We start from the raw sequence: 54,448 nt of genomic DNA, 5'->3' as shown, positions 1-54,448 counted from the left end.
GATACGATAAAATCAGGTAAGAGGTACTCTAATAAAGGCAGAAAACTTTCCAAAACAGATAGGGTTGATTAAAACACAAACCTAAAAAAATCCAACGCTCTCCACAACTTTTGGTTTTGATCCAAAAAATCCAACGCTCTCCACAACTTTTGGTTTTGATCCCCAATTTGTAGGGGGCGGTAGTGTTTAAATTTGCAGCCATTTTGCAGCCAAAAAGCAAAAACCCGCCTAGAATGAATCCTAGACGGGTTTTGTGGTGATGGACGTACCCGAACCTATACAATTTTCCTTTATGTTACTTTGTTAAAAGTATATGATTAACAGATAGTTACAAAAGTATAAGATAAAGTAGAGTAAGGAATAATTAAATAAAGTAAATAAAAAGTGTCCCCCAAACTGTCCCCAAATAAATAAACCTTCTATCTTTGTTGTGTTCGATTTTTAATAAATACCAACATGGCAAAGATAAACTTTTACCTCCGTGATAAGGAGGCCGACAGCCCTACCCCGATTTTGTTGTTTGTGAGTTACAACGGGGCACGCCTGACCAAATACCCAACAGGCGAAACCATAGACCCGATGTTTTGGGATGCCAAAAACCAACGCGCTAAACAATCCAAGAAGTTTCCGACCTTCCCCGAATTTAATACCCGTCTATCCAATATTGAGACGTTAGCGGAAAACCTCCTACGCCAATACATGAACGATAATGACCAACAGCCGCCAACGGTGGAGACGTACCGCGCATTATTGAATCAGAGCCTCAACATAACCCCGAAAAGGGAGACAGTTAAACCCATAGACTTGTTTAGTTTCATTGACTCTTACCTGACCGAATACGAAACCCGTATTTTTGAAAAGACAGGCCGACCGATAACCAAAACCACGATGCGAGTTTACAAACAGGCGTTTCGGGTATTGAAGGAGTTTAAGGAAAAGGAGTATAAAAAACGGGAATTTAGTTTTGCTCAAATAGACTATCATTTCTATACACAGTTTCAGCAGTACTTAGTCAAACAGAACTTTTCGACCAATACCATCGGAAAACATATCCGAACCCTTAAAACTTTCTTTTTGGAGGCACAGGAACGCGGTTTAATGCCCAATTTCAGCCCTAAGAAGTTTAAGTCAGTATCAGAACCATCGGACGCAATATATTTGAATGAGAGTGAATTAAACACCCTTTTTGAACTTGATTTAAACATGAATCCACGACTCGAAAAAGTGAGGGACTTGTTTTTAGTGGGTTGTTGGACGGGTTTACGGTTTTCAGATTTTACCCGGATAAAAAAAGAAAATATTGACGGGGAGTTTATCGAGATGGAAACCCAAAAGACGGGGGAGGTGGTCGTAATTCCGATACATTGGCAAGTAGAGGCAATATTAAAACGCTATGAAGGTAAAACCCCTAACAGCCTCCCCAAACCTATCAGCAATCAAAAGATGAACGACTACCTCAAAGAATTGGGGCAATTAGCAGGGTTTAACGATACAGTATCCGAAACCATGACAAAAGGGGGAGTTAGGCAGACCGTAAACTATCCAAAGTTTGAATTGATAACCACACACACTGCGAGACGTTCGTTCGCTACAAATCAATATTTGGCGGGTTTTCCTTCTACCTCCATTATGAAGATAACCGGACACCGTACCGAAAAGGCGTTTATGAAGTATATAAAAATAACCCCCCGCGAACACGCAAACAAATTGCGGGACTTATGGAGAAAGAACACCCCTTTTAAGATAGCTAACTAAACTTATATCCCCCTACCGATAGACCGCGTAGGGGTTTTACTTGTTCGATTTTTAAACCGTTTGATTTTTGATAAGATGGAGAATGAAAAAAAAATAAAATTAGTTGATGTTGTGGGTGATATGAAGTACAAAACTAGGTTTTGGGCTAATTATAACAGATGGTTAGAAAGATTAAAGTACGGAATAGAATTAAAGGGGCTATTCCCTTCCAAAACATTTATCTTTGAATTTGCCATTTGTAAGAATGCTAGTGACAAAAAATGGAGTGACGACGATACCCCTAGTAAAATGCTCTATATCGAATACACAACATTGGAAGGGGCAGAATTATATGATTTTGAAGGAGATACTCCACCCATTGAAATACTTTCTCATTTAAAAATAGATAAAAAGGTCGTTTTTGAGGAAGCGTATAATACGCTAGATGGGGCTAAAGACGACTATGTTAAAGAGTTTTTAGATGTCCATTTTGGCTGGTCACTTTCAGACGGTAGCATATTCCTTAATACTAGTGCTAGAGCCTATGAATTTTTACAGGGAATTTTAGAGTTTAGTGAGCAGTATTTAGAAATATGGGATAAAACCTATCTGTTACGCTCTTGGGTAGAGAATAAATTAAAAGAATTGTATATTACTAAAGACGTTGAGTTTGATAAAATTTCATACGAGGTTTTATTAGAATTTAGAGATAAATATAGGATTCAACTCCCAATGTTATTGCAACCGCCAACGGTGGAGGCCGTAAAGGAAAAGGAGGAGGCAGGAAGAAGGCCACACAAAGAACAAATCATACTTTTACATAAATTAGGTTTTTTAAATTTACCCATAATCGAAAAACTTACAACAGAACAAAAAGGGGTACTGTTTGGTCGCCTATTAGGGTATAGCACTGATAATACAGAGGATTATATCCGCTATATTGACAGTAAGAAGAATACAGAACTTAACCCATATCGGGCAAAAAAAGGCAATTATGAACAAAACGTGGTTCAATTCTTAAAAAGTTTAGGTATTGATATTCAATGAGTTTTAACTACACTTAATTTTTCCTAGTCACTACACTACCCACTCCACGGCATTAACTGCGATAAACTTGCATCGTAATCAACAATAAATACGATGCAGACAGTTATCAGTACAACCTTCACGCCCGATGAATTGACCGGGCTAATTATGGCAGCGGTTGAACGGACGGTTCGACCCATGATAGAGGCAGCGGTTCAGCCTTCACACTCCCCCAAACTATTGACCCGGCAGGAAACCGCGCGTTTCTTGGGCGTGTCATTGCCTACGTTGCATGAATGGACAATGAACGGCAAAATAACCGCCAATCGTATCGGCACACGGGTACGGTACTATCAGACCGACGTAGAGGCAGCAGTTCAACAAATCAACGCGGCAAAACGATAGGGGCATGATAGCAGACTACAAAACCGTTCGATTTTTGCTGAATGTAGAGACGAACTACTACGAGAAACAGCCCGATTTAGTCCCCTTTGCCAAACTCCCCAACGAGTTAAAAGTGGAAGAAACACACGACCCGATAATCAGACGAAACGGGGCAGAACAAATCATTCGGGGCAGAATCCAAAACAAAAAGTATCTATTCTTTACGGGGTTAGTACCCTCCCCAACGCGGGAACGGTGGTACTTTGGGAATCATTGCGAGTTCAGAAACGGAAACAAAAAACTTTCGTTAGTACTGTTTTGGTTTTCATCGGACTTTAAAGAATTACGGGCGTACTACTTTAACGGGTTCAGTCAATATCCGTCAGAAAGAGAGCGATTTTTAGGGGAGTTTATCCACACGGTCAATACAGTCACGCACTAAGGACATAAAAAAGGGCGTAGGATAACCCCGCGCCCTTTTTGTTCAATCGTGTTCGATTTTTGACCAATCACACCCCGACAGGCGAATGATTGACTTTGTAAAGGTACGAATAAACGACAAAGGTTTTGCCCAACGCCTACTCCAAAACCCCGACTTTGATTTTATGGGCAAGATAAACCCCGATACAGGCGAACAAAAGGACGGGAGTAGAACCGCTGAATATAGAAACCTGAAAATTGTTTTGTATGCATCGGGGATGGTGGAGGTAACGGGGAGTTTACACAAGTTCGCCAACGAAGGAGCGCACAATTACGACTCATTCACCTATCAAAGATTAGTTCAGACGATTGGAGAAATGATGGTCGTTTTGGATACCTCCCCCGACCGTGTGAGCCTCCACAACGTAGAATTTGGGGTAAACATCCTACTTGATACCTCCCCCTCCAGGTTCTTAGATACAATTCTAAATTATCGGTTCAAACTCCCCGAAATGCGAATGTTTAACGGAAAAGGGTATCTTATGCAATGGGTACAACAAAACTATATTGTGAAGGTGTACGACAAAAAACACCAATACCGACTCGATACCAACGTACTACGGTTTGAAGTAAAAACGATGGCAATGGTACATTTGGCAGGGGTAGGGGTTCAAACGTTGGCCGACTTGTTAGACGTGTCAAAATTGCGTCTATTGGGCGTTAAATTGTGTGAGACTTATAACGGTTTAATCATTGGCGAAAAGTTGGACACGGTGCAAATGTCGCAACCTGAAAGACGCATATACGAACAAGGCATGAACCCCAACTTTTGGCGGGACTTGACCGACCGTAAACAGCGCAACTACTACCGGGGACAATTCGAGAAAGTGATTAAAAAGTACGGGGCGGGTATCCGTGAAACAGTAGGCCGACTGATAGCGGAAAAGGTAGGGGAACTGTTAAAAACTTCGGACGTTTTACCCGACCCCCAAAACAAAAACATAGGACATTTTACTACTTCAAGTAAAGGGGTAAAACGTCTGATTAATTCAACGGCTACCAACACCCCGCCAACTACCTCCCAAAGGCGTTGCAAAGTGTGTGGAACACCCATCGAACACAGGCGCAAAGACGCGGTATTTTGTGAGCAAAAACAGTGTAGAAACAGTGAGAGCAACCCGCGCAACAACTTTAAAAGGCGGGTAAATCAGAGCATCGACAATACACTATTATTTGAGTTTGGGGAGGTGTTCAGGCCAACGCCCCAACAGCGGGAAATGATGGTATATTTGAATATTCAAGTAAGTAGAAAAACGACGAAACAAAACGTTAGATGATTTTAGTCCGGTCAAACGCGCGCGTGAGAGAGGCAAAGTTTATCAGGTGACAATAATGACAGTTTTAATCTAAAATAGACAAAATTAGACTGAATATTCCGGGGTCATTCGCGCAACCAATAGTAAGTTTTAATCTAAAATAGACAGACATGGCAGCAGGAACAAAAACCGGGGGGAGAGCCAAAGGAACGCCCAACCGTATGACAAAAGAGATTAGAGCCGTTTTAAAGGACGTTATCGGCCAACAGTTGGAAATTATGCCCGATGTATTGGCAACCTTAGAACCAAAGGACAAATTAGAATTTATTATCAAACTCATGCCCTATGTACTGCCAAAGGTGGAGACGGTCAAGATGAACGACGGGGAAGGTATATCTTTTGATTGGTAAGAGTTTTCTTACACTATAAAAAAGGGGGGGGCAGGGTAAAAGTTAAAAGTGTTCTATCCTTTGACCCATGCCTACCCTTCACGCGTGACATAGTGCAAAACTAACTAGGGGGGGGTAATAAGTTCAGAGCGTTTAGTTTGTTGACCCATGCCTACCCTTCGCGTACATTACTGCCCATAAATCGGGAGGGGGGGGGTAGCTTTTTGATAGGCTAATAATGATTCAGCCACAGTTTTGGGTATTGCAGCAGGAGTACTTACTCCCACCACTTGATAACCTTCAATCTGATATTTTGATGAATGGAAAAATTCATAGAAAGTTATTTTGTCACTTGTCGTAACAATAAAATCCTTATATGTAGGTGGCCCTTCTACGTCTATAAACCTATAAGTTAACGTTACAATAAAGTATTCCATGTATAGATGTAGAATTAAGAACCAAAACAAACCTTTTAAAGGAATAATACTACATAAAACTACTTATGATTAAGACAAAGAAAATTCAAATTTTAGACTGATACTTAGAGAGGGAGAGGGTAAAAGTTTGCTACCTTTTAATGTTTGACCCATGCCTACCTTTTGTACCTATTTTGTCAATATTAGCATTTAGGGGGGTATCCTATCACATAGAAGTAGACTAAAAACTTCACAAAACCTTACATTTTGGCGGGTACAACCTAAGAAAAGTTAACTTTTTGAGGTTACTATGATTCACGTTTTTTTCACGTTTTAACAGTACAACCTAAGAAAACCCAACTTTTGGAGGCAATAAATTGACCGTATGGAGGGGGGAGTAGAAAGTTTAGCGTTTTCAGGCCGTTGACCCGTGAACCCGATTTAGTGATTTACCGGCAAAAATAGAGGGGGGGGGTATGTATCGGCAAAACTTCACAAAACTTCACTTTTAGAGTGAAAATTATTTGCTACGGGGCAAACCTAACAAAACCTTACATTGTGGGTAGTTGAGCCAACGCAAAAAAAGGTTTTACAAACTGTCCCAACTTTTGAGCATTTTTCTAAAAGTGTCCCCCAAACTGTCCCAAATTAAAAAATAAACCCCTTAACTCATTGAGAATTAAGGGGTTATTTGTATCAGTTGTGGTGATGGACGGAATCGAACCGCCGACACAAGGATTTTCAGTCCTTTGCTCTACCGACTGAGCTACATCACCGTTTCAGTCGCTTTCCCTATTGATTTGGGACTGCAAAGGTAGGGAAGTGAATTATATAACGCAACTTTTTTTGTAAAAAAATACGTATTATTTTTCTCAAAAAGGGCCTTTGCAAAGGTAACTGTACTGTTTTTCAGTTGTTAAGGAGAATATTTTTTTTATTCTCCTCCCACAAAATCACGATATAGGCTGCACTCTTCCAGTACTTCTTTGGTGTATTGCGTGGTGGCGTATTTGCTGCGCAGCAGGGCAAAGTACTTCCCAAGGCGCTTTTTCTCTTCAGCGCTCATGCGTTTTTGAAAAGCGGTTTGTTCGTCTTCTCCGTAGCCCAAATCACGTCCTTCATTGGCTTGATAGATAAAGAAGGCGCTTTGCTCGCACAGGGCGGCCCCAAAAGCGGCTTTGGCAGCCAATTCAGCATCTTTGGTTTGCATTGCTTTTTCGAAATACGTGCGGGCTTTGGTCATCACGTAGTAGTCCTCTCCCGATAAGTCGCGGGGTGGGTACATGTATTGGTATTCCGAGCTGCTCCGTTGCCGTTGTGAAAGTATCCAACTGTTGCCCCAATACCCAATGTTGTAGGCACCGCAACCCAAAAGGTAGGCCGCTTTGGCGTCGCCTTTGTTCATTTGGCTTTCTAGCTCCGTCATGCGTTTGGCAAACGTGGCGGGAGTAAACGTATGTTTTTTGCTTTCGCCGTTGTCAGGAGTCAAATGAAAGGGGTTCTCGTCGAAGTAAGTTGGAAAAACGGAGGTCTCGGCGGTCCAGTAGATGGGGGTTACCTTGCCAAACGCCTCGGCAGCTTTGGCGTATTGGTGCTGGATGAGGTATTTGCGGCCCAGTACTACGTACAAATAATCCGCATCCACGCCCGACAGTTTCATCAAACGCTTATCAAAATCGGTCGGAGTCGAGACCTGAAAGTATTTGATTACTTGCTCAATGGTCTCCGTCGAAGCGCTGTCTTCAATGGCATAGCGGTCTTTATTGGTCGCAAAAATAGGAGAGTAATCCGCATTTTGGGGACGCGACTGCCAACTTGCGGCGGCTTCCAACAAAAATGCTTTGGCCAAATGCGTGGCGGGAACATCTTCGGATTTCTTGCCGCAACTCGACAGAAACCCACCTGATTTTTTGTCGTCGAGGGGTTGGCCTCGGTACATTTTGGCGAGTAGGCCGCAAGCGCGCGTGTAGGCGTTGACCAGACGGAAATTGTCTGAGCCGCCAAAAGTCTCTAGCATACCGATGGCCTGCGTTTCAAATTCGGGCGTGATGGTTTCCTGTTTGGCAATCAGCAACAGCATTTGCTGGAGGGCCATTTGCTGTTTCAAGTAGCTGTTTTTCGTGGGTTGGGCCTGCGCTTTTGTCAGGAAATCGCTCGCTTTATTGTAGTCTTTGTTTACGTACGCCAAATAGGAGGCTGCGGTGTACCAAAACGCCGCATTATTGAGGGTTTTGTTCTCGGCACTTTCGGCCGTAAATGATTGTAATTGTTCAAAGTAAGAGGGTGATTCTTTGCGGTGCGCTTCAAAGGCCAACGTATCTTCGGTGTACGGAATTTCGCCCAATGAATAATATTCGGTTTTGTTGATTTCGCGCGCGGCAATTAGTTCAATAAGGCTGTTTTTGGGGTTGAGTTCCACCATTTTTTTTAGAAAGGGCAAACCATCCTGAAACGGTTGGATGGCACAGAGCGCGTATACGGCGGCTTTTTCGGCGTCATTTTGGCAATATGTCAATGCTTTTTCCTGAAACATCACCCCTTTCATGCGCAGACTCAAATCGGCTTCGCGGCGACGAGAGGGGCAGCGCTCAAATACTTGGGCGAATTCGTAAATAGCCTTGGCCGTATCTCCCATGGCCATGCTTGCCCCTGCGCGCCGGGCGTAGGCCCAGTCGCTGATAAACGATTTTGTTTTGAGGGGCTTGATGAGTTCGTCGTACAGTTTGACGCAAGCGTCGGGTTGGTCGAGCATCATCGCTAGTTTTACGGCCTGAAATCCGTACCGTTCCTTCAGAAATCCATCAGTGGCAACCCGCGCGCTCTGCTTGGCTTTTTCGTAAGATTCCACCAATACCAACGAATCCTTCCGCCCTTCTTCCCACGCATAGGTAGCGGGCTGATAGGCCTTATCGACGGTTTTGGCGAATTGCAGATACGCGATGGCGGCTTTGTTGCCCTTCAGCATGAGTCGGTTGGGAAGGGTGTTGTTGGCGCTTTCTGAGTAAAAATAATTATAGGCAATGTCGTTGGAAACGCCAGCGTATTTGGCCCAAGCTTCGGCGTTGGTGTTTTCAGCCAAGCGCAGCGAATCGCTGTACTCGTCGAGGTACAGAAACTGTTGGGTATAATGATACCGCCCGTCGCCTGGTTGAGTGTCGGTGCTTTCGGGTAGAAAATAGCTCGTAAATTCGTTTAAATCAGCAGGGCCACCCGCGCAGGCCAACAACAACAAAATGGCGATGGTTTTAGCGGAAGGTTTGAAATAGCTGCTGAATTGGGTCTTGAACCCCTTTCCCTTGCGGGAGAAAAACGCGGGTAGTCGGAACGGCATAGTAGGTAAGATTTAGGGAATCTAGGTGATATAACGCAAATGTAACCTTCCTATTTTGAATTTCCTGTGCTAATGTTTGGGTACTTATTTTTAGGTTTTCAAGGGTACTTTCTTCGACCCGGAACAGGTCGCCGCGCCGCACGGGAATACCGAAAACAGTGCCGTTTTGCACCACCGTGTAAGCATTGGGTAAGGGTGATTTGATAAAGAAAGGATGGTTTTGTAACTGTTTATGTGTAAGGTGATTAACGAATCGTAAAAATCGACCGTTGCGGTACACCACCGCCCACCGAAACACGGGTAGCACCACGTCCAGCGGTAACGGATAGGCGGATACGTAGTCGGCGTAGCGCCCCGCCACGTTCAGGTCAAGGATGGAATTTTCGGTCTTGATATTCTTCCAATCGTCCATGTTGTAGTACATCAGCATCCCACGCTCCACGGGCGGCACGCCGGTTGTGCGGTAAAACTTGATTTGGTGCAGTCGAATTGTAGCCGAAAGCCATGTGCGGTCGGGCAGATTTTTCTTCAATTGGGTCAGTAATCGAAAATATTTGGCCCGCGTCGCCAACGACCAATCGCAATCAATTTGTACTTCTCCCAGCGGGAAAGGGGTGAGGTTCTGGACTTTCTCAGCGATTTTTTTCGACAATTCATCCACGCCGCCCCAAGAAAGTTTTTCAAGGGTACGATTGGTTATAAATACCGTAGGAATTACCTCCAACGGTGGATTTTCGACAAAACGAATGGCGGCTTTGGGTACGGCCTGACGCGTAGAAATATCCCAATCCACGTCAAAAAACTTTACGTATAACCGTTGGATGCCATAGCGGCGCAACGCCGTTTTTTCGTAATCGTTAAGTTGAAAGGCGGATTTCCAATAATAAAAAGCCCGCGTCACTTCTTTGGGCTTGGGCGGAACATAGGGCGCAAAATAGCGCAAATACGATGCATCCGCTTTGCCCAAATACTGGGCCGTTACGTCAAATGAGTTGGGATGGTATTTGCTCAGGTAATGAATGGAGTAGGGCGTAAAATCCTTGATTTCCTTGTCAGCAATGACAGAATAAGGTTGGGCGCTAAACCAAAGGAGCTGTTGTTTAAGTGGCAATACCGCACAAAGTACCAGCGTAAAAATCATCAATGGCTTTTTGAACGAAAGGGCACTGACGCCCCAACAAATGACCATCAACGCGGGTAAACTTGCGCGTCGGGCCAAATCGTTGAAGTGGCCATAACGATAAAGGGTGATACCCAATAAAATGAGTAGTGAGCATAGTAGTAAGTTGAAATCCCGTTTGGAAATCGTTTGATTTTTATATCCCATCCCGATCAATACGGCCCAGATGCCGATTTCCAATACGATAAAAACAACTAAAAAAACAGCGTCTTTTGGTGTGTTAAAAAAATTCCACCACCAACCACTCACCTCATTCAAGGGAACGTGTCCTGCATAAAAAATCAGGGCAGGGTAGGCAAGAAGAGCTACGAAGAATAAAAGGTGAAAAACGTTGGAAAATGAAGAAAGAACGAGCGTTTTTTGGACAAAAGAGAAGTAAAATGCCAACCCCAAAAAGCCGATGGTAACCAAAGGGGACCAATAAAGCAGAAAAACAACCAGGGCAAAAGGAAGAAATGTAAGTGGCGTTTTTGGTTTTTCTTTCCAAAGCTTCAATAAAACAGCGGTGGAAAGCCACGCAGGAAGGGCATGTTGGGGCGTGGCGACGAATGCATCAACGTGGCTGTGGAACAACAACCCACCCGGAGATTTGATGAGTTCGACGGTGTGATCGTTTTGCCAAAAATCTTTTAGAAAGTGTAGGAAATGAGACGATTTGAAGGCGTCATAAGTGAGTAAAATCGCTTCTGGGCTGTTGAAAAACAAAAATAAAAACACCAATTTCCAGCCGTTGAGCCGATACAAAACTGTAAAAAGCAACCCAAGTCCGAGCCACGTCCAACCAAAAGTAAAGTAATGAACATACGACATCCCACCTACCCAACGCGCAAGTAAGGCAGAAGGTAAATAATACGCGTGATAATAGCATAAATACGAGCCATCGGTGTAGCGCACGGGCCAGTCGTAGCGGATTAGGTTATTGAAAATCAGGTTGTGTTTATAATAGTCAAAATGCTGCGGACGAAAACCGCCCACCCCCGCAAAATACGTCCAGAAAAGGGCAAGAAGCAGGCAGGCTGAAAGCGGGGTAATTTCTATTGAGCTGAACGTTGAGCGAAGATGAATTTCTGAAGATTTACAAAATGTGAATAAAAAATAACCCAGCACCAGCGTAGGCGGAAGGGCTACCCACCACTCAAACCATCCCCACCAAAAGATGAACAGGGGCAGCGATAAATACAGCAGAATAAAGGCGATGGTTTTCATTGTTTGGGGGCGTCGACAAAGATAAACAGCCAATTGTAAATTTAACGCTTGCGGTTGGTCTTTTGATTTTTGGGTGTTTGTCGTTATTTTCGTAAAAAAACAACGAAATGTCAATGCGTTTGCCCGTTTATTTGGATTACAATGCCACTACGCCCGTTGACCCACGGGTGTTGGAGGCGATGTTGCCGTGGTTTACCGAGCACTTTGGAAATGCCGCCAGCCGCACGCATCTCTACGGCTGGACCGCCGAAGAAGCCGTGGCGACGGCCCGCAAACAAGTGGCTAAACTGTTGCGCTCCAACCTAAAAGAAGTGGTGTTTACGAGTGGGGCAACAGAAGCTAACAATTTGGCTATCAAGGGGGTATTTGAAAAATATTCATACAAGGGTAAGCATATCATTACCATTGTTACGGAGCATAAGGCCGTGTTGGATACTTGTCATCATATCGAACAATTGGGTGGTGAAGTGACCTATTTGACGCCCGATTCCCACGGACTTATTGCCCCACAGCAAGTGGCTGATGCTCTGCGGCCCGATACGATTTTGGTGTCAGTGATGTATGCCAACAACGAAATCGGGGTCATTCAACCCATTCGCGAAATTGCGGAGTTAGCCCGTGCGGGCGGGGCGTTATTTCATACTGATGCCACGCAGGCGGTGGGGAAACTGCCGATTGATATGGTTGAAGAAGGCATTGATTTGCTGAGTTTGTCGGCGCATAAATTGTACGGGCCCAAAGGTGTCGGTGCGTTGGTGGTGCGGCAGGGCGTTGAAATTACGGCCCAAATGGACGGGGGAGGACATGAGCGCGGTCGCCGTTCGGGTACGCTCAATGTGCCAGGAATTGTGGGTTTGGGTAAAGCCTGTGAACTCGCCCAAAAGGAAATGGGCACCGAAACCCAACGCCTTGGTTTGCTGCGCGACCGTTTAGAAAAAGGTATTTTAGCGAACATTCCTCATACGTTTGTCAACGGAAATACGCCGCAGCGTTTGGCGCATTTGACCAATATCTGTTTTGAACACGTTGATGGCGAAAACCTATTGCTGAGCCTGAAAGACATCGCCGTTTCCACGGGTTCTGCCTGTACTTCCGCCTCGGTATTGCCTTCGTATGTATTGAAAGTTCTGGGCCTCACCGACGACCAAGCCTACGCTTCTTTGCGTTTTAGTTTGGGTCGTTTCAGCACCGAGGAAGAAATTGATTTTACGTTACAGCACGTGCTAGAAGTAGTTGAGCGTATGCGGGTAGGAAGTGTGGTTTAGGGCTTACAAGAGTACTCATTGTAGGGTGTAATGAGTACTCTTGTAAACTTCAATTCTGAGTAAAGTTCGTTGTAGATTGGTGTATTATTTAGGGATTCTTATTACTTGTTTGTGACTAATGTTCGTACCGTACTATAAATTTAGTTCACTTGTGATCTTGGATTGTAATTGGTATTTTTTTGGCGTTATTCCAAAATGTTTTTTAAACATTTTAGTGAATTTGATTGGTTGAGAATAACCTATCATTTCTGACACTAATCCTCCCCTTAGGCCTTTCAGAAGTAGCTCTGCTGCATATTTCATTTTTTTATTCAAATAATATTCGTAGAAAGATACTCCATAGATCTCCTTGAAAATACGTTTAAAAACTGAAATTGAAAGACCCAATGATTGCGCAACTTGTTGCATTTCAGGGTTTTTTGCATTTGCAAGGTGATTGTCAAGAATTGAGTCTACTTTTTCAATGCCTTTGTACTTACTTAAATGATGATTAACTGTCGGTTTTTTTAAAGAAATAGAATGTGAGTTATAACTTGCCTCTAATTGCATACTATTTGAGTAGGGGGAGTCTACTTTAAAATAGATATTTCTCTGCAATAAAAATTGGACAATCATCGCTAATTCCTTACTTTCAACATGAATGCTCACATAGAGCGGCTGCGACTGAGTCCCCATTAATGAATTAGTTCCTTCCATATTTCTGTTGACTTTAATGTTACAATTGTTTTGTACGAACCTTGTGACCAAGAAATATGCTAATCGTCAACTTTTTTATACAAATTGGGTACGAGAGGTCGTTAAAAGGACTTAAACTGTAATTTTATACAATACGGCTTATTATTTTCCTCGAAAATTTTAAAAAATAGCCCCAAAAGAAGCTTCTCTTTTAGGATTCCATGGTGCTGGTTTCAATAAGGAAATGAGTGTCTGCTTAAACTATTTTGAAAGGCCAGATTCACGCTTGCAGGGGGCGTTAGTTGCTGATTAGTAATTTATAACCGCATTATTTGTAGAGTCCTCGAGCACTTTTTTCAATGTTGGAAGCCTGCTTTCCCTTGATTCTATTTGCCGTCTTTCTCAATCATTCAATCCTTTCGCTCTAGTTTGGAGGGCTTCAACGGTATATCCCTAAAAGTGTTGATTGTTTAATGTGCTGAAAGTTAGTGATTTATATATTTTATAATAAAGAAGTTCGAAAAAAAAAGGCTCTGCTGAATCTAAGTGAAAGATGATTCCCGTAAGTCTGTTTGTAAGTCAAATTACACATACTAACCAATTGTAAAAACTTAATTTTTTTTAAAACAATCATGAAAAAAATCGCAATGTTGCTCGTGTCGGCGTTATTCATCAACGCTTCTTTTGCCCAAGAAAAAACCGTTGAAGTAGGCGGAGCGCCGATGTATCCCTCTAAAAACATCGTTGAAAATGCCGTGAACTCAAAAGACCACACTACCCTTGTGGCCGCGGTAAAAGCAGCGGGATTGGTCGAAACTTTACAGAGTGCGGGTCCATTTACCGTATTTGCTCCTACAAACGGAGCGTTTGATAAATTGCCCAAAGGCACCGTAGAAACATTGGTAAAGCCAGAGAACAAAGGTACATTGACCACCATCTTGACCTATCACGTAGTGGCTGGCAAAATGGATTCAAAAGCCATTGCGGAGGCCATCAAAGCAGGTGGTGGTACGGCTACTTTCAAAACGGTGCAGGGCGGTACGTTGAAAGCAATGATGAAGGGAAAGAAATTGATTTTGTCGGATGAAAAAGGTGGCATGTCGACCGTAACCATCAAAGATGTGTACCAAAGCAACGGTGTCATTCATGTGATCGACACCGTGGTAATGCCAGGTGCAGGTGCGTAGTTAGGGAGTAAAGTTAGGAGTAGGTTTAGAGAAGGCAGCGAGGAGCAAATATGTTCTTCGTTGCTTTTTTTATGCCTTACATACGTGTTGTTAAAATAAGCTTCCCTGTAATCCCCCTTTTTCGTATTCAATCAGCCATTTTTTGCGCCAAAGTCCCCCTGCATAACCCGTGAGTGAACCGTCGGTGCCGATAACACGGTGACAGGGAATAATCAACCAAATTGGGTTTTTGCCATTGGCAGCGGCTACGGCCCGAATCGCTTTTTCGTCGCCCAAACGGCGCGATAAATCTAAATAAGATACCGTCCGACCATAGGGCACTTTGAGCAATTCTTGCCAAACCCGTTTCTGAAAATCTGTGCCCTGAGGATTGAGCGGTACATCAAAGACCGTCCGTTGACCGTTGAAATAATCGGTCAGTTGCTCAATGGCGGAGGCTAAATCCTCTGGAATGGGGTGGTTGAAAGGGAGAGAAGTACCATCTTTTATGCTAACAACTCGGATGCCGTCGGTATCTCCTTCTATGTATGCAATGCCGAGCGGTGTTTGCAAATATGCAACAGACATGGGGTTGGGTTGATAAATTTTAAATAAAAATAGGAAGTTTTTGGACGGAATCGTAATTTTGCGGCGAATTTTTTAAACCACCAAATATGTCTGCTGTTGTTGAAACGGCCAGTTCGTTGGCCGACCGCATTATTGCGCTGGAAGAATCCTCTACCTTAGGGATGACCAAAAAAGCGCGTGAATTGGCCGCTCAGGGCCATAAAGTGATTAGCTTGAGCGTCGGGGAGCCCGACTTCAAGACCCCTAAGCACATCTGCGAAGCTGCAAAGCAAGCCATTGACGAGGGTTACCACGGCTATTCGCCCGTGGCTGGTTATGCTGATTTGCGTAAGGCCATTGCCGATAAGTTCAAAAACGAAAATAATATCAATTGGAAGGCCGAAAATATTGTGGTTTCGACGGGAGCCAAGCATTCGCTGGCCAACGTAATTCAGGTATTGGTCAACCCCGGTGACGAAGTGGTTATTTTGGCCCCTTACTGGGTGAGCTATTCCGAGATGGTTAAATTGGCAGAAGGTAAATCTGTGGTCATCGACGGGAGCTTTGAAAATAATTTTAAAGTAACGCCTGACCAATTGGAGGCTGCCATTACGGAGCGCACGCGCATCGTGATGTTTGCTTCTCCCAACAACCCGACGGGTTCGGTTTATTCAGAAGCTGAATTGCGTGCTTTGGCCGCCGTCATCGCAAAACACGAAAATGTGTTTGTGTTGGCCGACGAAATCTACGAATACATCAACTTTACCCCACAAGGGCATTTTAGCATCGGTTCTATTCCCGAAATCCACGACCGCGTTATCACCGTCAACGGAGTAGCCAAAGGTTATGCCATGACGGGCTGGCGCATTGGTTACATCGGTGCCGCTAAATGGATTGCCGACGGGGTAGAAAAACTCCAAGGACAGGTAACTTCTGGAACGGGTTCTATCTCGCAGCGGGCCGCTTTGGCCGCTATTTCAGGGCCGAAAGATGCTGCCAAAGAAATGTGCGAAGCTTATGAGCGTCGTCGTAATTTGGTGGTGGGACTACTGAAAGAAATTCCAGGCTTTAAAGTAAATATGCCCGAAGGCGCTTTTTATGCCTTCCCTGACATCAGCGAATACTTCGGTAAATCTGACGGGACTACTGTCATCAAAGATTCCGATGATTTTTGCACTTGGTTGCTCAATGAAGCCTACGTAGCCACGGTAGCGGGCTCTGGTTTTGGCGCTCCGAAGTGTATTCGTATCTCAACGGCGGCTTCTGACGAAAATCTGGTAGAAGCTTGTCGCCGAATCAAAGAAGCGGTAGCGAAATTGAACTAGATAAATTGCACACAAAAAGGGCTGTTTCATGCATTGAAACAGCCCTTTTGTATTTATTAAAGTGTCTGGAAATTAAAAAAACGAGGTTTTGAGAAACCTCGACGCAGGTTGTGAGCAACCCGCGCCACCCTAGCAACCCACGTCACCCCGCATCATTAAACTAATTCCTTCTTGTATTCTCTGGGGGTTTTACCCGTCACCGACTTAAAGGTTTTCGTAAAATGGGAAAGGTTATTAAATCCGTTGGTATAACACACATCCGTCACCGACGGGTTTTGGGTAAACATCTTACACGCTTGCTTTACCCGGTACTCATTCACAAAATCGGTGAAAGTCATTTGGGTTATTTTTTTAAAATAACGACAAAACGAAGGGACGGTTAGGTTGGCCAAATCGGCGACGGTCTGTAAATCAATCTCGCTGCGATAGTTTTTTTCGACAAACGCGTAGATTTGTCGGATGCGGGCCTCTTCTCGGTGGCTGTGCTCGTACGAAATTCCGTTTATTTTGAGTAAATTATATTCCTTAGTAGTAGCCAATTCCTGCAAAATCAATAACAATTGAATAAGTCGTTCAAAGTAATTGAGCGACGGCATCCGCAACATTTGTGCAGCAACATTTCGTTGGGTTTTTCCGTGAAAATTGAGCCCCTGTTTCGACAATTCAAAAAGACGTTTGATGGCGTGTAGTTCGGGACTTTGCAAAAAAGATTCCCCCAGAAAATCATCCCGCAACTGAATGACGATTTCTTCGTGCTCATTGTCGGCGCCGTAGCCAAAATTGAGGTGCGGAATATTGGGGCCAATAAACATCAAAGCGCCCTCTTCAAAGTGAGAAAGGTGCTGGCCGATGTGCCGTTTTCCAGTGCCTTTGTGGATATAAACAATTTCGTATTCGGGGTGCTGATGCCAAAAAAAACGATCTTCATGCGAGCGCCAGCGCAGTACTTTGAAAGAGCTGCCTTTGTCGGGGGTGATGTTCTCGTACTCGGTTTTCATGCTTGATTGTCGCGTATTCTTGCACAAATATTATCAAAATGTTAAAACAGAACAAATTCTGGAAAAAAGGGTATAATTATTTTAAGAAAGAAATGGCGACATTTGTATCGTTGTCAGAGAAGCAATCACACTACTTTTCTCGCTAGAAACCTATGATGATATCAGAAAAAAGCGGCTTTGGTCGCTTTTTTCTTTTAGTTGAATTCAATACTTGTTTGTAAGGTACTCCGGGCGTATATTTGTAAACGTTCGAAAAGTGGCTCTACTTTTTGGATGTAGGTTTTGGATAAATCTCTTCCTTTTCTTCGGTAAAATTTTAGTATGAAAGTCGCTACTACTCAGCCTTTTTCTATTGTTTATTCTCTTTTTCAGCACGAGTATCTCGGGTATTTGTTTGGGTCTTACGTAGTGCAGGTCAATGGAAAAGGAGAACTCACGCTGCTGAATCAGATTGTTTCCTCCAAAAATGTGGGTGAATTTTCGAAGGGATTGGATGAGAATGATTTCGAATTGGTGAAGGCCATTGATGCGATTCAGCAGGATACCATTTTTAAAAAATTCAACCCTAAAAAACTCCCCGCATTAGATTTTTTTCTGAAAGTATACGACCCCCAAAAAGGCGATAAACTGATACAAGAGGCCATTGCGGGCTACATTGAAAAATGGAAAGTAGAGATACTGGAACGTCTGAAATCCAAGGATTTGTACGTGATGGGCTCTGACGGGAATCCCGCTTGGAAAAAAATTGAGTGGATGCCTGAGCGGGCTAAAGTCTATTTTCATTTTAAGCGAAACGAAGAAAACACGCATTATTATCCCAACATAAAATACGCGGGCGAACGCCTGAATATTCGTAATCAGAATGCATTGCTGGTCTGTGATGAACCCGCGTGGCTGTTGATTCAGGATAAATTATACCATTTTGACCGGTTTGTGGATGGGAAAAAAATACGTCCGTTTTTGACCAAACCCCAAATCATTATTCCTCGCACGGTCGAAGAGCAGTATTTTCAGCGATTTGTGGTGCCTTTGGTGGCGGCCTATGAAGTGTATGCCGATGGGTTTGAGATAAAATACGAGACCGCCGAGCTGATTCCCATTCTGCATCTGACGGAGCTGACGCCCACTTCAAGTAAGATGGCCACGTTGTTTGAACCGACGGATGACGATGACACCATTGCCACCGACGACACGTCGCAAGTGGTGCTGGAGTTGTCGTTTCGGTACGGAAATTTCTTGTTTAAGTTTGATAGTTTTGCGGCCAATGCCAACGTGAGTTTAGAAAAAAGCGGTGATTCTTACCTCTTTCATAAAGTGAGGCGTGACATCCGCGTCGAAAAAGCCAAAGTGTTGTTGCTCAAAGGTCTTGGGTTGGATATGTTGCAGGGGCGCAAAAAAATGGCCCGAAGCGAGGCCTTTGAATGGCTCCGAACCCACCATTTTACGTTGAAAGAGGCGGGAATTCAAATTCGGCAGAGTGCCGAAAACGGGAAGCAGTACTTTTTGGGATATTCCTCCATTGATATTTCGTTTGAAGAAGGCCGCGATTGGTTTGATATATACGCAAAGGTGCGTTTCGGCGAGTTTGAGATTCCGTTTATAAAGCTTAAAAACCTGATTTTGGCCCGTAAAAAGGAATTTACGTTGCCCAACGGTGAGATTGCCATTATCCCCGAAGCGTGGCTGACGGCCTATTCTGAACTGTTTGCATTTGCCGAATATGACCCTGACAGTCAGCAGTTTTTGTTGCGTAAACACCACCTTGCCCTTGTTCAGGAATTTGCGGAAGATAGCCTCGCCAAGGTAATCATGAGCCGTAAATTAGAACAATTGCGCGACTTTAAAGAAATCGACGAAAATCCATTGCCCGAAGGTTTTGTGGGCACCTTGCGCCCGTATCAAAAAGCAGGATATGACTGGATTAATTTCTTGAATAACTATCGTTTTGGCGGTTGTTTGGCCGACGACATGGGCTTGGGCAAGACCGTGACCACCTTGGCCATGTTGCAGTACCAAAAAGAGAAGGGCGCTAATCGACCTTCGCTGCTGGTGATGCCAACGTCGCTGTTGTACAACTGGCAACTGGAGGCGCGGCGCTTTACACCCCAATTGCGGGTATTGGTCTATACTGGCACTTACCGCGATAAAAATCCCCGTCAGTTTGACGATTACGATTTGATTCTGACTTCCTACGGCATTGTGCGTATCGACATCGATATGCTGAAAAACTATCCATTTCACTACATTATTCTGGATGAATCGCAGGCCATCAAAAACCCATCGTCGCACATTACCAAGGCCGTGATGCAGCTGGATGCCCGCAATCGGTTGATTTTAACGGGGACGCCACTCGAAAATACGACCATGGATTTGTGGACGCAAATGACTTTTGTGAACCCCGGTTTGTTGGGTAGTCAATCGTATTTTAGGTCGCATTTTCAGGTGCCGATTGAAAAACACAACGACGAGAAGCGTTCGCAGAAGCTATATTCGCTGATAAAACCGTTTTTGTTGCGCCGGCATAAGTCGCAGGTTGCCTTGGATTTACCTCCCAAAGTGGAGAGTGTCCATTATTGCGACATGGTGGAGGAGCAGGAGCAGCGCTACGAAGAGACCAAGTCGTATTATCGTAATTATATTTTAGAACAAATTGAGGAAGAAGGCATTGCCAAGTCGCAGATTATGGTGTTGCAGGGGTTGACGAAGCTGCGCCAACTCGCCAATCACCCACGCATGATTGATGAAGAATATGAGGGCGAATCGGGCAAATTGGAAGAAATTCAGGCAAAGTTGGAAGAATTGTTGGCAGGAGACCATAAGGTGTTGATATTCAGTCAATTTATTCGACACCTTACCATTTTGCGGCGTTATCTGGATACGCGCGGCATTCGGTACGCGTACCTTGATGGCTCCACCACCGACCGTCAGGCACAGGTAGAACTTTTTCAGGAAAATGATGAAATCAAAATCTTCCTCATTTCGCTCCGGGCGGGGGGCTTGGGCTTGAATCTCACGGCGGCCGATTACGTTTTTATTTTGGACCCGTGGTGGAACCCAGCCATTGAGGCACAGGCCATTGACCGCGCCCACCGCATTGGGCAGCAACGGACCGTTTTCACCTATAAATTCATTACCAAAAACTCGGTAGAAGAAAAAATTCTGGACTTGCAGCGAAGCAAGCAAAAACTCTTCAACGAACTGATAACCACCGAAGAAAGCTTTGTAAAATCCCTGACGAAGGAGGATATTATTGATTTGCTGGCGTAAGGAAGGGGGATATTAAACCCTAAGAAACAAAAAACACTACCACCAAAAAATCACCTCAAAATCAACAAATTTCCCCGAAAGATATGCCCTTCGGATTGCGTAATGATTTGGTACGCGTAGTTTCCTGACGGCAATGAAGTTCCGTTGAATGTACCGTCGAAAGGCTGTTTGTTGTTTTTTGTTGAATTGTAAATGGCGTGCCCCCACCGGTCAAAAATCTTGATTTCGGCGTCTGGAAATTCCTCTAATCCTCTGGGCTCCCAAGTGTCGTTGATTCCGTCGCCGTTGGGAGTAAAGGCATCGGGAATATATACCCCCTGCACGATGTTGACCGTAATGGTATCTTTACTGGTACAACCATTGGAACCGCTGACGGTGAGTTGATATGAGGTGGTTCGGTCAGGGGTAGCGTAAGGACTAGCAACGGAGGGCGACGACAACCCCAAGGCGGGCGTCCATTGAAAATTAAAGCCATTGGAGGCGTTCAGTGCGTTGTTTTGATTCAACTGCACCCCCCCAACCGACGAAATGAATTGGTCGGGCCCCAATTCGAGCGGAGGCGAGGCCAGCACAACGGCGGTCTCGACGGCGGTGCCCGTCAGGCAGGATTTGGGGTCGTCGAGTAGGTAAGAAATCGGGTGTGCGCCAACGCCCGCATTTTTTGGGGAAAAGGTATTTTTGTTTACCCCGTCACCGCTAAATTTACCCCCCGCTGGCGTGCCAGCCAAAGTAACTAAATTGGTATCATTGCTGCATCTGACGGGAATGATATTCATGCTAACTTTAACGGTGCTGTCCAATTTAATACTCAGCGGTGTGGATTGCCCTTGGCAGCCGTTTTGGTCGGTAATGGCTACGGCGTATTGCCCTATCTGCGTAACTTTAAAGGTTGAATCAGTTGCGCCCGCAATGGCCACACTGTCGCGCAGCCATTGAAACTTGACCGATGGCTCGGAGGCCAAAGTCGATAGTTTGAGGGAGCCACCGGGGCACAATAAACCGCTTGGCACGGAAGATTCAATCAATACTTTGGGATTGGGAACAATCGAAATGAACGCAGGCGAGGATGTATTGGTGTTGCAGGCCCCTTTTTTTGTCAACGTCACGGTGTAGGCGCCACCTTCTTTTACCACCAAAATAGAATCTTTTTGCCCCGCAATCACGGCTCCGTCTTTGAACCATTCGTAAGTAATATTGGGCTGCTTGGCCCCCGCATTGAGCTGGACGGTTTTGCCTTCGCATACCTTGGCAGAAGCCACGGCGCTGGGGCGATTCACCTCGCTGATTCGAATGGTGGCAGGCGGTGGCGGAAGGCAATCTTCCACTTTGATTTGGTATTCGCGGTATATTTCGCTCAACGGAACGCCGTTGCGGCTGTGTTTGATTAAAAAACCGACGGAGTAGACCCCCGCTTTGGCAGGTTTTGCCGAAATGGGTAAATTAGCAACTCCTTGTGCGTTAATCAAAAACATGGTCGGCAGGTAAAAATTCCCCCCCGGCAACATTTGACTTGGTGAAAAACCCGCTTTCCAAGCCACGGTTTGGTAACGAACTTTGGCGGTTGAATCGCCCGTCAGGGGGGAGGTGTTTTGGAGTTGGATGGTGTAATTGCCGCGTCCTAGGCCCGTTTTGAGCGGATTAGAGCCTACTTGGAGACTGAAATTGGTGTCTTCGTTGGTACAAAAATAATTGAACGAATCGGGCGTCCACTGCGGCGTGGTTTTGCCCGGCTCTAGGTTGTCAAAATATTCCCAAAGGTACTGAGGGGAAAACCAATGATAAAGTACTATGTTGGAAGAGGCGACGTTTTCGGTGGGGTTTCGGTTGCCCACGGGGTCATTGATGATATAGTAGCCGTCGGGGTCAGAATATTTATCAGGTTTGAGAATTAAGCTTTGGTTGTAATGGACAAAAACATAAGTCGTTTTTTCGCTTTTGTTGCAGGAGGAGGCCGATTTTGTGCCGCTTATGTCTTTGCTTTTATCGGCAAAAAACGTTTCAATTAATTCGTGGTCTTTTTTTCGATAAATGCCAAAACGAAGCCGATTGGGAAGCGCTTCATAACCCGCTTGGTCGGCAAAGAAAGTACAGCCTACATCGTACACATAAGCTGTATTTGTGGCCTGATAGCGTCGGTCAATCTGCCCTCCAAAGATGCGTTGAGCCTGAGCCACCAAACACAAACCTACCAAACCAAAGGCCAAAAAAATAGAGTAGCGCATTCGTTGTTTATTGAGACCGAATGTCAAATTTAACAAAAAAAGATAAACATCGGTGACTATTCGGTAAAGTTCAAAACAGAATTATTCAAGGGTTTGTTATAAAAAAAACGCAAAATTTGCGCTAAAAAGGCATCTATTCATGCAACGTTTGGACCTTCAATTTTATCAGAAATACGAAACCTTATCTTTGGCAAAACAGCTGTTGGGTTGCGAACTTATCCACGAGAGCCCGGAAGGGCGCACCGCTGGCATCATCGTTGAAACCGAAGCCTATCTGACAGGCGACCCCGCTTGCCACGCCTACCGAAAAAAAACGCTACGAAACGCTGCCATGTTTGGCCCGGCAGGTTCGGTGTATGTGTACCTGATTTATGGTATGTATCACTGCGTCAACATCGTCAGTGCCGAAGAAGGAAAAGGAGAAGCAGTGTTGATTCGCGCGCTGGAACCTACCGATGGGATTGAATTGATGGAACTCCGGCGCGCGGAAAGAAAGGGGCAGAAGTCGTCGTCGTTTTCGCTACGGGAACTTTGCAACGGGCCAGCAAAACTGGTGCAGGCCATGGGAATTACCCTTGCGGGTCACAATGGTAGCTCGCTTTTGGACGACGCCCTCTACATTACTCCGCCCCAACAGGCTGATTTTGAGGTGGTAACCACGACGCGCATCGGCATTACGCAGGGTGCAGATTTGCCGTATCGTTTCTACATCAAAGGAAACCGCTTTGTGAGTAAAAAATAATTGCCGTAAGTGTTTATCCTAAAGCTTTGCATTTAACCACTCGGTATTTTCAATCAGGCGCACCAATTTGCTGTGCGAAGAGATTCCCTTGAGTGCTTCCAAATGACGGCTGTGGTGCAAATCCGTTCCTAAAAAAGACGCCTGTTTGTTCTGAACAAGTTGTTGACCCATGGCTTGGGTGTGTTTTCCGTAATAACCCACCAATGAGAGCAAGTTGACTTGCAACAAACATCCGAGCGATTTTATGCGCTCAAAGTCGTTCATAGATAAATAATTATACCGTTCGGGGTGGGCCAGAATCGGAATCAGGCCCTGCGCCTGAATTTTAAAAATCGTGTTTTCGTAATTAAGCGTCGGTGCCACGTACGACATTTCAACCAACACATAACGGTTAGCAATGGGAATCAATTGGTCATTTTCCAGCAGGGTATCAAATCCATCGTCTAGCATGTATTCAGCCGATGCTTCTAGTTTGATTTTCAAACCTGCGGCGGTGATTTCCTCGTTTACCTTAGCGGCGAGGGCCTTGATGTCGTCGGGTTTATTGGGATATAATTCCCGCATTACGTGCGGCGTAGTAATCACTTTTTGATACCCTAGCGTCTCCAATTCGGTGAGGTAGTGGAGGGTGGTGGGCATATCGGGGCTTCCATCGTCAATTCCGGGCAATAAATGGGAGTGCATATCGGTCGCTAACCATTTAAAAATTCGGTGTGTTTTTCCGGAAAATAGACGTTGAAGAAAAGACATAATTTGGAACGAATTGGAAATGTTAATTTAAATATTCCCGTCTGTTTTTACTCAAATGAATGGGGAGACACGAAGGGTTTTAAATAATGAAAGTACAACAATCTTGTAAAATAATTACACCTTATTTTTAGAGTCAATCACAATCGTCACGGGGCCGTCGTTGAGCAGTGATACTTTCATATCGGCCCCAAATTCACCCGTTTGAATAGGACGCCCAAGTTCTTCCGCAAGGCGTTGAATCATTCGGTTGTACAAAGGAATGGCGACTTCGGGCCGCGCGGCTTCAATAAACGACGGGCGGTTGCCTTTTTTGGTACTCGCGTGTAGTGTAAACTGACTGATAAGCAGTATGTTGCCGTCAATGGATTTGAGGTCAAGGTTCATTTTACCTTCGGTGTCGGAGAAGATTCTCATCCCGACAATTTTCTTGGCCAACCATTCGGTGTCTTCGTCGGTATCGGTGTGCGTAATACCCAAAAGTACCAGAAAACCCTGTTGAATTTGGCCGTTTATTCGGCCTTCTATGGTGACGGAGGCTTCCGACACGCGTTGAATGACTGCAATCATTAAGGATAAAATTGTAAGGTGCAAAGTAAAGGCTAAAAACGTTCAAGTACTAAATATTTAATCATAATATGGGCTAAAACCGCCCGAATAGCCTCGAAATGAACCATGGTCGTTTGGTTGGAATGTAGGTTTTGTAAGTATCAATCAGGAAAGATTGCCTTTATTTTACAGTTTCACTCACCCATTTTAAATCTATGTTTCGCGCCTTGGTTTTTGCTTTTATTCTTGCGGTTGGCTATGTATCGGTAAGCTTTATGCCTCCAGCAAACAAACCCAACATTATTTACATTTATGCCGACGACATGGGCTACGCTGAACTTGGATGCTACGGCCAACAGAAAATCCGGACGCCGCACCTTGATAAAATCGCGGCTGAAGGCATTCGGTTTACGCAACACTACACAAGTACGCCCGTGTGTGCGCCCGCTCGGTGCCAATTGTTGACCGGAAAACACGCGGGGCATTCCTACATTCGTGGCAATTATGAGTTGGGCGGCTTTGCCGATTCGTTGGAAGGTGGACAAATGCCGCTGTATCCGGGCACGTTTACCATTGGTCGGATGTTGCAGCAATCCGGTTACAAAACCGCTTGCATCGGCAAATGGGGCTTGGGCATGGCCAATACCACTGGCAACCCCAACCAACAGGGATTTGATTATTTTTACGGCTATTTGGACCAAAAACAGGCCCACAATTTTTATCCGACGCACTTATGGGAAAATGGGAAATCGGTTCCTTTAAACAATACCTACATTGATGTTCACCGCCGCCTAACGCCCGAAACGGCTACTAAAGAAGCGTTTGCGTATTACCGTGGCAACGACTACGCCATCGACAAAATGTCCGAAAAGGCATTGTCTTTTGTGCGTGAGAACCGAAATAGGCCTTTTTTCCTGTATTTGCCTTTTACAGCCCCACACGTTTCGTTGCAAGCGCCCGCGTCGGCGGTGGAGGAATACATCGGAAAATTTGAAGAAAAACCGTATTTGGGACAACAAAATTATGCCTCCACGCCTCAGCCACGCGCTACGTATGCGGCCATGATTACGCACATGGACAAGCAAGTGGGCGCGTTGATGCAGTTGTTGAAAGACCTGAAACTGGACGATAATACCATCGTGATGTTTTCGAGCGACAACGGTGCGACCTTCAACGGTGGGGTAGAAGCGGCCTTTTTTAGGAGTGTTTCAAACCTGCGGGGGTTAAAAATGGATGTCTACGAAGGCGGTATTCGGGAGCCGATGATTGCGCGTTGGCCGGGACGTATTCCTGCTGGAAAAGTGACCGACCTCGTGTCGGTGCAGTACGATGTAATGGCAACCTTGGCCGAAGTAGTTGGGTATAAACAACCATTGGACACCGACGGAGTGTCGTTCCTGCCGACCTTGTTGGGGCAAAAAGACAAACAGAAAAAACGTGAATTTATCTATTGGGAATATCCCGAAAAAGGCGGGCAACTGGCGATTCGGATGGGTAATTGGAAAGCCGTAAAAACCAACGTTCGTAAAAATCGTAAAGGCCCTTGGGAATTGTACGATTTAAGCAAAGACCAAAGTGAAATCACCAATGTAGCCGCGCAGCATCCCGAATTGTTGCGCCAATTTGACGCCATCGTACAGCGTGAACATGTGCCTTCGCACCTTAAAGAATGGGAGTTTGTGAGTCCTAAATTTGGGGAATAAAGTGCTATGTTTAATTGGGAGATTTTCGCTGGGTTGTGCAACCCTTTCGTTGGTTTTGAGAAACCAGCGTCGTTATCCTATCTTTTAACTATCAAAAAAGCCGAACTACGTAGGTAGTCCGGCTTGGGGTTGATAGGAACAGTGTGAACGTTAATTTTCTACGGTTTCGGTCACGGGAATTACGCCTAATTTTTGTCCCACTTTCGTAAATGCCGCCACGGCACGTTGAAGGTGCGCTGGCTCATGCCCCGCCGAAATCTGGACACGAATGCGCGCTTTGCCTTTGGGCACTACAGGATAAAAGAACCCAATGACATAAATGCCTTCTTCCAACAATTGTTTGGCAAATTCTTGGGCCAACGGTGCATCGTAAAGCATGATTGGAACAATCGGATGCTCACCAGGCAAAATGTCAAATCCAACGGCGGTCATGGCCTCGCGGAAGTAGCGCGTGTTGGCTTCAAGCTTGTCGCGCAGGGCGGTCGAGGCCCGCAGCAATTCCAACACTTTGAGCGAAGCACCCACAATGGAAGGAGCTAAGGTATTGGAAAACAAATACGGCCGCGAGCGTTGACGCAACAATTCTACAATCTCTTTCCGCGCCGCCGTAAACCCACCCGACGCGCCTCCGAGGGCTTTTCCGTACGTGCCCGTGATGATGTCGATGCGGCCCAATACGTTTTTGTGCTCAGGCGTGCCACGACCCGTTTTGCCCATAAAACCGCTGGCGTGGCATTCGTCTACCATGACCATGGCACCGTATTGGTCGGCCAAATCGCAGATTTTATCCAACTGCGCAATGGTGCCGTCCATCGAAAAGACGCCGTCGGTGACAATTAATACCCGTCGGCAGGAGGTAGCGGCTTGAAGTTGCGCTTCCAAATCGGCCATGTCGTTGTGTTTGTACCGAAAACGTTTGGCTTTGCACAGACGGATACCGTCGATAATGGAAGCATGGTTGAGTTCGTCGGAAATGATGGCGTCTTCTTCGCCCAATAAGGGTTCAAAAACTCCGCCGTTGGCGTCAAATGCCGCCGCGTACAAAATGCAATCTTCGGCCCCGACAAACTCTGCCGTTTGGCGTTCGAGTTCTTTGTGGATGTCTTGCGTACCACAAATAAACCGTACCGACGACATCCCGAAACCGTGGGTGTCGAGTGCCTCGTGGGCGGCCTTAATCACCTCTGGGTGCGAAGAAAGTCCCAAGTAATTGTTGGCGCAAAAATTCAGTACTTCGCGTCCGTCCTGCACTGCAATCACGGAAGATTGTGGCGTGACGATGATGCGTTCGGTTTTATAAAGGCCCGCTTCTTTGATGGCGGCCAATTCTTTTTGAAGGTCTTCTTTGATGCTTCCGTACATGGTGCTAAGCAGTTACGTGATACAATTCGTTGAGATGGGTAATCATTTCGTGCGTCATTTTGGGTAAATCAAACGCGGGTTTCCAGCCCCAATCTTGCCGGGCAACCGAATCGTCAATGCTTTTGGGCCATGAATTAGCGATGGCTTGCCTAAAATCGGGTGCATAAGTTACCTTAAAATCAGGGAAATGCTGCTGAATAGAGGCCGTCAATTCGGCGGGAGTAAAGCTCATTCCCGCTAAATTATAAGACGTACGAATGGTGATGTTATCGTCGGGCGCTTCCATCAATTCCAGCGTGGCGCGGAGCGCGTCGTCCATATAAATCATGGGCAAACGGGTGTCGGCAGCCAAAAAACATTCGAAATCATGGCCCTGAACAGCTTCGTGGTAAATGGCCACTGCGTAGTCGGTGGTGCCACCACCGGGCATGGATTGGTAACTGATGACGCCCGGATAACGCAGCGAGCGTACATCCAGTTTGTAGCGCTTGTGGTAATACACCGACCAATTTTCGGCGGCCACTTTGCTGATGCCATAGACCGTGGCGGGGTCCAAGACCGAAGACTGGGGTGTTTCTTCTTTGGGGGCATGTTCGCCGAAGGCAGCAATCGAACTCGGTACAAAAACCTTGTCTAGATTAAACGTTCGGCCTATTTCTAAAACGTTGAGTAAAGTCTGCATGTTGAGGTTCCACGCCCACAATGGGTCTGCCTCGCCTTTGGCCGAGAGCACGGCCGCTAGGTGATAAATTTGGGTAACACGGTGCCGCTGAACGATGTCGGCCAGCGCCGTTATGTTGGTGGCATCCAAAACTTCAAAGATGGCTTCCTCGTGCCCTGTTTGGCGAATATCGGTAGCGATGACGTTACCGAATCCGTACATTGTTTGGAGGCGTGGTAAGAGTGCCGTGCCGATTTGCCCGTTGGCCCCGATGACTAAAATGGTTTCGTGCTTCATGGTTCAATGGGTGTTGAGTAACTGATTTTTGGAAGAATGATGAAGTGTAATTCACGGTACAAAAGTAATTAGGCCGTTAGAATTTGTAAAATAGTGCCGTAAAATCAGTTAATATTGTGGTATATTATTTATAATGAAGTTATTTTTGTTGAATTGTATTAAAAGAAGATAGTATTGAAAGAAAAATTTTCGGCATGGAACAACTCGACGACATCGACAAGAAACTGCTCCGCCTCTTGCAGGCCGATGCAAAGCTAACCACCAAAGAATTGGCCGCTACGCTCGGCCTGACGCTGTCGCCCGTGTATGAGCGCATCAAGCGGCTAGAAAACCTCGGTTTTATCAAACAATACGTAGCTATTCTGGACAAAGAACTGCTTGGGCAGCCCATCACGATTTTTTGTCAGGTGTCGATGCGCTACCACGACAAGGCGTTTATCGAAAACTTTGAAAAAGAAATTCAGAAGCTAGAAGAGGTGCAAGAATGCTACCACATGGCGGGTCAGGTAGATTTTTTGTTGAAAATAAACATGGGAAGTCTGGACGAATACCACGGTTTTGTGCGCAACAAACTCTCCAAAATCGAGAATATCGGCACGCTCAATAGTACTTTTTCTCTGAAGGTCATCAAGCAGAGTTTGGGGTATCGGGTGGGGTGAGGAGGCTAAATGAATGGTTATTTTTTGCCTTTGTTGGTGTTATTTCACCAACAAAACTACACCCCTCACGGCGGGCAAATTAATAAACTTTGCTAGGTTGATGTCTTTCATCATGAATCTAGCCAAATTTTAAAGTCAGCTACCCGCTCCCGGCTCACAATGTTTGCGTCGCCTTCTAGCAATTTGGCCAAAATCGACAACCGACCATTAAAATAGGTGCTTGCCTTTTCGACGGCCTGAATATGCAGGATTACTTTTCGATTTATACGAAAGAAATCTTTGGGTAGCAGGATTTTTTCTAGTTGGTCCAACGTGTAGTCAATGATATAACGGCCTCCGGCGTTGGTTACTAAAAAAGAGATGCTGTCTTGGGTTTCAAAATGATGAATCTCATCGGCTTGAATTGTGGTAATGTTTTGCCCAGATTTGACCAAAAAACGAGTTTTGTATTGGTTGTTGAATTGCTGGTAGGCAAGGGTGATGGTTTCAAGCAAGTGCTTATTGCCAGATTGTCTTTGCTTCTTAAATTTTTCAATGGCAAACGTTAGCTCTTTCAACGAAATGGGCTTTAACAAATAATCAATGCTATTTTGTTTAAAAGCTTGAATGGCATAATTGTCATAGGCGGTTGTGAAAATAATGGGAATTTCGGGCTGGATGTGGGAAAAAATCTCGAAACTGTTGCCATCCGCCAAGTGAATGTCCAGAAAAAGCAAATCTGCCCGCAAGCCACTCTCAAATGCTTTTACGGTAGCGGCCACCGAATCCAAATATTGGATTACCTGAACAGCGGGGTCTATCTTCAACAGCAACAAATGCAAATGCTCTGCCGAAAGCTTTTCGTCTTCTACGATTACAACGTTCATGGCTTTAAAAGTAAAGGCAAAATTACGGTAAACGTTTTATCTGTACGGATGATTTCTATTTTTTCGTCGGTAAAAAACTGGTATCGTACTTGCATATTTTTTAGTCCTGTCTGTGAGCTTTTGGCTTTATCGCTTCGGGGCTGAATCGGATTTGTAATCAATAACCGATTTTTTTCGGTGTAAATCGTTACCTGCAACGGCTTGGCTTGTGAGGTTTCGTTGTGTTGAATGGTATTTTCGACCAACATTTGCAGACACATTGGGGGCAAATAGAGGCTTTTGTCAGGGGGAGAGATGTTGAGGGTAAACGTAATGCTGCTTCCAAAGCGTATTTTCAACAAATACATGTAATGTTCTAGAAAATCTAATTCTTCTTGTAGGCTGACCAACTCGGCATTTTTGCTGTCCAATACATACCGATACACTTTTGACAGTTCGTTGATAAAATCAACTGCTTTGTCTTGGTTTTGGTACACCAATGAACTCAATACGCTGAGATTATTGAACAAAAAGTGAGGATTAAGTTGGTTTTTTAGGTTTTCAAGTTGGGCGGTTGCGCTGGCAGTTTTATATTTTTCAATTTCTACCAAACTTTGGTTCCAAGCCCTAAAAAATTGACTTGAAATATAGCTCACCAAGCCCAAAAAAGTAATAATTATGGCTGGAACAAACATCTGCCTGATGGCTCTGTTGAACAAACGTATTTCACCGAATTTAATAAAATGAAGGAAGTTCATTAATAAAAATAGCGAAATAGCCGTAAAAATAAGGCTAACGATAAATTGACTGAATATTCTTTGTTTCGTATTACCCAACCAACTGTATCTTTTTTCTAATTGCCGGTCAATATAGGTATTGCCTTCCCAGAGTATCAAAACGATGAAGGGGATGATGAATAAGTCGGGTTCTAAAAAATCAATTAATCTAAAGAACAGTACTTTAAACAGGAGGGCTACCAAGACGGCAATACCGAATTTTTTTAGTACACGACTTATAGTTCTGTTCACGTTATTCTCCTTTCAGCGTTTTTATATCTTCCAATAGTTTTTGCATTTCCAAGCTCAGGGTTCCGTTGTAGATGCCTCTGATTCTCTTGTTTTTGTCTACCAAAATAAAGTGCTCAGTATGAAGAAACTCCGTGCTGTCTTTACTGAAACCAATGTCTTCTTCGGCAAAATATGATTTTCGGGCCAATTGATAAATAGCTGATTTACTTCCGGTTAAAAAGTGCCACTGTTTATTTTTGATTTGGTGTTTTTCAGTAAATTTTTTAAGTACAGCAGGCGTATCAATCCAGGGCGTGACCGAAAAAGAGAGCAGTACAATGTCATTCGTTGTGCTATCGCTGACAATTTTCATATTTTTCGTCATTACTGGACAGATACTTATACATGAAGTAAAAATGAAGTTGGCAACGTGGATTTTTCCTTCGATGTTTTTCTGGGAAATGAGGATACTGTCCTGATTTAAAAAAGAAAAATCGCTGATGCTATGCGGAATTTTTTCTTTTATTTCTGCTTCATTTTTGACAAAAAGGGGCGTAAAATCGGGGTCATTATAATAGGGTAATGCCGTAGTACCCGTGCCATTTTCAGTACAGCTGAGCAGGAGCATACTACTTAACAACAAAAATGCTGTCTGATACATTTTTACAGTTTTTAGTGCCCAATAACCCATATCTTTTTCCTTTAATGATGACATAATTGGCGCGTATTTTTCCATTATCATACCACATTTTTTGAGGCCCTTCCTCTTGTCCCTTCACATAAGTACCCAGATGATACAACTTCCCGTTTTGGCTCCATTCCTTCAATTCGCCCTCATAGGCATCGTTTACGGCCATAAATTCAAATCGTTTGGTGCCGTTTTGCCAATAAGAGACCTGTTTGCCGTGTTTTTGTCCGTTCAGGTAATTTCTTTCTTCCCATAACTGCTTGTTTGGATACCATTTTTTGCACAATCCACTCAGCTTGCCTTTGTAATAACCTTCCAAGGCGAGTGTATCATGGGTGGGAGAGAGTTCCACCAAAAAACCGTTGTAGGGTTGATTACCCACAAAAACAATGTCATTTTTTACTGAAATACTACCCGACGAGCGGAGAAGATAGATATTAGGGACGGTTTCTTCTGGCTTGCTGCAAGAGCAGGCCAGAAGAAACCAGAAAATTGTTTTGTACGATTTCATTTATTGCGTTATCGTTCCTGGCGTTCCGTAATAGCCGCTTCCATTCAGGTAAGGTGCGTCGGCGGTAAAATGATAGTGGTAGATACCGTTTGGATAATCGGCCGTAGGGTGCGTATGTCCGTGATAGGCATCCAGCATACTGCTGGTCACAGTTGTGCCATTTTCTTCTTGTGGCCCGTACACGGGAAAGCCGTCCAATAAAAAGCCCATCAGGCCCGATTTTGTGGATTTGACGGTGGTCAGATACAATGGTTCAACGTGATAATGGTACACGCCAGTGTTTTGGGGGTGTCCATAGTATTTATCAAAACTCGCAATCTCGCCCGTTAATGCTTGGTTGTTGGGTCCAGCATATTGATTAAACAACGCTACGCCATTAAGTGCAATCCCGATGGGCCCCAAGGGTGTGGCAGCGTGCGCCGCATCCACCTTGGGGTTCAGCGGAATTTTAATGGTAGCGTTATATTCAGCAATCGTATTCGGGTTCTTGGCAAAATTGACTCCGCTAAAGGTCTTCCCGCTGTAAGCTTCATACAACGCATTTCCTGCTGCATAGTAGGGGCTTTTATGGTCGGGTAAGTTTTTGGTTTTGATGGTGATGTAGGTGCCGTCGCTGGTAATGCTCGTGGCTCCGTAAATTTTTTTGTAAACGGCGGGCACTTCGGTAGAGACAGGAGTTGTGGTGTCGGTGTCGTCACTGTTGCAGCTAGCCAAACTCATTGTAATGAAAATTGCGAGCGCCAATTTGTTGATGGGTGTTTTTTTGAAATCCATAGTTGGTTTGGTTAAATAGTTGAATTTGAGGCCTCTAAGGCTGAAAATAGGGTAAAGCATAAAAGAGGTTTTTTTCATTATAGGTAGTGTTACTTCGGTTGTAAAACTAACGTTTAATGATGGCCTCAAAAAAGGAATTCCTTTGGGTTGTTGTAAAAGTAGGTTAAGTTGTTGAAATTTTTGGTCAAGCTATTATGCTCTTTTGTGATAGTAGCTCATTCTAGCTATAAATACCCTACCATGCCCGATTTCATTTCTTACCCAAAGTCAATGGATAGAGAATTTGCGGGCGGTAATTTTGGGCCATCATTCACAAAAAAGCAAAAAAATGGATACCAGAATACACCAAACATCCCCAAAAATGGCCCTCGTGGCGGGCTTCTCACTGATTGTAATGGCCCTTATTGCGGGATTTGCCTACGGGTACGGATTTGAAAATATCTACGTGGCCAACGATGGCCCCGCCACGCTGAAAAACCTGAACCAATCAACGACTCTGTTTCGGTGGGTACTGTTTTCGTTTGTCATTATTCTGATGCTGGATGTGGTGGTGGCTTGGGCGCTTTATATTTTCATGAAGCAGGTCGATGAAACGTTGTCGTTGCTTTCGGCGTGGTTGCGCTTGGTCTATGCCGCTTTGTTGGGTGTTGCGTTGTTGAATCTGGTGGGTATTTTACCCGAAGTAACGGGGCCTTCGCAAAGTGCGTCTTTGACGATGACCAGTTTTAGGGCTTTTTTGGCGATGTGGTCGTTGGGGTTAATTGTTTTTGGCGGCCATCTGTTTTTGTTGGGTTATTTGATGCTCCGGTCGGGTTTTATTTCCAAAATTCTCGGAATCTTAATGCTTGTGGCGTCGGTTTGTTACTTTTTTGCCAATATGGCGCAGCTTCTTTTGCCAAATTATGAGCATTACAAAGCCACGGTAGATGCAGTCTTGAGTGCGCCAATGGCCCTTGGAGAATTGGGCCTTGCGGGCTGGCTGGTGTGGAAAGGAAGGCGGAGAGGCTAACGTTATTTCTCTTTCAGGATTCGCTTTCTGATTCGGCTCAACGATTCGGGCGTAACCCCAATGTAGCCAGCGAGTTGGTGTTGCGGTACTCGTTGCAATAAATCAGGTCGATTTTCCAATAAATTCAGGTAGCGTTCTTCGGGCGAAGAAGCCATAAAATACGCCAGTGCATCTTGCGTTTTGCCAAAATCCTGCTCCATCATCTGGCGGGTAATTTCAATCAGCTTCGGAAATTTTTGATACATCTCCGTTTCTTTCGCGGGTTCTCCGATGAGTAGGATGGAATCTTCTACGCACGACAAATAACTTTCGGACTTGGCCTGGGTGGTGTAGCTCGTAAAAAAAACTGCGGCCTGCTCTTCCGTGTAAAATTGGGTGGTTTTTTCGATGCCATTCACCAGCCTAAACTGCCTTAAACAGCCTTTCAAAACAAAATAACATTCGTGGCAGATGTCTCCTTCGTTGACCAAAACGCTGCCTTTTTCATACAGCTTTACTTTCATATTGGCGGCAATCGCCTCAACTTCTTCTGAAGTAAGGGTTTGGAATTTAGAGAGATAGGTCGTTAGCTCGGTTCTCAATCGAGCGTCGATTTCTGGAATATTATTGCGGTTGTTCATAGGTTTATTGGCTGTTTGGTTGGAGAGAGAGGTAGAGTAGTAAGTTTCATAATGTCATCCAAATTAGGGGCTATTTGTGAATCTACAAAGAAACATTGGCCTATTTTTAGACGGGATTATTAACCACTAAAAACCAAATCGAAAAACCTCCATGCTCATTGGGGTTATTGGTATTTACCAGTAACACAGCGCCAATTTTTTAGGGGTAAACGAACTAACGTATACTAGGTAGCGTATTTATATTGATTTCTATTTTTTGGACAAAGAAGGTACATTAACAATCAAAAGGAGTACCATAAAAAGCAGGCTTTTTTGGGGCTATTGGAATTATTCCAAAAAGTCAAAAATAATAGACTGTCGGTTATATTTATAGTCTACATTGAATTAATTGCCCTTAATATCACTTAACTAAAATCATTGATAGGGCCATTTCGATCAGGAATGGACGGTAAAGTTAAAGGTATTCCAGAATGACGACGCTTACTGAAACACAGTTTGCAATGGCTGATCAGATTGTTAAAATCGTGGCTAAACATAATGGCAAATTGTATATTGGGCCATTGATTGAACAACTGACAGCCGTACAGCAGTGCAATAAAGAAGAAATAAAAAGAGTACTTAACCGATTGGCTGAGAATAGGATATGTGTCGTTTGTACCGACAGGGCAGAGGCCCATAAGTACGAAATCTGTATGACAGGCCGCGGAAATGAAGTTGTTAAATTGGGAAGCCTCTATGCGTGGCAATTTAGAAAAGAGAAGGAGAGTACAATAATGTTTAAATTTTTAAAAGACAAATTTGACGGTATAAGGGTATCACCCTCCTGTTTTGCACTGGTTCTTATATTGCTCGCGTTTGACCATATTCTTTTTGACTATCTGGAGGATAAGAAAAAGAGCAAAGAAATTCAGGTATTGTACCGAAAGATAGAATCTTTGGAGTCTTTGATGAAGCGCATTCCGCCCGCAGTTGCAGATAGTACCCAGCAGCAGATAAAAAAATAAGACCCAAATCCGTCTGAAACCATAATTGGGTCTTTGGTGCGCTTTGTTGGTGTTTTTTCACCAACAAAACCTGCGCCTTTATGGGTGTTTTTTTTACCAAAAAAAACAATCAAACGAGCATTTTAAGGATTTCCAATCCTTCGTCCCAACGGCCGTAACCTGAGTGGACGTTGATGTGGCCTGCGTCGCCGATGGAGACCAGTTTGCTTCCCCAAGATTCGGCAAAGAACTTATACCGCTCCATGGAGGTCCAGAGGTCGTTGGTACTTGCGACTACTACCGACGGAAAAGAGAGAGGAAGCAGTGGGATGGGTGCAAAACTTTGCAGTGACAAATCCATGTAGGGGTTGTCGATATCGGGAGGGGCCACAATCATGGCACCTTTGATTTTTTTTGGATGTTTGGCCGCCCAATGCGCCAAAGCAATGCCACCAAGGCTGTGCGTGATTAAGATGGTCTCGGAGGTGTCGAGGTCTTTCAGCGTTTTTTCAATTTCGCTCGTCCAGTCTTCGCAGGTTACACCCGTCCATCTTTTCTGATTTATTCGTCGGCAATTGCTCAATTGTTGTTCAAAATGAGTTTGCCAATGCTGGGCGGGAGAGTTTCCGTAGCCGGGCAGCGTAAAATACTGTATCATTTGTGCTGAGTATAATGGGTTGGTATATCTATTGCAATTTAGGGATAATTTTTGAGGTGTCGTTCAAGCTCGTTATTGGGTTTTATGGATTTATTGCCATTTTTATTTTTCAATTATACCGCCAATCGAACCGTAAATTCCGTTCCTTTTCCGGGTTCGCTTTTGCACAGAATGATACCACCGATTTCGTCCAAAATCCGTTTTACAATGCTTAGCCCCAAGCCCGTAGATAAGTTGCCAGCGGTGGCAGCTGAGGCCGTATTGTATTTTTCGAATAAATGGGGAAGGTGCTTGCTCTCGATGCCAATGCCCTCATCTTTGACGTGTACTAATACGGTATCGTCTTTTTTTTCGGCACTAACCCATACACGACCGTTTGGATTGGAATATTTGATGGCGTTGGAGACGAGGTTTTCGAGCACCCGCTGCACCAAGTGCGGGTCAGAGAGAAGATGCAAAGGCTGAGGGGCTGGCTCAAACAACAGTTGAATGTTTTTGGCGCGGGCCGCTTCCGCAAACTCGTTGAGCACCTCCTGCGTTAAGGTCTGCAAATCAAAGGTTTCGAGGCGAAGTGTGTGTTTGTTGGTTTCTGCTTTTTCAACGTTTAGCACGTCCTGTATCAAGTTCATACCCTGTTTGGCGCTTTTTTCAATGATTTGGACGGCTTCCAGGGCTTTGGTATTTGCGGCATCTATGTTCATTTTTAAGATAGAATTCCACGTGTTTATCACCAAAAACGGCGTACTCAAATCGTGAGATACAATGCTGATGAGCTGATTTTTTTCGCGGTTTAGGTCCGACAATCGGGTATTTTGACGCTCAATAAGTTCATTTTTTTCGTTCAACATTTTGTTCTTTTGCCGATTTTTGACCAGAAAATACCCAATCACGCCCGAAAACAGCAGCACGCCCAAAAAGCTGATTCCGAAGATGAGCCGTTGTTGCTGTTCCTGTTTCAGTTGCTGATTGAGGAGTTTGTTTTCCTGCTCCTTTTTCTCGGATTCGTACTGTTCTCTCAGTTGCGCAATGGATTTATTGGTCTCGGCGTTGATTAGTTCCTTTCCCAGACTATCGTAAATGGCGTAGTACTCATAGGCTTTTTTGTAGTCGCCAAAATACCGGTGTAGGTCGGCGAGAGAATTCATGGAGATGTGTTCTTTGGTTTTTGAACCGCTTTTTTTCGCAATCCTGAGGCACTCATTTACGTACCATTCGGCTTCTTTGCGCTGATTCAATTTGAGGTAAATTTCAGACATATTTCCGTAGTCATACCACAAGTCTTCGTCGGAGTGAATGGCCTTGTGAAAAGCAATATTTCTTTCGATGTAAGGCTTGGCCTGTGCGTATTTACCCTGTTTGATGAGCAGCGTGGCCAGATTGATGTACACATTGGCAATGCCGACCGAATCTTTGATGTTTTTTTTGATTTTAAGCGCTTGGGTATAGTAATAAAAAGCGCTGTCAAACTTGGATTCTTTGCGGTAAATCACGCCCAGATTGGTGTAATAAGTGGAGAGTCGCCGTGGATTTGCTTTCTCTTTTTGACCTTCAAGGATGCCTTTAAACAACAGAACTTTGGCTTTTTCGTTCTGCTCCGTACTGATATAAATATTAACAAGGTCGCCGATGGCTTGGTACTTTTCATCAAAAAATTGATTCTTTTCGGCTTCTTTCAAAAGCGTCAGGTACGACTTGACGGCGAGGTCGATTTTGCCGTCGTATTCATAGTAAAAACCCATAAAACGATGGTAATAAAGGGCTTCTTTTTTTAATCCGATGCTTTGGGCATCGGCCCGAATTTGTTCGGCCATCAGTTTGATGGAGTCCTTTTTTGATTCGTAGAAGGTCAGTGTCTTGTCAATTTTTGCCCGGATGGATGTTTCGGTAACTTGTCCAAAGACGGGCTTTAGGCAACCCCAAAAAAACAAAAGAAAAAATAACAACTGTTTCATAATCAGCGGAGTATGTAGTGTTGTTAATTGTCAATCAAATTATAGTTGATGGCGTATTTTACCAGACCTACGGTATTGCTCACCCCCAGTTTAATCATGATATTTTGCCGGTGCGTATCGACGGTACTTACGCTGATAAAGAGTTTTGCGGCAATTTGGGCGCTGCTGTATTCCTGACAGATGAGGGTTAAGATTTCTTTTTCGCGTTTGCTCAAAATAACGCCCGAGTTTTTGGTGATGTATCCATTTTGGTGAATGGATTGGTCTTTTGAAAAGTCAAGCTCAATGTTTTTGGCGTAGTAAGTTCCGCCGCCAGCTACCGTTCTAATGGCTTCAAAAACCTCCTCGTAGGTAGCATCCTTGAATAAATATCCCTGAAAGCCAAGTTTTTGGAGTCGATGAAACAGGCGTGAGCCGCGCAAGATGGTAAGGTAAATGACGGGTAATTGTGGGTGCGTCGCCCTGATTTTCGACAGCAAATCTTCGGGGTCGGAGTTGGGTAAATTTACATCCAGTACTAAAATGTCAATACAGGGTTTTGTGGCCAAAAAGTCGATGGTATCCTGGCCAGAGGTACAGGTTTTAACCACCTCAAAATCATGCTGTGTTTCGATGATAGCGGCCAATCCGCGTAGCAATAATTCGTGGTCATCTACTAGGCAGAGCTTAATCATAGCGGCTTCTTTGAGTCACTTTTTACTTCTTTTTTGCTATTAAAATTAGAAAATGACTCGCGCATCTACAAACAATCGGCGGGCCGAAAGCTTTAATTGACCCGAAAATTTACTTAACGGTTCTGATTCACTAGAATATACTGTTTAGTCAACCCTCTCGGGTGTTATTATCCCTATTTACACGATGTTTTGGCATGGATATAAATCTGAAATTTGCCAACAGAAAATTTCTGCGGACTTCATTCTATGTTTGATAATCTCCCTAATCATATCTTACTGAAACCATGAAAAAGCGCTTTTTGTCATTCGTTTTATTATTGACTGCCTTGGCTTCTTGTTCTAAAAAAGAAAACGTCAGTCCTTTCTTTTTCTCGTGCATGATAGAAGGTAATAAATATGCCATTGAAAATGAAATAGGGGCTTATGCCGTGGTTTTTAGCAATACGTCCAATACTATCTATGGTACTGAGTTAGAAAATGCCAAAACCGCTACGCCTCGTACCATGTACATCACTTTGGAGTCTACTAAGGGCGTAGGGGTACACCAATGTAACGGCAAAAACTCTATCTTTTTTGAAGATACCGACAAAGTGGTGTACCGAACCAATTTTAACAATGGTTCGGGCCAAATCGAAATCACCGAGAAAACCGCCGAAGTTATTAAGGGAAAATTTTCGGGCATCGCCAAATCATTTACTAATCCCATAAAGACCATCAATATCACCAGCGGAGAGTTTTCTGTGCGGTTTCGATAACAGACGCTTCTTTTTCCATCTTTTACCTCAACTCTTAAAATCATGCAAAAGCTATTCATTCTTTCTATTTGTAGTTTTATTGCCTCTAACTTGTTAGCACAGAGTGTGTTGATTACGCCCAGCAAAATGGAGTCAAAGCAAAACTCGCCCGGTGATAATCTCATTTTACAGGGCACTAATGCCCCCAATATCTTTGCAAAACGGCACAATGGTACGCTTACGTTGCCCACGGCGGTTCTTTCGGGCGATAATATTTTTATTCTTCAAGGTGCGGGGTACAACGGAACTACATTTACGCAAGCAAAAGGAGCTATTCGGTTTGAGGCTACCCAAAATTGGACTACCACCCAAAACGGAACAAGGATGGTGTTTTTGACGACTGAGAATGGAAGCACCGTACAAACGGCCCGTATGACAATCAATCATGACGGAAATGTAGGAGTGGGAACTGAAATACCGCAGGCAAATTTTGAAGTGGCGGGCAACGCTGGTATGGGCGTACGAACCTACGGGGCTGGTAATACTTATAACTCCCACATCTACGGAAGCCATGCAGGCGGCACTGAGAGTGCCCCTACGGCCTCGACCAACGACCAAATTTTGGCCCGTTTTGAAGGGCTTGGCCACAATGGTAGTTATTTTGAAGAAGGAGCCCGCATGGAAATCCGCTCCAAGGAGACCTGGGCAAGTGCCGAAAATGGGGCCGAAATCAACTTTTATACTACGCCCATCAACAACGACATTCCCCTCAAACGGATGACCATTGCTGAGAATGGAAATATCGGAATCAATACCAGTACGCCGACTTATCCGCTGGAAGTGTTGGCAACGACCGATGATGGAATTGCCGTGAAACGCTTCGGCGACGCTCCCGCATTTTTTGGGGTATCGGCAGGCGGAAATATAAATACTCCGGGGCCTTCGTTGAATGGCCATATTCTGGCCCGCTTTGGGGCGCGAGGCTACGACGGAAACAATTTTACCAACGCCAAAGCGCGTATTGAGATGCGAACCACCGCCGACTGGAGCCCAACCAGCACGGGTGCCGCCATTGATTTCATAACAACCACGGCCGCAGGTACTACGCCTCTGGTAAATATGACCCTTTCGGGGCCGGGTAATTTGGGTGTGGGACGACTGCCTACGCTTAGCTATCGACTTGAAGTAGAGGGAAATGCCTATAAAACCGTGGGCGGTGGTAACTGGGACTCGCCCTCCGACCGCCGTTTGAAGAAAGATATTACTTACCTCAACAGTCAGGAAATACTCCAAAAAGTGCTGCAATTGAAGGGTGCAAATTACCGTTGGATTGACGAAAAAAAGGGCAAAGACCTGCAATTTGGCTTCATTGCGCAAGAGTTGAGAGAGGTGTTCCCGACCAAAGTTCAACAACATGCCGATGGATATTTGTCGGCTACTTACGGTGATTTTGACCCGATGCTGGTCGAATCCATAAAAGCGCTCAAGGCGTTGATTGATGAACAGCGGGAAATGATTGCGGAGCAACGGGTAGAAATTGACCAATTAAAAACGGTTGTTTCGGCCAAGAATGACGTGTCCAATCAATCAAGCAGAACCAAAGAGTAATGACCATGATTCTCTTTACATTAACTACCTTTGAGGCGGGTCAATACGTTGATTTTGAGAAGGTTGTTTGCATTACGGGTGACGGAAATTATTCCTGTATCCATTTGACCGACGGACAGCGATTGTTGGTGTCGAAGTGTTTGGAACAACTCGAACCGCGACTGCCGCACCGTCAATTTCTCCGAATTCATAAGCGTTACCTCATCAACCTGCGATTTGTGGAAAGTATCTTTCCGAAACAAATTAAGCTGACCGACGGAAAAGTCTACGCCGTGGCCCGTCGGCGGTGGCCGAGTGTCAATTCTTATTTTAAACAGAAAATACGACGCTAAAAAAAGCTGCCTCTACCCACCAAATGTTTGGCGGATAGAGGCAGTTATCTGCTCTCCAGAATTGTGAAGTTATTTTTGGGGGGCAGAAGCGTGGGAATTTACCATCGGCTCTACTTCTAACTCTGAGCCAGGCGTATCTTTTGTTTTACGTTTGAAAACCGCTTTTACCACAAAATAGATAATCAAAGCCGACAGAACACCCGTCAGGAAGTCGGTCAGCGGAACCATAAAGGCCGTGTAGGTCATCATGGCAAACTCAAACTTACCCTGATGTTTGATTTCGCGGATTTCGGAAGGTTTGATCATGTTGCTTGCCACCCAAACCAAGATACCCCCGATACAAGCCATCGGAATCAGTTCGAGGTATTGGGCCAAATTGTAGGCCATTGCCAATTTTAAAGCTGCTTTGAAGTAACCTGCCAACGGTGTTTGGGCACCTGCCTTGATGCTCGTAGCGGTGCGGGCCAACGCTCCAGTACAAGGGAACCCCTGAACCAACGGCGTAAGGATTTGCACCATTCCCTGTCCAAAAAACTCTTTGTCGGGGTTAAAGGGCGTTCTTTGGTTGTTGGCCAATTTGTCGGCCATGGATGAGCACAGAATACTCTCGACGCCCGACACAAACACGATGGCACACACAAAATAGATAATATCAATAACAACGCTGCCGTTCAGTGCGGGTAGCATGGGCGGCGTAAAAACGAAGAAATTGTTGGGGATAGAGCCGTAAAGGTCTTTGACCAAAATGATGTTTTTATCGGCCAGAAAGGTGGCCGAAAGCAGCGTAGCCAGTCCCATCGCAATGACAGGCCCGGGAATGAAAACCGAAATTCGGAGTAAAGTTTTGGTTAAAGCGAAAGTCATCAACCCCAAAAAAATCGACCAGCCGTTGATTTTGTCGATGTTCCCAAACGCCGTAGTCAGGTTATGAATCAAGCCGCCTTTGATGTCTTCGTCTTGTCCCAATAAATCCTTGAAGGATTCAATGCCCAGAATATCTTCGACGTTGGTGAGAGCAATAGCCACCGCGATACCGATGGTAAAGCCCACAATGATGGAATTGGGAACGAGCTTGGCGTAGCGTCCAAAACCATAAATACCCATCACAATGAGTATAACGCCAGAAATCATCGAAACCAAAATCAAAAACCCGTGGGCCGTTTCAAAATCGCCACCATTGGCGGGGCCATATTTGGTAATCAAGCCCGCAATGACGGGAATGAACGCGGCTGTAGGCCCGTAGACTTGGTATTTGGAGCCGCCGAAAGTACGTCCTACCACGCAGGCCAACGCGCCCGCAATGATGCCGTGCTCGGGGCGCATTCCCATTGCCATCGCAAAGCCCATCGCCATCGGAATGGCCGTCATGGCCACAATCAATCCCGCGCTAAAATCCCGATAAACGGTTTTGGCCCAGTTGTCTTTTGTCAGGTCTTCCCAGCGGGAATCAAACAAGGTGAAGAAGAGCTTCAGGCGGCCAGCGGGCGTGGTCGGAAATAATTTCTTGTTCATTTCATTTTAAATAAAAAGTGCAATTAATTGTTCTTGTTCTGTTTGCTTGTAATCGGTGCCCCAGTTTATTTCAGTGACGGGAACCTTGGCTTTTTTCAGGATGGGTAAGGGGTTAAATCCATTTTTTGCGGGTTTTAATTGATAGGTTTTAGGAAGGTAGATTTCATTGATTTTGTTGGCGTCCAAGTAGTTATTCAAATAGCCATTGGTGTTCATGGTCAATAACTCAATCGAAATATCCAATAGCTTGCCTTCAAAGCGATTTTTAATGATTTCGAGGGCTTCTTTAAACTCATTGGTGACGAGCGCTTTTATTCTATTTTCTGAAGAATAGAATAATAATTCCGTGATTGAATTGTCGGGGTATTCGGCATAAATAAGCACCACCCGGGTGGGTTGGTCGATATGCGATGCCAAAGCGAGTTTCAAAGTGTTGAGCGATGCAACACAAAAATCGGTAGGGATTAAAATAGTTTTTGTTGCCATGCCTTGCGTTAGGTTATGGACACAAAACTATTTTGGCGTTATTAAGAGCCTCTAAGAATGAGATTAGAAATTGATAAGAAAGGAATTATTTTGCCGACTAAGCCAGTGGGACAAGGCAAAACACCGCCTCGCAGCATAGGGTAAGTAAAAGGAATAACGCACAGAAACGGCCTTTGCTTGCTTTAGTTGACTTAAACACCAACAATGGCTTAAAGCACTTTGGGTGGTGTCTGAGCAGGAGGAGGTAGTCTAACAGTTTAGCGGCTAACCGAAGGGGGCGATTACGAAACAGTTCACTATTAATACACAATACACCATCCCGCTAGCTAGCGGGATGGACGCGAGGCAGAATGTTCAATTAACCAATGAACCCGCTTTTTTGCCAAATGCCGTTTATGGGCAGGTTTTCTTGTTTTGGCAGGGCAAAGAACAATCATTGCTTGATAGCATAGCCCAGATAAAATATATTCATATCATTGCTCTCTTTCAATTGAAAGTTTTTGCCAAGTTCAGCGTAGCCCCATTCTCCTTTTACTCTTTTTCTTAAATAACCCAACATTTTTGGAATGGAAACACTTGGTGATGTTCCTTTATGTTCTTTCCAATCCAGTTTATTTTGGGCAAGAAGTGTTTTTAGTTCTTCGGGCTTAATAAACATATCCCAGTTATGAATATTGGGTGGCATAAACGCCCAACGTTTCCATTCCTGCCAAATTTTAATAGCGACCAATTTGCTAATAAAAGTTCTATTCAGCGTATCATAATAAAATACACCGTTTGGTTTTAATACCCTGGAAATTTCTGAAATTGTTTTGGGCAAATCCATGACGTGTTCCAACACATCGCAACATACTACACAATCAAATGATTGGTCAGGATAAGGAAGGTTTTCGCTAAATCCTTTGTCGTATTTAATGGTTAAACCACTAAGGCGTGCGTGGTTGATGGCTGTATTTAATGATTGTTCGGCAGGCTCAATCCCAGTGGTAGTGAACCCCAGTTTAGCAACTTCTTCTGTAAGTATCCCGCCACCTGAACCAACTTCTAACGCTGTTTTGCCCTGCGGGTCTATAGCAAGTTTGTGGAGTACTTTCTTAAAATAGCCAACTCTGCAAGGGTTAAGACTTGTTTTCAGAAGGTGTAACATTGAATCTGGTTGCCACCAAATATCACCTTCCCCTTTGTAATAATCGTTGTCTATTTTTGCATAGACTTCTTGTGTTACTTTTTCCATTTCATTTCTTGTTTTGCTTTTTCCTATTTGTAAGGCTATTCGGTTTCGCCCTTGTTTTTACAAAAAAACTACTTAAAGAAATGAAAGTCATTCGCCTATGCTAATAAATTACTTTTTTACTGCTTCTGATGCGGCTAAGTGATGATGGCAAAATGCCGAGGTACGCTGCAATGAGATATTGTGGTACCCTTTGGAGCAAGTCGGGCATATTTGTCAATATTTGACTATATCGCGCCTCAGCATCCTTTGAAACCAACTCGGAAACCTGAGAATACAGATTCTTGGTACACTGAGAATAAAGAAGCTGTGAGTATACCGAAATTTTTGGACTCTTAATACAAGCCAGTTCCCAATCTTCTTTTGATAGAAACCAGAGTGAGCTAGCTTCAAATGTTTCAACGGTCAATTGCGCTTTATTGCCAGAAATAAAACTTTCCATATCAGAAATCCACTCGTTTTCCCTCGCAAATGTAATGACTCTGATTTGTCCGTCATCCAGCGTCTTATAGTTATAAGCAAGACCCTTCTCCACAAAAAAAAGTTTGTTGTTAAAGTCTCCTTCAGCGACCAAGATCTGCTTTCTCATGGTTGTAATACGTTTGAAGCATGGTCGAATGCTTTCAAATTCTGCTTTGGTCATACTTCCTACCTTATTGTTGATATCTTGGTAAAGTCCGTCTAATTCCATAAAGTGTAAGATTGAATTTTATTGCCATCAAATATCACCTTCTCCTTTGTAATAATCGTTGTCTATTTTTGCATAGACTTCTTGTGTTACTTTTCCTTGAATTTCTTGTTTTGCTTTTTCCTACTCGTAAGGTTTTTCGGTTTTGCTCCGTTTTTGAGTGGCCGCTGGTCTGCACTTTCATCTTGTCAGTTTGAGTAAGCTATGACATTTTATTATAATGCTTCCATTAAACAAAGTTACTTAAAAGCGGCAATTTAAAACTACAAATGAGAAGCTACTTTGGCACTCACCGTGTTACAAACACTCTATTTATTTTGCGTTCGCAGTCTCCCTACGGAAGACAACGAACAACAGGGGGTATTTTTGTCTTCAATTATTTTTTAGGACTATAGTATTTTTCCTCTAGAAGGTTTGCCGCTCCACAGTCGCACCTTACATAGTTTGTATTGCTAATATTCTTATAGTGAGCAAAAGATTTACACGAAGTGCAAAATATAATTTCTTCAATTTCAACCCACTTTTTAAAAATTGCTTCAATCTCTTCTGAAGTAAACTGAGTTGCTTCATTTTTCCAATGCACACAATAGTTTCTGAATATTGTTCCCGTTTCAAAGTCGTCAAGTAGTTCAAATAATTTGTGTTGTTTATTGGGAAGTTTTATTTTATCTCTAAATCTTTTTGCAAGTGGGTTGTAGTAATCTGAAAGTGTATAAATATTTTCTACTCTGTAAGGAATTGGTGTTTCCATATTTTGACAAAGAATGCCAAAAGTCCATTCTAAATATTTACCTAAAGTTTGACCAGCAGTTATAGGATTGTCCTCATCTATATGTGCCTGAATTTCTTCTAAATAGTTTTTTGATGGTTTAAATTTAGGTCCAGTTGAATAATCCCACGAGGTGAATTTATAGCGTTGCCACTCAGGAAATTTTCTTTGTACAGTATCAAAGAAAATTTGGTCGTGGGTAATCATTAGAACTTGAAAGTCACTGAATTTGGTGGCAATTAGCTTGGCGACTCTTGGTCTTTTAAAACTGTCAAAACTATTTACAACATCGTCTAAAATAAAAAACTTGAAATCTTTGTTAAAACGTTTTACTGCTGCCAAAAAAAACGCTAGACCAAAACTGTTTACCTGACTTTCGCTTAGAAATTTGAAGGCAGGTGTAATTTTCTCAGATGCGAATTCAATCTCTAATTCAACAGCTTTATCTTTCCCAGTAATAAGTTTTAATGCAGGATTTTTAATGTCAGGATTGGAGTTTTCAAGAACATTAAAATAATCAACTACATCAGCGGAAATAACTGTGAAAGTATTTTGAATTTCTGTCTGAATATAAGAGGTGAGTGAATTGAAGAAAGTTTGAAGATTGTCTGTGATGTTTTTCAAATAAGTTACTTTCTCTTTGTTGATTGAATGACTTTTGAAATTGTCAATGATGTTTGAAAGATTTGTGTAATCCTGTGCTAAATTTTTTGTCTTTTCATCTTTTGACAAAGCAGCAATTTTATCGGCTACGAGCGTTTTACTTGCTACTTCCTTGGAAATGATTGTGTCAATTTTTGCAATCGCTTCGTCATTACTGATTGATAGAGTTGCTAAATCTTTAAGCTGTTTTTTAAGTGTTGCATTTAAAGTTGGAAGTGTAGAAGCGATTGTTTTTAAATCATCAAAGAAACTTTGAAATGCTAACAAAACAACGGCACTGCTCTCTGCTTCAATAGCTGCTATCTTTCTTAAAATTACTTCAAACTGTTTTTCTACTAATGATTTTTTTGCATCAAATTCAGTTTTCTTCTTATTCAGTGCTGCTAAAGAATTGTGCTTGGCTGTCACGTGCTGCAACAAATCGCCATCAAATGCTTCATCGCAAACTGGACACTTTGATTTGTCTTCCAATTTGGAAATTACTTCAATGCTTTGTTCGTAAAGGGAAGAAAGAATGAGTTGTTTTACACTTTCCTCATTTTGCTTCAAATCAGTAAATAGTTCTTCAAGTGCCGTGCAGTTTACTTTTGCAGTTGTAATTAGATAAAACTGGTTTTGTCTTAATTGAAACGCTTTCCACTCTGTAAGTTCTTTTGCTACAGGATTTTCTTGTATTATTTTTTGTAAAGCAGCCTTTACATTTTCTGCCTGTTTGAAAGTAGTGATTGCCGAGATTTTATGTTTTGAGGCAATTGTGTTGATGAACTTAACAACTGTAGCTTCGTCAACCGTTGTCAATCCAGTTATTGAATTTATGGCATTGCTGCTTGCCTCAAAGTCTTTTTGCAGTTTTTGTAAATTACTTAATTGCTTATTAAGACTTGTTTGTAATGTATCTTGTAGCAATGAAAATTTTTCGAGTCCAAAATATTTTGCGATGTATTCGTATCTCGCTGCTTTGCGCTTATTACAAATGAAATCATTAAGGTCTGTGTATCGTAAGTAATTTGGATATGAGCTTAATGCTCTGAATTCATTGTATTCTCCTGTTGTGGTTGGAGTGGTTATTTTCTTGGAATTGAATGTAGCAGTCGCATTATTTATTGAAGTGTGTTGGAAGTCAACGGATATGTAGCTATTAATTCCTCCGGATGCTTTGTGTGGCAAATCAGTTAGTAATACCCCTTCTCTGCTCAAATTTTCAATGTAAAATTTATGAAGCCATTCCCAAGCATCGACCATTGAACTTTTACCTGTTCCATTTCTACCATAAATCAATGCCGAAGTTGTCTTGCTACCTTTGACAAAATCAATAGAAACAGGCAACCTAAGTCCCCTGAAATTTTCAACAGTAATTTTCTTAATTTTCAACATCTTCTCTAAATGTTTTTATAACCTCTTCTTCTTTTCTCTGCAAACCTATTGCAACAGCATTCTCGAACTTTGAGGTGTTAAAACCAGTGTCTGAAATAAATCCCTCTAGTTTTACAACAAAATCGTTCAATTCTGGCTTATCGATTTTGAATCCAGCTATCCAATCTTTAAGTTCTGGCATATTTAAAGTTTATTTGTGTCTAGTTCTTGTTTGGTGTGTTGTCATTAGCCTATAACGGAGGGCAAACGGGTGCAGTGTGTTGGCAAAGCCAATCATATTTCACCCATTTGCCTATTGGCCGAAGTTGATTTTTTTGAGTCTTTCAAGTGATTGTAGAACTTTGAGGCTTTTTATCCTCAATAAAGACAAACATTCACCTTTTATACGTCAATCTCATAAAATAGTTATCAAACGGTATCTGAAGCGTTCGGAATGGGATACTATAAGGCCAAATAAGGCAATGGAAGGGCGTCGCAACCACAAAAGGAGGGCTAATTTATATTTGCCCGTTTTAGGGGTAAGGCGTGGTGGGTGGGAACTGAATCAGCGGGAGTTTTATCTGCACCTTGGTGCCCGCATTGAGGGCTGAACTAACCAGAAGCTCGCCCTTGTGAAGGTTAATCACGTTGCGCGTCAGCGGGAGGCCTATGCCGTAGCCCTCATACAGTTTGGTGTTGGAAGCCCTGAAAAAAGGGTCGTAAATGTAGGCCATTTCAGCTTCGGGAATACCGATGCCTAGGTCTTCAATAATGATGACAACCTGCGTGTTGCTGGAAGCGATATGGACCGTTACGGGGCTGTTGTTTGAGTACTTGCAGGCATTGTTGAGGAGATTGGCAAAGGCGAGGTGCAACAGTTGTTTATTGCCTTTTACTTTTAGCTTTTTGGGGTCTTCGGGCAGCAGATTCAGGTCAACAAATATTTTATTGTCGGGGTTAAGCTTGTCAATCAGCCCCTTCGTTTCCCAGATAATTTCGTCGATGCGCAGCATTTCAAAGACGATGGTCTTCCCTTTATAGCCCGTTTGGGCCAGAAAAAGCAACGATTTGGTGATTTGGTCGAGCCGTTCGGCCTGTTGGAGAATACTATTCAGGGATTGCTCGTACTCTTGCGGAGTTCTGACTTTGAGCAAGGCAACATCGGCCTCGCCGATGATGGTCGTCAGGGGAGTGCCTAGCTCGTGAGAGGCATTGCTGATAAAATTCTTTTGGGTTTCAAAGGCCGTTTCAATGCGACTCAACAAGTCGTTAAAAGTGTTAATCAGTTCGCTGATTTCGTTGTTGTTGACGCTGTTGTTTTCGAGGCGAAGGTGGATATTTTCGGTGCTGATTTGTTTTACGTTGTCCGTAATTTCTTTAATGGGTTTGAAAATGTGTTTTGAAAAATAGACCGAAAGCGATAGCACAATCAACACCAACAACACAATGCTCCCAAAGAGCATATTTCTTAAAAAAATGAGGTGGTGGGTGACGTAGTAATTTTCGGCCGATACAATCACAAGGTGTTGATTGTTGTCGTTTTGAATTTTACTGCCTGCAAAAAAAAAGCTTCCATCTTTCTCTTTTGCCCTACCTTCTTTCAATAGTGTTTCTAAAAAAGTCTTTGGTAATTTATGTTTTTTAGATAGCGAATCAAGTGTAAGTTGGGGCGTTATTTTAATGATATATTCTTTCTCTTTTTCGAGTTTTTCGAGGTGCTGATTTTTTATTGATTTTAGATAGGCCGCATCAAGGGTGTCGCTATTGAAGTTATATTTGGCCGAAATGCGCACCCGAGTTTCGAGCCTTTTATAAAAATCTACGTACGAGTAGTTATTCAAAAAATAGTAAATAATGGTACTAAATAAAATAACAATGGATATACAAAGTATGCCCAATAATAATGCTATTTTAGTCTGTGTTTTCATTTTTCTTTTAGAATATACCCCATCCCAACCACCGTATGAATCAACTCATTTTCGGGGTCAATTTTTTTGCGTAGATAATTAATATAAACATCCACTACATTGGTGCCCAAATTAAAATTAATATCCCAAGCACTTTCCAATATATCTATTCTTGAAAGAACTTTTCCCTTATTTTTTATTAAAACCAATAATAAGCGGTATTCGGTGGCGGTCAATGAAATGACGTTGCCGTTTTTGGCGACTGTTTTGGCATCATCGTTGACCATTAAGTCACCAATGAGGTATACATTTTTAGATTTTTCTTCTTTATTTTCTTCTTTTTGAGAGGAGCGTCGCAAAAGCGCGTTAATTCGAGCGTGTAGCTCAATGAATTTAAAAGGCTTAATGAGGTAATCATCGGCCCCGATGTTTAGTCCGAGGGCGATGTTTTCGGAAGTGCCCAATGCCGACAGAAAAAGGACGGGAGATTTAATATTTCTGATTCTCAGTTCTTTACATACTTCAAGGCCGTTTTTGTCGGGCAACATAATGTCCAGAATAAAAAGATCGAACGAAGATTCTAGGGCCATATTGATGGCGGTATTGCCGTCAAAAGCGACCGATACTTCATAATTCCCTTCTGTCAATCCTTTTTTTATAAAGTCAACTACGCTTGTTTCATCTTCTACCAGCAGTATTTTTTTCATGCACTCTTCGGCTTTACTGTTTATGGAATACTGAATTTTATGGGGCTTTGTTCAAGCCAATTTTGGCAAAGTAACGAAGAAAAAGGACGTTTAGAACGTTGAATCATCGTTTAGATGAGATAAGCCACCGTATTTACTTGGCACTCCCCGAAGGATAAAGCAGTCGAAATGCGTTAAAAATGGCTTGGTGGGTGATGGTGGCGTGGTCTTCCTGCGGCAAATAATCAAAATGAACCGTAACGTTTTTGCTTTTCGTGGTTTTGAGTCGTTCTACCAGCAGGTTTGCGTCCACTTCCATTACGTGCGGGATGTCGGTCGGGGCAAGTCCTTCTTTCCCGACCCCGATGTAAACGTCCGTTTTGGACTGGAAAGATTCTTCAAAAAGGGGAGAAGGTAGTTTTAGCAACGAGGCATTGTCCCACCACAAACTCGGGCTAATGATGATGTATTTGGTAAAAAGAGTGGTTTTTTTGAGCAAAATTTCGGTGGCCAAAAGCCCGCCCAGCGATTGCCCAATGAGTGTTTTTGAGTTGGTGGTTTTATAGGTACGCTCGATGTATGGCTGCAACTCTTTTTCCAGAAAGGCAATGAATCTTTCGGATTTTCCTGCGGTTTTATTGCGCTTTTGGTCGGATTCAATGCTCGTTGGGTAGGTGAAATCCCGCCTGCGGTCGGTATTGGCGATACCCACGACGATGGATTTGGGAATGCGGTTGATCCACGAAAAAGTATTGAATTGTACCAACCCGACGACGTGTATAAAATCTTCGTCGGCCGAGCCATCTAGGAGATAAATAACGGGGTATTTGATGGTGTCGTTTTTGGTGTAACCCTCGGGAAGGTAAATGTTGAGGATTCTTTTTTCCGCCAGTTGCTCCGATGCTATTTCATCAATCAGACCAAGTACAAAGGGCTTGGGAGGACTTGACTGAGCAAAAGACAGTGTAATACAGAACATTAGCGAGAATATCGACAAGGCTGCTTTCATAAAAGTTGTGAAAAGAAAAGGCTTACGGATGGTTTTTAACGGTCCAGTATTTACATTATTTCTCATCCTTATTCAGCCAAATTACCTTTTGTTCTGGTTGGTGAGATTGCCCGACGATGTCTCGGTATAAATCGGGTCGTCTTGCTTTGATGTAGCGGTGGCCGCCTGCCTGTGTCAATTTTTCGGGAACGAGCGTGGCGCAGACAAAACTATCGTCGAACGAACGGCATTCGGCAATAATATCTCCAAAGGGGTCAATAATCATCGAACAGCCGTTTTTCAATTGGTCGTCGTCCATGCCAATTGGGTTTGAAAAAATGGCGTAGATGGCATTGTCGTAGGCGCGGGCTGGGAGCCATTTCAGGAGCCACTCACGTCCTTTCAAACCGTCAAATTCGGCCCTTAACGAAGTGGGGTCATTCTCGCGATTTTCCCACAATTTTGGATCCACAAAACCTGCGCCTGGCCGGGTAGAAGGAGTACACATCGTGACGTGAGGCATGAAAATAATATCGGCCCCCAACAACTTTGTGGCTCTTACGTTTTCGATGATATTGTTGTCATAACAAATCAAAATGCCGCATTTCCAGCCCTGAATTTCGAACACGCAATACTGGTCGCCGGGCGTTAAATGCGGATTGATGAACGGGTGCAATTTTCGGTATTTGGCCACCAATCCGTTTTTGTCTACGCACACGTAGGCTTTGAACAGACGGTCATGTTCATCTTTTTCAAAAAGCCCCGCCAGTATTACAATGTTATGGGCTTTTGCGGTTTCGGTAAGTTTTAAAATGCTTTCCCCGGCAGGAATAAATTCCGCCAAATCAAACATTTGCTCTTTGGAAAGATGCCGTGCAAACGTATAACCCGTAATTGAGCATTCATGAAAAGCAATGACGTTGGCGCCTTCTGCCGCCGCTTTTTGGGATAGCTTTTCAATGACTGATAAATTATATGATTTGTCGCCGCTTTTATGCTCAAACTGAGCCGTCGCTATTTTTAATTTATTCATGGAATGCTGAGAATTGATTGCCAAGCGGGCATTGGTAAATGATGATTTACTGTTTACCGCGATGTGTTTTTATTCTTTATACGGACCTAGAAATTTATCACCATTGAAATGCACTAAATGATCTGGATTATCCGCTATCCACACTTCTGTTTCCCAGGCTATTTCACTTATAAATTGACGAAACTTTTGGCGGTTTAAAAAAGCTGTTACGTAAATAATGTCAGCTGTACAGTCTTTTGTCAACTTTTGTAACTGTAGAAGACGAATTTCACTAATTGGCCCTGAAGAATGAACGGCTTCAATTAGATATAACCAATTCTTTTTCTTGGAATAGGCGATTACATCGGGCAATTCATCATGTGAAATTTCAAAAAAGTTTAAATGTTCTAGTTTTTCCTTTTCCAAATACAAATATTTATCAGACGTATCGCCAATGTAGAGGACTTCTGCACCATATCCGTATCTGGGCAGAAAACTTTCAATAATGGCTTTTTGCAAATCATTATGTTCTCCAACGGAAAATGAAAGATGCCCACCTGATGGAAGGGTAATGTCTACTTTTGAAATTGTCCTTTCTCTTTTTAATTTTTGGCTAAGTGGTTCAATCTCTTTTAGTCTTTCAGCAACACTTTCCGCCCAATTCGCAGATCCAAAGTTTCTTACAAGTTCTGCATACGTAGGATTTAGTGAATATCCACGAGTTGAATCATTTGTAGCAGAATTTGGACTTGATTGCAAAACTATCTCGGCAATTGTCAATAGCTTTAAATCTTTTCTTCTTATGTCATCATAAGATCCTAGACTGATGTTTTCATTAAAATGCTCGTTCACAAAAGTGATTATTTCCCTGGTTTTTATCGAATAGCCACTGTTCAGATCTTTGGCATTCTTAAAATCCGCAATCATTTTAATATTGCTACTTGCCAAAAATACGATTGCTGTTCTTTCTAATCTTCGGGGAGTTGTTTCTAATGGTATTCCAAAACAATCAAGAATGTAAAGTGCCGTATTAATCAGTTCCTGAATTTCGATGGGTTTTTCTTTGAATGTTTTTGATTCTTCGGGACTGATATATTGCTTCATTTTAAAACAATTGAAGTTGTTGATTTTCGGTGTATAGGTATTGACTA

50 protein-coding genes and 1 tRNA gene (1 of these 51 cut by a window edge) are annotated in these 54,448 nt (G+C 43.5%); 18 read left to right on the top strand and 33 right to left on the bottom strand.

Annotated features, from left to right (window positions below):
- The first annotated feature begins 456 nt into the window (after positions 1-456).
- The 6 genes from NCI00_RS22635 to NCI00_RS22610 all read left to right on the top strand — a co-directional run bounded on the left by NCI00_RS22635 (position 457) and on the right by NCI00_RS22610 (position 5,290).
- Complete coding sequence (locus NCI00_RS22635; protein ID WP_253531543.1) at positions 457-1,755, top strand: site-specific integrase; 1,299 nt, start codon at positions 457-459, stop codon at positions 1,753-1,755.
- Between the two features lie 60 nt (positions 1,756-1,815).
- Positions 1,816-2,781: a hypothetical protein gene (locus NCI00_RS22630; RefSeq protein WP_253531540.1), complete on the top strand. Its 966-nt coding sequence runs from the start codon at positions 1,816-1,818 to the stop codon at positions 2,779-2,781.
- 93 nt (positions 2,782-2,874) lie between these two features.
- Complete coding sequence (locus NCI00_RS22625) at positions 2,875-3,165, top strand: helix-turn-helix domain-containing protein (protein ID WP_253531536.1); 291 nt, start codon at positions 2,875-2,877, stop codon at positions 3,163-3,165.
- A gap of 4 nt (positions 3,166-3,169) precedes the next feature.
- Entirely contained in the window at positions 3,170-3,586 is a 417-nt protein-coding gene (locus tag NCI00_RS22620; protein ID WP_253531531.1) for a hypothetical protein, read from the top strand.
- 85 nt (positions 3,587-3,671) lie between these two features.
- Positions 3,672-4,901 (top strand): hypothetical protein, encoded by a 1,230-nt coding sequence (locus NCI00_RS22615; RefSeq protein WP_253531527.1) that lies wholly within the window; start codon positions 3,672-3,674, stop codon positions 4,899-4,901.
- Between the two features lie 149 nt (positions 4,902-5,050).
- Positions 5,051-5,290, top strand: coding sequence for a hypothetical protein (locus tag NCI00_RS22610; protein WP_253531524.1), 240 nt, complete (start codon positions 5,051-5,053; stop codon positions 5,288-5,290).
- Positions 5,291-5,457: 167 nt separating this feature from the next.
- Here NCI00_RS22610 and NCI00_RS22605 read toward each other — a convergent pair whose 3' ends face one another.
- The 4 genes from NCI00_RS22605 to NCI00_RS22590 form a co-directional block, all read right to left on the bottom strand.
- Complete coding sequence (locus NCI00_RS22605) at positions 5,458-5,706, bottom strand: hypothetical protein (protein ID WP_253531519.1); 249 nt, start codon at positions 5,704-5,706, stop codon at positions 5,458-5,460.
- 682 nt (positions 5,707-6,388) lie between these two features.
- Positions 6,389-6,461: transfer RNA gene (locus NCI00_RS22600), tRNA-Phe, on the bottom strand.
- Positions 6,462-6,619: 158 nt separating this feature from the next.
- Positions 6,620-9,016 carry a hypothetical protein gene (locus tag NCI00_RS22595; RefSeq protein WP_253531517.1) on the bottom strand — a complete coding sequence of 799 codons (2,397 nt, stop codon included), beginning with the start codon at positions 9,014-9,016 and terminating at the stop codon, positions 6,620-6,622.
- Positions 8,931-11,402, bottom strand: coding sequence for a hypothetical protein (locus tag NCI00_RS22590; protein ID WP_253531516.1), 2,472 nt, complete (start codon positions 11,400-11,402; stop codon positions 8,931-8,933). The genes NCI00_RS22595 and NCI00_RS22590 overlap by 86 nt, the downstream gene beginning before the upstream one ends.
- 113 nt (positions 11,403-11,515) lie before the next feature.
- Between NCI00_RS22590 and NCI00_RS22585 the strand changes: the two genes are divergently transcribed.
- Positions 11,516-12,667, top strand: a complete 1,152-nt coding sequence (locus NCI00_RS22585; RefSeq protein ID WP_253531515.1) for a cysteine desulfurase family protein — start codon at positions 11,516-11,518, stop codon at positions 12,665-12,667.
- Positions 12,668-12,799: 132 nt separating this feature from the next.
- Here the strand turns inward: NCI00_RS22585 and NCI00_RS22580 are convergent, their stop codons facing one another.
- On the bottom strand, positions 12,800-13,363 hold the full coding sequence (locus NCI00_RS22580; RefSeq protein WP_253531514.1) for a helix-turn-helix domain-containing protein: 564 nt from the start codon (positions 13,361-13,363) through the stop codon (positions 12,800-12,802).
- 611 nt (positions 13,364-13,974) lie between these two features.
- On the opposite strand from NCI00_RS22580, the gene NCI00_RS22575 reads away from it, so the two are divergent.
- Positions 13,975-14,529, top strand: coding sequence for a fasciclin domain-containing protein (locus tag NCI00_RS22575; protein WP_114459391.1), 555 nt, complete (start codon positions 13,975-13,977; stop codon positions 14,527-14,529).
- Positions 14,530-14,619: 90 nt separating this feature from the next.
- Here NCI00_RS22575 and NCI00_RS22570 read toward each other — a convergent pair whose 3' ends face one another.
- A complete protein-coding gene (locus tag NCI00_RS22570) occupies positions 14,620-15,096 on the bottom strand; it encodes a methylated-DNA--[protein]-cysteine S-methyltransferase (RefSeq protein WP_253531513.1) in 477 nt (158 codons plus the stop codon).
- 86 nt (positions 15,097-15,182) lie between these two features.
- On the opposite strand from NCI00_RS22570, the gene NCI00_RS22565 reads away from it, so the two are divergent.
- Positions 15,183-16,400: a pyridoxal phosphate-dependent aminotransferase gene (locus tag NCI00_RS22565; protein ID WP_253531512.1), complete on the top strand. Its 1,218-nt coding sequence runs from the start codon at positions 15,183-15,185 to the stop codon at positions 16,398-16,400.
- Between the two features lie 155 nt (positions 16,401-16,555).
- Here the strand turns inward: NCI00_RS22565 and NCI00_RS22560 are convergent, their stop codons facing one another.
- Positions 16,556-17,398, bottom strand: a complete 843-nt coding sequence (locus NCI00_RS22560) for an AraC family transcriptional regulator (RefSeq protein WP_253531511.1) — start codon at positions 17,396-17,398, stop codon at positions 16,556-16,558.
- Between the two features lie 321 nt (positions 17,399-17,719).
- On the opposite strand from NCI00_RS22560, the gene NCI00_RS22555 reads away from it, so the two are divergent.
- Positions 17,720-20,665, top strand: coding sequence for a DEAD/DEAH box helicase (locus tag NCI00_RS22555; RefSeq protein ID WP_253531509.1), 2,946 nt, complete (start codon positions 17,720-17,722; stop codon positions 20,663-20,665).
- A gap of 50 nt (positions 20,666-20,715) precedes the next feature.
- Here NCI00_RS22555 and NCI00_RS22550 read toward each other — a convergent pair whose 3' ends face one another.
- Positions 20,716-22,887, bottom strand: coding sequence for a T9SS type B sorting domain-containing protein (locus NCI00_RS22550; protein WP_253531506.1), 2,172 nt, complete (start codon positions 22,885-22,887; stop codon positions 20,716-20,718).
- 139 nt (positions 22,888-23,026) lie between these two features.
- Here NCI00_RS22550 and NCI00_RS22545 point away from each other — a divergent pair, with 139 nt between their 5' ends.
- Positions 23,027-23,629: a DNA-3-methyladenine glycosylase gene (locus tag NCI00_RS22545; RefSeq protein WP_253531503.1), complete on the top strand. Its 603-nt coding sequence runs from the start codon at positions 23,027-23,029 to the stop codon at positions 23,627-23,629.
- 18 nt (positions 23,630-23,647) lie between these two features.
- Here the strand turns inward: NCI00_RS22545 and NCI00_RS22540 are convergent, their stop codons facing one another.
- Together NCI00_RS22540 and dtd are read right to left on the bottom strand one after the other, a co-directional pair.
- On the bottom strand, positions 23,648-24,379 hold the full coding sequence (locus NCI00_RS22540; RefSeq protein WP_253531500.1) for a tyrosine-protein phosphatase: 732 nt from the start codon (positions 24,377-24,379) through the stop codon (positions 23,648-23,650).
- A 114-nt stretch (positions 24,380-24,493) separates the two neighbouring features.
- Positions 24,494-24,946 carry a D-aminoacyl-tRNA deacylase gene (dtd, locus tag NCI00_RS22535; RefSeq protein WP_253531497.1) on the bottom strand — a complete coding sequence of 151 codons (453 nt, stop codon included), beginning with the start codon at positions 24,944-24,946 and terminating at the stop codon, positions 24,494-24,496.
- Positions 24,947-25,140: 194 nt separating this feature from the next.
- Between dtd and NCI00_RS22530 the strand changes: the two genes are divergently transcribed.
- The gene (locus tag NCI00_RS22530; RefSeq protein WP_253531494.1) at positions 25,141-26,628 is read left to right on the top strand and encodes an arylsulfatase; all 1,488 of its coding nucleotides are present in this window, start codon (positions 25,141-25,143) and stop codon (positions 26,626-26,628) included.
- A 150-nt stretch (positions 26,629-26,778) separates the two neighbouring features.
- Here the strand turns inward: NCI00_RS22530 and kbl are convergent, their stop codons facing one another.
- Positions 26,779-27,990, bottom strand: coding sequence for a glycine C-acetyltransferase (gene kbl / locus NCI00_RS22525; RefSeq protein ID WP_166560701.1), 1,212 nt, complete (start codon positions 27,988-27,990; stop codon positions 26,779-26,781).
- Between the two features lie 4 nt (positions 27,991-27,994).
- Complete coding sequence (locus NCI00_RS22520; protein ID WP_253531491.1) at positions 27,995-28,948, bottom strand: NAD-dependent epimerase/dehydratase family protein; 954 nt, start codon at positions 28,946-28,948, stop codon at positions 27,995-27,997.
- 194 nt (positions 28,949-29,142) lie between these two features.
- Here NCI00_RS22520 and NCI00_RS22515 point away from each other — a divergent pair, with 194 nt between their 5' ends.
- Complete coding sequence (locus tag NCI00_RS22515) at positions 29,143-29,607, top strand: Lrp/AsnC family transcriptional regulator (RefSeq protein WP_013930683.1); 465 nt, start codon at positions 29,143-29,145, stop codon at positions 29,605-29,607.
- A 110-nt stretch (positions 29,608-29,717) separates the two neighbouring features.
- On the opposite strand, the gene NCI00_RS22510 is transcribed toward NCI00_RS22515, so the two are convergent.
- From NCI00_RS22510 to NCI00_RS22490, 5 genes are read right to left on the bottom strand one after another with little or no spacing between them, the layout of a single operon-like run.
- The gene (locus NCI00_RS22510) at positions 29,718-30,473 is read right to left on the bottom strand and encodes a LytR/AlgR family response regulator transcription factor (protein ID WP_253531488.1); all 756 of its coding nucleotides are present in this window, start codon (positions 30,471-30,473) and stop codon (positions 29,718-29,720) included.
- Positions 30,470-31,480, bottom strand: a complete 1,011-nt coding sequence (locus NCI00_RS22505) for a sensor histidine kinase (protein WP_253531485.1) — start codon at positions 31,478-31,480, stop codon at positions 30,470-30,472. The genes NCI00_RS22510 and NCI00_RS22505 overlap by 4 nt, the downstream gene beginning before the upstream one ends.
- A gap of 1 nt (position 31,481) precedes the next feature.
- Positions 31,482-32,120, bottom strand: coding sequence for an SCO family protein (locus NCI00_RS22500; RefSeq protein WP_253531482.1), 639 nt, complete (start codon positions 32,118-32,120; stop codon positions 31,482-31,484).
- Positions 32,089-32,658: a toxin-antitoxin system YwqK family antitoxin gene (locus NCI00_RS22495; protein ID WP_253531480.1), complete on the bottom strand. Its 570-nt coding sequence runs from the start codon at positions 32,656-32,658 to the stop codon at positions 32,089-32,091. The genes NCI00_RS22500 and NCI00_RS22495 overlap by 32 nt, the downstream gene beginning before the upstream one ends.
- Positions 32,659-33,378 (bottom strand): YHYH protein, encoded by a 720-nt coding sequence (locus NCI00_RS22490; protein ID WP_253531546.1) that lies wholly within the window; start codon positions 33,376-33,378, stop codon positions 32,659-32,661.
- Between the two features lie 382 nt (positions 33,379-33,760).
- Between NCI00_RS22490 and NCI00_RS22485 the strand changes: the two genes are divergently transcribed.
- On the top strand, positions 33,761-34,441 hold the full coding sequence (locus NCI00_RS22485) for a DUF4386 domain-containing protein (protein ID WP_253531477.1): 681 nt from the start codon (positions 33,761-33,763) through the stop codon (positions 34,439-34,441).
- A gap of 2 nt (positions 34,442-34,443) precedes the next feature.
- Here the strand turns inward: NCI00_RS22485 and NCI00_RS22480 are convergent, their stop codons facing one another.
- Positions 34,444-35,061 (bottom strand): Crp/Fnr family transcriptional regulator, encoded by a 618-nt coding sequence (locus NCI00_RS22480; RefSeq protein WP_253531475.1) that lies wholly within the window; start codon positions 35,059-35,061, stop codon positions 34,444-34,446.
- Positions 35,062-35,531: 470 nt separating this feature from the next.
- On the opposite strand from NCI00_RS22480, the gene NCI00_RS22475 reads away from it, so the two are divergent.
- Positions 35,532-36,065, top strand: coding sequence for a hypothetical protein (locus tag NCI00_RS22475; protein ID WP_253531472.1), 534 nt, complete (start codon positions 35,532-35,534; stop codon positions 36,063-36,065).
- A gap of 109 nt (positions 36,066-36,174) precedes the next feature.
- On the opposite strand, the gene NCI00_RS22470 is transcribed toward NCI00_RS22475, so the two are convergent.
- The 3 genes from NCI00_RS22470 to NCI00_RS22460 all read right to left on the bottom strand — a co-directional run bounded on the left by NCI00_RS22470 (position 36,175) and on the right by NCI00_RS22460 (position 39,328).
- Positions 36,175-36,702, bottom strand: coding sequence for an RBBP9/YdeN family alpha/beta hydrolase (locus tag NCI00_RS22470; RefSeq protein WP_253531469.1), 528 nt, complete (start codon positions 36,700-36,702; stop codon positions 36,175-36,177).
- A gap of 113 nt (positions 36,703-36,815) precedes the next feature.
- Entirely contained in the window at positions 36,816-38,654 is a 1,839-nt protein-coding gene (locus NCI00_RS22465; protein ID WP_253531466.1) for a tetratricopeptide repeat-containing sensor histidine kinase, read from the bottom strand.
- A gap of 23 nt (positions 38,655-38,677) precedes the next feature.
- Complete coding sequence (locus NCI00_RS22460) at positions 38,678-39,328, bottom strand: response regulator transcription factor (RefSeq protein ID WP_253531463.1); 651 nt, start codon at positions 39,326-39,328, stop codon at positions 38,678-38,680.
- A 284-nt stretch (positions 39,329-39,612) separates the two neighbouring features.
- Here NCI00_RS22460 and NCI00_RS22455 point away from each other — a divergent pair, with 284 nt between their 5' ends.
- Genes NCI00_RS22455 through NCI00_RS22445 form a run of 3 tightly spaced genes read left to right on the top strand, consistent with a single transcriptional unit; the run spans position 39,613 to position 42,002 of the window.
- Complete coding sequence (locus NCI00_RS22455) at positions 39,613-40,083, top strand: hypothetical protein (RefSeq protein ID WP_253531460.1); 471 nt, start codon at positions 39,613-39,615, stop codon at positions 40,081-40,083.
- A gap of 42 nt (positions 40,084-40,125) precedes the next feature.
- Positions 40,126-41,670 carry a tail fiber domain-containing protein gene (locus tag NCI00_RS22450; protein WP_253531456.1) on the top strand — a complete coding sequence of 515 codons (1,545 nt, stop codon included), beginning with the start codon at positions 40,126-40,128 and terminating at the stop codon, positions 41,668-41,670.
- A gap of 5 nt (positions 41,671-41,675) precedes the next feature.
- Positions 41,676-42,002 carry a LytR/AlgR family response regulator transcription factor gene (locus NCI00_RS22445; protein WP_158549947.1) on the top strand — a complete coding sequence of 109 codons (327 nt, stop codon included), beginning with the start codon at positions 41,676-41,678 and terminating at the stop codon, positions 42,000-42,002.
- Positions 42,003-42,071: 69 nt separating this feature from the next.
- On the opposite strand, the gene NCI00_RS22440 is transcribed toward NCI00_RS22445, so the two are convergent.
- The 12 genes from NCI00_RS22440 to NCI00_RS22385 form a co-directional block, all read right to left on the bottom strand.
- Positions 42,072-43,514, bottom strand: coding sequence for a SulP family inorganic anion transporter (locus tag NCI00_RS22440; protein ID WP_253531453.1), 1,443 nt, complete (start codon positions 43,512-43,514; stop codon positions 42,072-42,074).
- A gap of 6 nt (positions 43,515-43,520) precedes the next feature.
- Complete coding sequence (locus NCI00_RS22435) at positions 43,521-44,000, bottom strand: hypothetical protein (protein ID WP_253531450.1); 480 nt, start codon at positions 43,998-44,000, stop codon at positions 43,521-43,523.
- Positions 44,001-44,433: 433 nt separating this feature from the next.
- Positions 44,434-45,234 carry a bifunctional 2-polyprenyl-6-hydroxyphenol methylase/3-demethylubiquinol 3-O-methyltransferase UbiG gene (ubiG, locus tag NCI00_RS22430; RefSeq protein ID WP_253531447.1) on the bottom strand — a complete coding sequence of 267 codons (801 nt, stop codon included), beginning with the start codon at positions 45,232-45,234 and terminating at the stop codon, positions 44,434-44,436.
- A gap of 100 nt (positions 45,235-45,334) precedes the next feature.
- Positions 45,335-45,922 (bottom strand): Crp/Fnr family transcriptional regulator, encoded by a 588-nt coding sequence (locus NCI00_RS22425; protein WP_253531444.1) that lies wholly within the window; start codon positions 45,920-45,922, stop codon positions 45,335-45,337.
- A gap of 373 nt (positions 45,923-46,295) precedes the next feature.
- On the bottom strand, positions 46,296-48,725 hold the full coding sequence (locus NCI00_RS22420; protein WP_253531441.1) for an AAA family ATPase: 2,430 nt from the start codon (positions 48,723-48,725) through the stop codon (positions 46,296-46,298).
- The gene (locus tag NCI00_RS22415) at positions 48,712-48,906 is read right to left on the bottom strand and encodes a hypothetical protein (protein WP_253531438.1); all 195 of its coding nucleotides are present in this window, start codon (positions 48,904-48,906) and stop codon (positions 48,712-48,714) included. The genes NCI00_RS22420 and NCI00_RS22415 overlap by 14 nt, the downstream gene beginning before the upstream one ends.
- A 331-nt stretch (positions 48,907-49,237) precedes the next feature.
- Complete coding sequence (locus tag NCI00_RS22410) at positions 49,238-50,632, bottom strand: sensor histidine kinase (RefSeq protein ID WP_253531435.1); 1,395 nt, start codon at positions 50,630-50,632, stop codon at positions 49,238-49,240.
- Entirely contained in the window at positions 50,629-51,318 is a 690-nt protein-coding gene (locus tag NCI00_RS22405; protein ID WP_253531431.1) for a response regulator transcription factor, read from the bottom strand. Before NCI00_RS22405 ends, NCI00_RS22410 begins: the two co-directional genes overlap by 4 nt.
- Before the next feature lie 133 nt (positions 51,319-51,451).
- Complete coding sequence (locus NCI00_RS22400; protein ID WP_253531428.1) at positions 51,452-52,306, bottom strand: alpha/beta hydrolase; 855 nt, start codon at positions 52,304-52,306, stop codon at positions 51,452-51,454.
- 55 nt (positions 52,307-52,361) lie between these two features.
- A complete protein-coding gene (locus NCI00_RS22395; protein WP_253531426.1) occupies positions 52,362-53,318 on the bottom strand; it encodes a nitrilase family protein in 957 nt (318 codons plus the stop codon).
- A 69-nt stretch (positions 53,319-53,387) separates the two neighbouring features.
- Positions 53,388-54,401: a BsuBI/PstI family type II restriction endonuclease gene (locus NCI00_RS22390; protein WP_253531424.1), complete on the bottom strand. Its 1,014-nt coding sequence runs from the start codon at positions 54,399-54,401 to the stop codon at positions 53,388-53,390.
- A 1-nt stretch (position 54,402) separates the two neighbouring features.
- Positions 54,403-54,448, bottom strand: partial view of a DNA cytosine methyltransferase gene (locus NCI00_RS22385; RefSeq protein WP_253531421.1) — the end only. The gene runs 959 nt beyond the window's last position; the window shows 46 of its 1,005 coding nt (coding positions 960-1,005); the start codon falls outside the window, past its right edge; it ends in the stop codon at positions 54,403-54,405.

The organism is Runella salmonicolor (assembly GCF_024158025.1).
GTDB lineage: Bacteria > Bacteroidota > Bacteroidia > Cytophagales > Spirosomataceae > Runella > Runella salmonicolor.
The sequence above is the reverse complement of the archived record's forward strand: the minus strand, read 5'-3'. Positions and strand labels throughout refer to the sequence as shown.

What these genes read in the sequence shown, in the direction of transcription:
- NCI00_RS22635 (WP_253531543.1), top strand. Translation starts at nt 457, where the DNA reads ATGGCAAAGATAAACTTTTACCTCCGTGATAAGGAGGCCGACAGCCCT.
- NCI00_RS22625 (WP_253531536.1), top strand. Translation starts at nt 2,875, where the DNA reads ATGCAGACAGTTATCAGTACAACCTTCACGCCCGATGAATTGACCGGG.
- NCI00_RS22620 (WP_253531531.1), top strand. Translation starts at nt 3,170, where the DNA reads ATGATAGCAGACTACAAAACCGTTCGATTTTTGCTGAATGTAGAGACG.
- NCI00_RS22615 (WP_253531527.1), top strand. Translation starts at nt 3,672, where the DNA reads ATGATTGACTTTGTAAAGGTACGAATAAACGACAAAGGTTTTGCCCAA.
- NCI00_RS22610 (WP_253531524.1), top strand. Translation starts at nt 5,051, where the DNA reads ATGGCAGCAGGAACAAAAACCGGGGGGAGAGCCAAAGGAACGCCCAAC.
- NCI00_RS22605 (WP_253531519.1), bottom strand. Translation starts at nt 5,706, where the DNA reads ATGGAATACTTTATTGTAACGTTAACTTATAGGTTTATAGACGTAGAA.
- NCI00_RS22595 (WP_253531517.1), bottom strand. Translation starts at nt 9,016, where the DNA reads ATGCCGTTCCGACTACCCGCGTTTTTCTCCCGCAAGGGAAAGGGGTTC.
- NCI00_RS22590 (WP_253531516.1), bottom strand. Translation starts at nt 11,402, where the DNA reads ATGAAAACCATCGCCTTTATTCTGCTGTATTTATCGCTGCCCCTGTTC.
- NCI00_RS22585 (WP_253531515.1), top strand. Translation starts at nt 11,516, where the DNA reads ATGCGTTTGCCCGTTTATTTGGATTACAATGCCACTACGCCCGTTGAC.
- NCI00_RS22580 (WP_253531514.1), bottom strand. Translation starts at nt 13,363, where the DNA reads ATGGAAGGAACTAATTCATTAATGGGGACTCAGTCGCAGCCGCTCTAT.
- NCI00_RS22575 (WP_114459391.1), top strand. Translation starts at nt 13,975, where the DNA reads ATGAAAAAAATCGCAATGTTGCTCGTGTCGGCGTTATTCATCAACGCT.
- NCI00_RS22570 (WP_253531513.1), bottom strand. Translation starts at nt 15,096, where the DNA reads ATGTCTGTTGCATATTTGCAAACACCGCTCGGCATTGCATACATAGAA.
- NCI00_RS22565 (WP_253531512.1), top strand. Translation starts at nt 15,183, where the DNA reads ATGTCTGCTGTTGTTGAAACGGCCAGTTCGTTGGCCGACCGCATTATT.
- NCI00_RS22560 (WP_253531511.1), bottom strand. Translation starts at nt 17,398, where the DNA reads ATGAAAACCGAGTACGAGAACATCACCCCCGACAAAGGCAGCTCTTTC.
- NCI00_RS22555 (WP_253531509.1), top strand. Translation starts at nt 17,720, where the DNA reads ATGAAAGTCGCTACTACTCAGCCTTTTTCTATTGTTTATTCTCTTTTT.
- NCI00_RS22550 (WP_253531506.1), bottom strand. Translation starts at nt 22,887, where the DNA reads ATGCGCTACTCTATTTTTTTGGCCTTTGGTTTGGTAGGTTTGTGTTTG.
- NCI00_RS22545 (WP_253531503.1), top strand. Translation starts at nt 23,027, where the DNA reads ATGCAACGTTTGGACCTTCAATTTTATCAGAAATACGAAACCTTATCT.
- NCI00_RS22540 (WP_253531500.1), bottom strand. Translation starts at nt 24,379, where the DNA reads ATGTCTTTTCTTCAACGTCTATTTTCCGGAAAAACACACCGAATTTTT.
- dtd (WP_253531497.1), bottom strand. Translation starts at nt 24,946, where the DNA reads ATGATTGCAGTCATTCAACGCGTGTCGGAAGCCTCCGTCACCATAGAA.
- NCI00_RS22530 (WP_253531494.1), top strand. Translation starts at nt 25,141, where the DNA reads ATGTTTCGCGCCTTGGTTTTTGCTTTTATTCTTGCGGTTGGCTATGTA.
- kbl (WP_166560701.1), bottom strand. Translation starts at nt 27,990, where the DNA reads ATGTACGGAAGCATCAAAGAAGACCTTCAAAAAGAATTGGCCGCCATC.
- NCI00_RS22520 (WP_253531491.1), bottom strand. Translation starts at nt 28,948, where the DNA reads ATGAAGCACGAAACCATTTTAGTCATCGGGGCCAACGGGCAAATCGGC.
- NCI00_RS22515 (WP_013930683.1), top strand. Translation starts at nt 29,143, where the DNA reads ATGGAACAACTCGACGACATCGACAAGAAACTGCTCCGCCTCTTGCAG.
- NCI00_RS22510 (WP_253531488.1), bottom strand. Translation starts at nt 30,473, where the DNA reads ATGAACGTTGTAATCGTAGAAGACGAAAAGCTTTCGGCAGAGCATTTG.
- NCI00_RS22500 (WP_253531482.1), bottom strand. Translation starts at nt 32,120, where the DNA reads ATGTATCAGACAGCATTTTTGTTGTTAAGTAGTATGCTCCTGCTCAGC.
- NCI00_RS22495 (WP_253531480.1), bottom strand. Translation starts at nt 32,658, where the DNA reads ATGAAATCGTACAAAACAATTTTCTGGTTTCTTCTGGCCTGCTCTTGC.
- NCI00_RS22490 (WP_253531546.1), bottom strand. Translation starts at nt 33,378, where the DNA reads ATGAGTTTGGCTAGCTGCAACAGTGACGACACCGACACCACAACTCCT.
- NCI00_RS22485 (WP_253531477.1), top strand. Translation starts at nt 33,761, where the DNA reads ATGGATACCAGAATACACCAAACATCCCCAAAAATGGCCCTCGTGGCG.
- NCI00_RS22480 (WP_253531475.1), bottom strand. Translation starts at nt 35,061, where the DNA reads ATGAACAACCGCAATAATATTCCAGAAATCGACGCTCGATTGAGAACC.
- NCI00_RS22475 (WP_253531472.1), top strand. Translation starts at nt 35,532, where the DNA reads ATGACGACGCTTACTGAAACACAGTTTGCAATGGCTGATCAGATTGTT.
- NCI00_RS22470 (WP_253531469.1), bottom strand. Translation starts at nt 36,702, where the DNA reads ATGATACAGTATTTTACGCTGCCCGGCTACGGAAACTCTCCCGCCCAG.
- NCI00_RS22465 (WP_253531466.1), bottom strand. Translation starts at nt 38,654, where the DNA reads ATGAAACAGTTGTTATTTTTTCTTTTGTTTTTTTGGGGTTGCCTAAAG.
- NCI00_RS22460 (WP_253531463.1), bottom strand. Translation starts at nt 39,328, where the DNA reads ATGATTAAGCTCTGCCTAGTAGATGACCACGAATTATTGCTACGCGGA.
- NCI00_RS22455 (WP_253531460.1), top strand. Translation starts at nt 39,613, where the DNA reads ATGAAAAAGCGCTTTTTGTCATTCGTTTTATTATTGACTGCCTTGGCT.
- NCI00_RS22450 (WP_253531456.1), top strand. Translation starts at nt 40,126, where the DNA reads ATGCAAAAGCTATTCATTCTTTCTATTTGTAGTTTTATTGCCTCTAAC.
- NCI00_RS22445 (WP_158549947.1), top strand. Translation starts at nt 41,676, where the DNA reads ATGATTCTCTTTACATTAACTACCTTTGAGGCGGGTCAATACGTTGAT.
- NCI00_RS22440 (WP_253531453.1), bottom strand. Translation starts at nt 43,514, where the DNA reads ATGAACAAGAAATTATTTCCGACCACGCCCGCTGGCCGCCTGAAGCTC.
- NCI00_RS22435 (WP_253531450.1), bottom strand. Translation starts at nt 44,000, where the DNA reads ATGGCAACAAAAACTATTTTAATCCCTACCGATTTTTGTGTTGCATCG.
- ubiG (WP_253531447.1), bottom strand. Translation starts at nt 45,234, where the DNA reads ATGGAAAAAGTAACACAAGAAGTCTATGCAAAAATAGACAACGATTAT.
- NCI00_RS22425 (WP_253531444.1), bottom strand. Translation starts at nt 45,922, where the DNA reads ATGGAATTAGACGGACTTTACCAAGATATCAACAATAAGGTAGGAAGT.
- NCI00_RS22420 (WP_253531441.1), bottom strand. Translation starts at nt 48,725, where the DNA reads ATGTTGAAAATTAAGAAAATTACTGTTGAAAATTTCAGGGGACTTAGG.
- NCI00_RS22415 (WP_253531438.1), bottom strand. Translation starts at nt 48,906, where the DNA reads ATGCCAGAACTTAAAGATTGGATAGCTGGATTCAAAATCGATAAGCCA.
- NCI00_RS22410 (WP_253531435.1), bottom strand. Translation starts at nt 50,632, where the DNA reads ATGAAAACACAGACTAAAATAGCATTATTATTGGGCATACTTTGTATA.
- NCI00_RS22405 (WP_253531431.1), bottom strand. Translation starts at nt 51,318, where the DNA reads ATGAAAAAAATACTGCTGGTAGAAGATGAAACAAGCGTAGTTGACTTT.
- NCI00_RS22400 (WP_253531428.1), bottom strand. Translation starts at nt 52,306, where the DNA reads ATGAAAGCAGCCTTGTCGATATTCTCGCTAATGTTCTGTATTACACTG.
- NCI00_RS22395 (WP_253531426.1), bottom strand. Translation starts at nt 53,318, where the DNA reads ATGAATAAATTAAAAATAGCGACGGCTCAGTTTGAGCATAAAAGCGGC.
- NCI00_RS22390 (WP_253531424.1), bottom strand. Translation starts at nt 54,401, where the DNA reads ATGAAGCAATATATCAGTCCCGAAGAATCAAAAACATTCAAAGAAAAA.